Here is a 57,671-nt window from a genome sequence, read left to right as displayed (position 1 = left end):
ATATTTTAAATCTCCTTTTATGGGAGAACCAATGGCGGATAATTGAGCCCTGATTTGGTGATGTCTTCCTGTATGTAACAGAATTTCGAGCCCGAAATAATTGTCCAGTTCTTTAATGATTTTATATTCCAAGCTAGCCTTTTTGCTGTCGGGAACTTCTTTAGAATGTGCTTTTGAAGTATTGTTTTTCTCGTTTCTTTTGATGTAATGAACAAGTGTATCTTCGTTTTTGGAAGGTCTGTTTTTGACAACCGCCCAATAGGTTTTTTGGGTTTCCCTGTTGCTGAACAATTCATTCATGCGTGTCAAAGCCTTGCTTGTGCGGGCAAAAACCACAATTCCGGTAGTAGGTCTGTCCAATCGATGCACGACTCCCAAAAATACCTCACCGGGTTTGTTATATTTTTCTTTAATGTACTCTTTTACAACATCGCTCAACGGTTTATCGCCCGTTTTGTCTCCCTGAACAATATCACCAACACGTTTATTGACCACAATCAGGTGATTGTCTTCGTGCAGGATTTGAAGATTGGATTTGTTTGAAACTACTTTCATTAAGGCATTTTATAGATTCTAAGCCGCTAAGATACAAAGTTTCTAAGTTTGTCTTGTCTTAGAAACTTAGTACCTCAGAAACTTAGCAGCTTAATATTGTTCTTTCTCGTTCGGAAAATCCTGTGATTTTACATCGGTTACATATTGGCTTATTGCCGAAGTCATTCCTTCGTAAAGATTCATATAACGTCTTAAGAAACGTGGGCTAAACTCATTGTTCATTCCCAACATATCGTGAATGACTAAAACTTGTCCGTCAACGCCACCTCCAGCTCCAATTCCGATTACGGGAATGGAAATGCTTTTAGCCACTTTTTCTGCCAAATGAGCCGGAATTTTTTCAAGTACCAATGCAAAACAACCCAATTGTTCCAATAAAATAGCATCTTCGACCAATTTTTCGGCTTCTTGTTCTTCTTTGGCACGAACGGTATAAGTTCCAAATTTATAAATAGATTGTGGAGTCAGTCCTAGGTGTCCCATAACCGGGATTCCTGCATTCAGGATTTTTTTGATGGATGTTTCAATTTCTTTTCCTCCTTCTAATTTTACGGCGTGTGCGCCACTTTCTTTCATGATGCGTATCGATGAGCGTAATGCTTCTTTGGAATCGGATTGGTAACTTCCAAAAGGCAAATCAACAACAATCAAAGCTCTTTCAACAGCTCTAACCACTGATGAGGCGTGGTAAATCATTTGGTCCAAAGTGATTGGCAATGTTGTTTCATGACCAGCCATGACATTGGAGGCCGAGTCACCAACAAGAATTACGTCAACCCCTGCGGTATCCACAATTTTGGCCATAGTGTAGTCATAAGCCGTAAGCATGGAGATTTTTTCGCCATTGGATTTCATGTCAATTAGTGACTTGGTGGTAACTTTTTTGTAATCTTTTTTAATTGCAGACATGTACTTATTATTTTATTTCCGATTTGCTCGGGATTGAATTTGTTTTGAAAGTGTAAAAGTAATAAATAGAATTTTTCTAAATTGAGTTTTTGGAAAGAATGTGTGGTTGAGAGCTAGTCAAATTGTGACATTGGTAATTTATTATGTGGTTTTGATAAATTTTATTAAAAATGACGTTTTGAAATGTTTATGGTTAGACTAATTTGAGCTGTCAGGTCTGAATTGAAACCAAAAATGCTAATTGCTTGCTTTTAGCCCCGATTGAGACGATATCCTCTCCTCTCGTCTTTTGGTACGAGAGGAGAGATAAAGGCGAAAGCGGGACCCATATTTCCAAAAAATCCTAATTTTTCTGCTCCTGAAAACTGTTAAGTGAAATCTTTATAAAATCTTTATATCCTGCTTCGTTATATTATAAAATACTTATACGATATGATTTAACTTTGTCTTAATAAAATAAACGCCAGAATCATGAGCACTATTTTAAATCAAATAAAGATTAAAAATCAATATTTAATAAGCGTATTATCAGTCGGTACAGTCGCTGCATTATGTTTGTTTATAAGAGACTATTTAGACTATAAAATTGTGGGTTATCTGCTCTTGGTCGTAGTCTCGGTGTTGTCGATGTTTCTAGCAATTTTACCGTTGTTGCTCAGTGCAGTTTTGAGTGCGTTGATTTTGAATTTCTTATTTATAGAACCTTATTATACGTTCCATATCAGTAATGCCGAAGACTCTTTGTTATTGTTTTTGTTTTTTATCATTGCTCTTGTAAATGCTGTTTTGACCCACAAAATAAGAAGAGCTGAGAAAATATTACAGGTAAAAGAGGTTAGAATCAATACGATGAAACTTTACAATGCTTTATTGGATTCGTTGTCCCATGAATTGCGAACACCGATTTCGACTATTATGGGGGCGATTGATACTATTCAGACCAAATCAGTACCTATTTCTGAAGAAAATAAGGAGAATCTGTATGCAGAGATTGAGAAAGCTTCTTTGCGATTAAATCATCAAGTCGAAAATTTATTGAATATGTCCCGGTTGGAATCGGGTGTTATTGAACCCAAAATGGATTGGTGCGATTTGGAAGAACTGATTTATAATGTTTTGGATCATCTAAAAGAGGATTTGCAGTTTCATAAAGTAGTTGTTAAAACCGATGAAAATTTGCCTCTTTTCAAATTAGACTATGGTTTGATGCAGCAGATTATTTATAATTTGGTTTTTAACGCTTCGCAATACACACCCAAAGGAGCCAAAATAGAAATTAAGGTTTCTTATAATGTAGATGTTGATTTTGAATATAATCCGGATAAAACATTTCCATGTGTGATTACAATTGCCGATGATGGCATAGGCTTTCCGGAAAATGAAATTGATAAAGTGTTTGATAAATTTTATCGCCTTCAAAATTCCAAAACCGGAGGGACAGGGCTTGGGTTATCAATCGTAAAAGGATTTGTCGAAGCGCAACATGGGAAAGTAACACTTGAGAATAGGGAAGAAGGAGGTTCAGTTTTTACGCTACGTTTTCACACATTAACTATGAATACAAAAGAGATTTCAAATGAATAATAGTGCTCAAATCTTGGTAATTGATGATGAGGTTCAAATTAGGAAACTACTTGAAATCACATTGGAATCTAATGATTACAGAACATTCTTTGCCGTGAATGCAAAAGAAGGATTATCGATGGTTGCCAATCATCAGCCTGATTTGGTTATTCTTGATTTGGGTTTGCCAGATGAAGACGGGCAAGTTGTTTTGAAACGCTTACGCGAATGGTATAAAAATCCAATTATTATTTTGACGGTAAAAAGTGCCGAAGATGAAATTGTAAAAGCACTTGATAATGGGGCAAATGATTATTTGACAAAACCTTTTCGCACGCAGGAATTACTAGCTAGGATTCGAACTGCATTGCGAAATTCTGCAACCGAAGAAAAAGAACCAATAATTGAATTTGGCCCGGTTTCAATAGATTTGGCTTCTCGTATTGTGAGATTGAATAATGAAATTTTAAAGCTCACAACGACCGAATATAATTTACTTTCCATTTTTATAAGAAATGATGGCAGGGTTTTGACTCATCAATATTTACTGAAAGAGGTTTGGGGAAACAGCTATGCCGATCAGACACAATATTTACGTGTTTTTGTTGCGCAACTTAGAAAAAAAATAGAAGAAGATCCAAACCGCCCTAAGTTTATTATTACTGAATCCGGTGTAGGTTACCGATTCAATACCACTTAAATCAAGTAAAAAGTTTATAATAAATGATATGATATGGAGTGATTTAGGTACTTCGTACAGGACTTTTTATGTCCAAAAATTAATGAATAAATAGAATTAAATTTTAAATAAAATGAATAAATCAACGGTTCAAAAAGTTACGGCAGCATCACTTTTGGTTGCACTCGGAATTATTTACGGAGATATAGGAACCAGTCCGTTATATGTTATGAAAGCCATTGTTGGGCAAAGGGAAATATCAAAATTATTGGTGTATGGAGGGATTTCGTGTATATTTTGGACACTTACTTTTCAAACGACTTTTAAATATGTTTTAATGACTCTTTCCGCAGATAATCATGGGGAAGGTGGTGTGTTTTCACTTTATGCTTTGGTTAAACGATTTGGAAAAGGAAAATTGGTAATCCCAACTATTTTGGGAGCGACAACGCTTTTGGCAGATGGAATTATAACACCACCAATTTCTGTGGCTTCGGCAGTAGAGGGATTGGGTGATGTAGTTCCGGGTATTCCAATTCTTCCGATAGTTCTCGTAATCCTGTCTGGACTTTTCTTTTTTCAGCGTTTTGGAACTCAAAAAGTAGGTTTCTTTTTTGGCCCTGCCATGGTCGTTTGGTTTTCGATGCTTTTGGTATTGGGATTTATCCAAATTTTGGAACATCCTGCGATTTTGACTGCTTTGAATCCTGTGTATGCCTATGAATTATTGGTTGAGTATCCTCATGGATTTTGGCTTTTGGGAGCTGTTTTTCTTTGCACAACGGGAGCCGAGGCATTGTATTCGGATTTGGGACATTGTGGAAAGGGAAATATCAGGATCACTTGGGTTTTTGTAAAAATAGCTTTGGTTGTCAATTATTTGGGACAGGCTTCCTGGCTGATGAATCAGAGCAAACCTTTTCTTGAAGGTAAAAATCCTTTTTATGGCATCATGCCGCAATGGTTTTTGTTTTCGGGTGTTGTGATTTCGACATTTGCAGCAATTATTGCTTCCCAAGCATTGATAAGCGGTTCATTTACATTGATTAATGAAGCGGTATCACTTAATTTTTGGCCTCGTGTGACGATGAAAAACCCAACCAATTTGAAAGGTCAGATTTACATTCCGTCGGTGAACACTATTTTATGGGTTGGCTGTATTTTGATGGTTTTGTATTTTAGGACTTCATCCAATATGGAAGCGGCTTATGGATTTTCGATTACCATAGCGATGCTGATGACCACTGTTCTTTTAAATTATTATTTGATTTACATCAAAAAAATGAACAGGATTCTCATTGCTGCAATCATCACCGTTTTTGTGGTTATCGAACTAGCATTTTTCGCCGCCAATATTGTAAAAATCAAAGAACGTTGGATGTTTTTATTCTTTGAGTTGTTTATATTTATGACGATGTATGTTTGGTATTTTTCAAGAAAAATCAACAATAAGTTAGTGAAATTTACCAATTTAACGGAACATACGGCTAAGTTGAGTGAATTAAGCAATGATGTGACTATTCCAAAGTATTCGACTCATTTAATATATTTATCAAAAGCGGACAGGAATTATGAAATTGAAGAGAAAATATTGAATTCTATCTTTTCTAAAAATCCAAAAAGAGCGGATGTATATTGGTTTTTTCATATTAACAGGACTAATTCTCCTTTTGATTTGAATTATGAAGTTTTAGAGTTATTGGATGATAAAGTAATTAAGATTGTCTTGAATATAGGTTTTAGAATCCAACCAAAAGTGGAATTGTATTTTAAACGAATTGTTCAAAATCTTGTTGACAATAAGGAACTTAATTTGCATATTCGTCCCGATGGTTCAACAAAATATAATTCGGAACCTGATTTTAAATTTATAATTATAGAGAAATTTTTGTCGGTAGAAAATGAGTTTTCTGTTAGAGATGGAATCCTGTTGAATTCCTACTATATGTTGAAAAACATGTCACTGTCGGATACAAGGGCTTTCGGATTGGACAGAAGCGATGTAGTTATCGAAGAAATTCCTATAGTTTATAATCCTATTGCAAAATTAGAATTGGATAGAAAGCTTGTTAATTAGATAATGTTTTAGGTTAAAAAAGATTTCAGATTAGAAATAATATACTTCTAATCTGAAATCTTTCTTTATTAGAAGTAGAAATCAAATTTTTTAATTATCTAATATTTTTACATAGAAATTTTGTCGTTTTTAGCATCGATTTCTAATTCTTATAGTTTAATCATTTTTTTTAAAACCAACGATTTATCCTCATTAATCGCTATTTCATTTATCAAAACTGTAATTTTGTACAAATTCTACTCCATTGAAAAAAGTACTTATCATAGACGACGAAGAGAAACTTCGTAAGCTTATAGCCAGAATTATCCATTTGGAAGGTTTTGAAGTTATAGAAGCAGGAGATTGCAAAACAGGTTTGAAAAAACTAGAACAAAGCAATATTGATATAGTGCTTTGTGATGTTAAGCTTCCTGACGGAAATGGCGTTGATTTAACAGCAATTATAAAAGAAAAGAATCCATATACCGAGGTAATTCTATTGACCGCATATGGAAATATCCCCGATGGAGTTCAGGCTATCAAAAACGGAGCTTTCGATTATATAGTTAAAGGTGATGACAATAACAAAATAATCCCATTGCTTCACAGAGCCGTTGAAAAAGTAAAACTGACCAAAAAAGTTGCGCAATACGAAGCACAACTAGATGCTAAATTTTCATTCGAAGGAATTATCGGGAATTCCAAAGCATTGCAACAAGGAATTGAATTAGCCAAAAAAGTGGCTCCCACCGATACAACGGTTTTGCTAACAGGTGAAACCGGAACAGGAAAAGAGGTTTTTGCTCAGGCAATCCATCAATCAAGTAATAGAAAAAACGAAAATTTTGTAGCAATCAATTGTTCCGCTTTTAGTCATGATTTGTTAGAAAGTGAAATGTTTGGGCATACTTCAGGAGCATTCACAGGGGCAACAAAAGACAAAAAAGGTTTATTCGAGGAAGCCAATAATGGAACCATTTTTATGGATGAGGTAGGTGAATTACCTATAGATCTGCAAGCAAAACTGTTGCGTGTCATTGAAAATGGGGAATTTATTAAAATTGGCGAAAGCAAAATAACCAAAGTAAATATCAGAATTATTGCAGCGACCAATCGCGATTTATTAAAAGAAATTGGAGCAGGGAATTTTCGCCAAGACTTGTATTATCGGTTGTCAGTATTTCAAATTCCTTTGCCATCATTAAGAGAACGTGTTGCAGATATTGAAACCCTTGCGAAGCACTTTTTGCATTTCTTCGCTTTAAAAACCAATAAAAGAATCAAAACCTTATCAAATGAATTTGTTCATTTACTTAAAATGCATACTTGGCCCGGGAATATTCGTGAACTAAAAAATGTAATCGAAAGAAGTGTTATTTTAGAAACGAATGAAGCGCTTATGCCTGACAGTCTTCCAATCGAAATTCAGCAATTGGAGCCTTCCAATACCGAAAATTCGAATAAAATACTTTCTGCTTTTTCATTGGCTTCGACCGAAAAACTGCATATTCAAAAAGTATTGAACTACACTAATGGCAACAAAACAGAAACAGCCCGACTGCTCGGAATCGCCTTAACAACGCTTTATAGAAAGCTTGAAGAATACAAAATAAGTTAAAACCCTATCGTTTTGAAAGTATCAACCCTATCGTTTCGATAGGGTTTTTTATTGCCCGAAATTCAGAAATAAAAATAAAACGTGTGAAATCAAAGGGTTAGAAATTAGTCTTGGAATTTGGCTTGCTTTTGGCATGTATTCTAAAAATGAACAAAAAAAGTAAACATAAACCAAAATGAAAAACAGAACACTTTTATGATGACACTAATTTTAGTTGGAGCTGGACTGCTATGCTTTGCACTCCTATTTGCATCGATTAATTATTTCGAAAAAATTTAAGATATGATAGCCTTATTTATAATTGCGATAGCAGTATTTGTATATATCTGCTATGTGTTGGTAAAACCTGATAAATTTTAATCATGAATACAGAAATTTTAGGAATTATTGCAATGTTCCTCATTACACTGGGATTGTCAATCCCATTAGGAAAATACATTGCTAAAGTTTATTTGGGTCAAAAGACATTTTTAGATCCTATTTTCAATCCAATTGAGAAGTTGTTTTATAAGATTAGCGGGATTGATGTTACAAAAGAAATGAACTGGAAACAACACATGGTTGTTTTGCTAACATTGAACATGATCTGGTTTTTATTGGCTATGTTCGTTTTAATGTGCCAAGGATGGTTTCCGCTTAATCCCGACAATAATCCGAACATGACAGCTGATTTGGCTTTTAATACCGCTATTTCTTTTATTGTGAATTGCAATCTTCAGCATTATTCTGGGGAAACCGGTTTAAGTTATTTGGGACAATTGTTTTTAATGTTTTTACAGTTCGTTTCAGCCGGAATCGGATTGGCAGCCGCAGCAGTATTGTTTAACGCTTTAAAAGAAAGGACTACCGAGAATCTGGGGAATTTCTACAACTATTTTATCAAATCATGCACTCGAATTTTGCTTCCTATTTCAATAATTGTAGCCGTTATTTTGTTGTTTAACGGTACTCCAATGACTTTTGAGGGAAAACAAACAATGACGACACTACAAGGAGACACTGTTCAGGTTTCTCAAGGGCCTGTTGCCGCATTTACTGCAATTAAACATGTTGGTACGAACGGGGGAGGTTTTTTTGGGGCCAACTCGGCACATCCTTTTGAAAATCCCAATTATTTTACCAATATGGTCGAAATGGTGGCGCAAATAATTATTCCTTTTGCCATGATTTTTGCCCTTGGATTTTATTTGAAACGTCGTAAACTTTCCTGGATGATTTTCAGTGTGATGACTATAGGCTTTCTGGCTTTGACCATTCCTACAGTAATTACAGAAATGAATGGTAATCCAAAGATTGCCGCTATGGGAATAGATACTTCTAAAGGAGCTACTGAAGGAAAAGAAGTGCGATTTGGGGCAGCAGCTTCGGGATATTGGAGTATTGCCACGACAGTAATCTCAACAGGTTCAGTAAATTCAATGCATGACAGTGCTATGCCGCTCTCGGGTATGAATCAATTGTTAGCCATGATGGTCAACTGTTTTTACGGTGGCTGTGGTGTCGGAATATTGAATTTTTACATTTTCATCATTCTTGCAGTATTCATTAGCGGATTGATGGTGGGGCGTACACCTGAATTTCTAGGAAAGAAAATTGAAGCCCGGGAAATGAAAATTGCCATGATAGTCGCTTTATTGCACACAGTATTGATTTTAGCCGGAACGGCACTTTCAACAGCATTTCCGGAACAAGGAGCCAGTACATTGAATAATCCGGGATTTCATGGATTTAGCGAAATACTGTATGAATTCACTTCTTCGGCGGCAAACAATGGTAGTGGGTTTGAAGGTCTTGGTGATAACAATCCATGGTGGAATATCACAACAGGAATTGTGCTTATTTTATCAAGATTCTTACCAATAATAGGGCCGATTGCAATCGCAGGAATTTTGGCCAATAAAAAACATATTCCTGAAAGTGCTGGAACCTTAAAAACGGATACTGCAACCTTTGGACTGATGATTTTCTCTGTCATTGCTATCATCGCTGCTTTGTCTTTCTTTCCTGCCTTGGCTTTAGGGCCGATTGCTGAATTTTTTTCTATAAAATAAAACTATAATGAAAACTAAAAATAAATCATTGTTTCAGAAAGAGTTAATGCTAGAAGCTTTAAAACAATCTTTTTTAAAGCTGAACCCTGCCACACTTTTTAGAAATCCAATTATGTTTACCGTAGAAATCGGTACAGCAGTAATGTTTTGTGTTTGTCTTTGGATTTTATCCGGAGAACAGTCCCAAGGAAGTTTTGCTTATAATTTTGCAATCTTTCTAATTCTATTATTTACATTACTTTTTGCCAATTTTGCGGAAGCAATAGCCGAAGCCAGAGGTAAAGCTCAAGCGGACAGTTTGAGAAAAACCCGTGAAGAAACTCCTGCCAAAAAAATAGAACAAGTGGGGGACATGTATGTAAATGAACTAGTCGTTGTTCCGTCATCAAGTCTAAGAAAAGGAGATGTTTTCATTTGTGAAACAGGGGATATTATTCCAACAGACGGCGAAATCATTGAAGGCTTGGCTACCATTGATGAAAGTGCAATTACAGGAGAAAGTGCGCCGGTTATTAGAGAAGCAGGAGGGGACAAAAGTTCCGTGACCGGAGGGACAAAAGTATTATCCGATAAAATTAAGGTACAAGTTACAACCGAGCCTGGGGAGAGCTTTTTGGATAAAATGATTGCCTTGGTCGAAGGTGCTTCACGACAAAAGACACCTAATGAAATCGCATTAACGATACTTCTAGCAGGCTTTACCTTAATCTTCATAATTGTCTGTGTTACCTTAAAACCTTTTGCCGATTATGCCCATATTCCAATCACCATAGCGGCTTTTATTTCGTTGTTTGTCTGTTTGATACCTACAACAATCGGAGGGCTTTTATCTGCAATTGGTATTGCCGGTATGGACAGGGCTTTGCGCGCCAATGTAATTACAAAATCAGGTAAAGCAGTTGAAACTGCCGGTGATATTGATGTATTGTTACTCGATAAAACAGGTACAATAACTATAGGAAACAGAAAAGCTACAAGGTTCTATACGACGGAGAATGTAGATCAAAAAGACTTCGTTAAATACTGTATGCTTTCTTCCTTGGCAGATGAAACTCCCGAAGGGAAATCGATTGTTGAATTAGCGGGTGAGAGTATCAAAGAAAAGCTCTCTATTGATGGAGCAACACTTATCAAATTTACAGCCGAGACGAGATGCAGCGGTGTCAATTTACCCGACGGCACAAGAATCCGAAAAGGAGCCTCCGATTCCATTAAGGGAATAAGCGAAAAAGCGGGTAACAATTTTCCAAAAGATATTGAGGGAAATGTCATCAATATATCTAAAAATGGAGGAACACCTTTGGTTGTTTCAGTTAATGAAAAAGTCATGGGGGTTATCGAATTACAGGATATTATAAAACCGGGAATTCAGGAACGTTTTGAGCGTTTGCACAAAATGGGGGTAAAAACCGTGATGGTAACAGGAGATAATCCGCTAACAGCCAAGTTTATTGCAGAAAAAGCAGGTGTAGATGATTTTATCGCCGAGGCAAAACCCGAAGACAAAATGAATTACATCAAAAATGAGCAGCAGCTTGGTAAGTTGGTTGCGATGATGGGTGACGGTACCAATGATGCTCCCGCCTTGGCTCAGGCCGATGTTGGAGTTGCTATGAACAGTGGAACTCAAGCTGCCAAAGAAGCCGGTAATATGGTGGATTTGGATAACGACCCAACCAAACTGATTGAAATTGTCGAAATCGGGAAACAATTGTTAATGACAAGGGGGACTTTGACCACTTTTAGCATTGCCAATGACGTTGCTAAGTATTTTGCCATCATCCCTGCACTTTTCATAACAGCTATTCCTTCATTGCAGGGATTGAACATCATGCAGCTGCATAGTCCTGAAACCGCCATTTTATCGGCAGTTATCTTCAATGCTATTGTGATTCCGTTTTTGATTCCGCTAGCTTTAAAAGGAGTTGCTTACAAACCGATTGGGGCATCGGCTTTATTGAGAAGAAATTTACTTTGGTACGGACTTGGAGGTATCATTGTCCCTTTTATTGGGATTAAAGCAATAGATATTGTAGTAGCATTATTCATGTAAAATAAAAATAATAAAGATGAAAACACACATTATATCAGGAATAAAATTGACAGCCTTATGCTTGGTTTTTTTCTCTGTAATTTACACCATGTTCATTTTAGGAATTGCTCAAATTACTCCCAATAGCGGAAAAGGGGAAATCCTTGAAGTAAATGGTAAAAAGCAGTATGCCAACATAGGTCAATCTTTTACCGATCTCAAATACTTTAATTCAAGACCATCTGCCGTAAACTATAACGCGGCAGGTTCCGGAGGAAGTAATAAAGGACCAAGCAATCCGCAGTATTTGGCCGAAGTCCAAAAAAGAATCGACACTTTCTTGATTCAGAATCCCGAAATTAAAAAAAGTGAAATCCCTGCCGAATTAGTTACGGCAAGTGGCAGTGGACTAGATCCGAATATTTCGGTACAGGCAGCAAAAGTTCAGATTAAACGAATCGCCAAAATTAGAAACATCGAACAAGAAAAATTGGTACAGTTAATTAGCAAAAATACTGAAAACCCTTTGTTGGGAATTTTTGGTCCCGAAAAAATTAATGTCCTTAAATTAAACATCGCTTTAGATAAATTAAAATAAAATGAATTCAAAAATAGCAAGCCTGTTAGCAGCTCTTTCCTCATTTGGTTTACAAGCGCAAACTGATACTGTAAAAAAAGCAAATCCCTTAAAAATAAGTGGATATATAGAAACATACTATGCTTATGATTTTGGTCAGCCGGAAAACAATACCCGTCCCGCTTTCCTCTATTCTTACAATCGTCATAACGAAGTGAATTTAAATTTAGGTTTTATCAAGGCAGCGTATGAAAAAGACAATGTTAGGGCAAACTTAGCTTTAATGACAGGAACCTACAGTAACGCGAATTTAGCTGCCGAAGAAGGTGTTTTAAAAAATATTTATGAAGCCAATGCCGGGGTAAAACTTTCAAATACCCAAAATCTTTGGGTAGATGCGGGAATATTTTCTTCACATATAGGTTTTGAAAGCGCAATTGGTAAAGACTGTTGGAATTTAACCCGAAGTATTCCTGCTGAGAATTCGCCTTATTATGAAAGTGGTGTAAAAATATCCTACACTTCCAATAATGGCAAATGGTTTTTAAGCGGATTGGTTTTAAACGGTTGGCAGCGCATTCAGCGTGTTGACGGAAATAAAACCTTAGCTTTTGGGCACCAGTTAACCTATAAACCCAACACAATAATAACCTTGAACAGCAGCTCGTTTATTGGCAATGATAAGCCGGACGATTCAAAACAGATGCGCTATTTTCATAACCTTTATGGACAATTCCAACTTAATGAAAAATGGGGGGTGACTACAGGTTTTGACATTGGGGTAGAGCAAAAAAGCACAGGAAGTGAAAGTTATAACTGTTGGTACTCACCCGTTTTAGTTGCAAAATATAAAGTCACCGACAAAATAGATATTGCAGCTAGGGAAGAGTATTATTCAGATAAAAATCAGGTAATAATTGCAACCGGTACACCAAATGGCTTTCAAACTTATGGATATTCCGTAAATTTAGATTATAATTTTTATGACAATGTAGTTTGGCGTATTGAAGTCCGAAATTTGAGTAGCAAGGATGAAATTTTTACTGATGGCAATGAGCTGTCCAGGCAAAATTTTGCAATGGTAACAGCTTTGGCTATTTCATTTTAACCCAACTAAAAAAGTTGTATTTTGGAAAATAAAAGGGAAGATAATGTACAGCACTTTCTCGATTTAATAAAAAAATCACGTAGAGGGAAATTTAAAGTCTACATCGGTATGAGTGCCGGTGTAGGCAAAAGTTTTCGTATGCTTCAAGAAGCGCATTCTCTACTAAAAAACGGAATTGATATTAAAATTGGCTATATCGAAACTCATAACCGTAAAGAGACTCAAGATTTATTGGAAGGCCTTCCTTTGATTCCAAGAAGAAAACTTTTTTATAAAGGCAAGGAACTTGAGGAAATGGATGTGCAGGCAATTATCAATTTACGGCCTGAAGTGGTAATTGTTGATGAATTGGCACACACTAATATCGAAGGAAGTAAAAACGAAAAGCGTTGGCAAGATGTTATGGAAATTCTCGAAGCAGGAATAAATGTAATCAGTGCTGTAAATATCCAACATATTGAAAGCCTTAATGAAGAGGTGAAAAGCATTACCAATGTTGAAGTGAAAGAACGGATTCCCGATATCGTTTTGGCTCAGGCCGATGAAGTGGTAAACATTGATTTGACCGCAGACGAATTAATAACACGTCTAAAAGAAGGTAAAATATATCAGGCCGAAAAAATAGAAATGGCACTTAAAAATTTCTTTAAAAGTGAACATATATTACAACTTCGGGAATTGGCACTTAAAGAGGTGGCCAGTCAGGTGGAACGAAAAGTTGAAATTGAAGTACCAAAAAATAAAGCAATAAGACACGAAAAATTTCTTGCCTGCATTAGCAGCAATGAGAATACCGCCAAAAGAGTTATTCGAAAAACAGCAAGACTAGCTAACTATTATAACAGTAAATGGTATGTTTTATATGTTCAATTGCCTAATGAAAGTGTTGATAAAATTGCTCTTGATAAGCAACGGCACCTTATTAATAATTTCAAGTTAGCCACCGAACTCGGAGCAGAAGTTGTCAAAATTGAACATACCAAAATAGCCAAAGCCATTATTGAACAGGCGGAGCAAAAAAATGTAACAACGGTTTGTATTGGAAAACCGCGAATGAATATAATGAAAGTCATTCTTTCTACGAATATTTTCAAAGAGTTGCTAAATAAATTATCTTCGAGTGATATCGATTTAATCATTTTAAGCTGAAAAAATGAAATCGCCATTGACAACAAGTTTGCGCAAGCAATTGAAAATCATCGAACACCGATAGAAAATATAATGTTGTGAGATAAACACCGATAAATAAAAGGCGGCCCGAGCGGTAGCGAATTGGCGAAGCATAACATATATGACCGATGACAAATAAATTTTACATAGATGAAAATAAAAACAAAACTTACGCTTGGCGTTGGATTACTATTTTTTCTGATTGTATTACTTGTAGGATTAGCCACCCGCCAAGTATATAAATTATCCAATGACACAGAAAACATACTTGTAGCAAATTACAATTCATTGGATTATTCCAGAAATATGCTTAAAGAATTAGGAAAAATTGAAAAGGAAGGAAAATCTTTTGAAAAATTTGACAAGTTTTTAAAATTGCAATCCCAAAATATAACCGAAATCGGTGAAGACGAGTTTACTCAAAATCTTATCGAAGATATTGTAATGTATAAAAAACAAAATACAAGTCTTTTAGCTAGTAAAATCCGTAATGATATTTTTGATATTATGAAGGTAAATATGGATGCTATTCAGCGAAAAAGCAATATAGCTTCCAAAACAGCTCAGGATGCAATACTATGGATCTCTTTAACCGGTACCACTTGTTTTGTCATAGCCTTTACCCTTCTTATAAATTTGCCAAGCAACATAGCTAACCCTATCAGGGACTTGACTAATAGTATTCGTCAAATTGCAGATAGAAATTACCAACAACGTGTTCATTTTGAAAGTCATAATGAGTTTGGTGATTTAGCCCGATCTTTCAACACAATGGCTATGAAATTGCAAGAATACAATGAAAGTAATTTGGCTAAACTCATGATGGAGAAAAAGCGTGTTGAAACACTGATAAACAATATGCGGGATCCGGTTATAGGATTAGATGATAAGAACACCATTTTATTTGTTAACGAACAAGCATTGAATATTTCCAGTTTGAAAGCTATTGAAGTTATAGGGAAATCTGCTAATGAAGTAGCAATTTCAAATGATTTAATACGCTCTTTGTTACAACATTTGGTTGATAATGAAATCAAAAGTAAACCTGAAACTTTGAAAATTTATGCCGATAAAAAAGAAAGTTATTTTGAAAAACAATTTATTCCCATCGAGATAATTCCAACAGGTGAGAAAGAAAGGATAAACATTGGTTCATTTATTATTCTGCGTAATGTAACTGCTTATAAAGAGCTTGATGAAGCCAAGACCAATTTTATAGCAACCGTTTCACATGAATTCAAGACACCAATTGCTTCTATGAAAATGAGTTTGCAATTATTGGAAAATGAAGGCATTGGCGAACTCAATCAGGAACAAAAAGAATTGGTTCACAGTATCTATGATGATGCCAATAGGTTATTAAAGACCACAGGTGAGCTATTGAATATTACCCAAGTAGAATCCGGAAAAACCAAGATAAACATTGAGCATTGTGCTGTTAAGCCAATTGTGATGCAAGCAATAGAGTCAACAAAAAGTACTGCAGAACAAAATAAAATAAAACTGGAGCTGATAACTGAAGAAAATTTACCTGAAATACTTGTTGATAAAGAGAAAACAGTATGGGTGATTTCAAATTTAATTTCAAATGCTATTCGCTATTCCTATGAAAACTCCTCTGTTAGGATCGAAGTAGAAAAGGATTCAAAAAATATTTTTATAAGTGTGATAGATAATGGACTTGGTATATCATCACAATATAAAGATAAGATTTTTGATAAATATTTCAGAGTTCCGGGAACGGTAAAGGAAGGAACTGGCCTTGGACTTGCCATAAGCAAAGAGTTTATTGAAGCGCAGGGAGGAAAAATTTCTGTTGAAAGCGAATTAGGATCGGGCAGTAAATTTACTGTTCAGTTAAACATTAGTTAGATGTTGCAGAAGTTTGGATATGTAAGCAAAAAAATGGTCTGAGTTAAGTAAAAGCGATGTAGTTATCGAAGAAATTCCAATAGTTTATAATCCTATTGCAAAATTAGAATTGGACAGGAAAATGGGAAGTTAGAGGTTAGAATTTCTAATTTCTAACTTCTAACCTCCAACTTTTACTAGCAATCTGCCATATTCACGGCAACTGCCAGTCCACCTTCGGAAGTTTCTTTGTATTTTGAGTTCATGTCTTTGGCGGTTTGCCACATCGTGTCTATAACTTTGTCAAGGGAAACTTTGGCGTTTTTGGCATCGGTTTCTAGAGCGAGTTCGGCAGCGTTTATGGCTTTTATGGCTCCCATGGTGTTTCTTTCGATACAAGGAATTTGTACTAAACCACCGATTGGATCACAGGTTAGGCCTAAGTGGTGTTCCATAGCAATTTCAGCAGCCATTAAAACTTGTTCCGGGCTTCCGCCTAACAATTCGCATAGTGCACCCGCAGCCATGGCGCTCGAAACGCCTATTTCGGCTTGACAGCCACCCATTGCCGCAGAGATGGTAGAGCCTTTTTTGAAAATACTCCCTATTTCACCGGCAACCATCAAGAATTTTTTGATTTCGTTTTCGCCGCCCTGATGGTTTTCGATAACCAAATAATACATTAAAACGGCAGGAATTACTCCGGCGCTTCCATTGGTAGGAGCGGTGACTACTCGTCCTAGAGCCGCGTTTACTTCGTTTACCGCCAATGCAAAACAGCTAACCCATTTTAGAATTTGGCGAAATTTAACTTCGGTTTTCCTGATTTCTTCGAGCCATTCCTGTGGTGTGGAATAATTGGATAAACCAATTAGATTTTGGTGCATGTCAAAGGCACGTCTTCGAACGTGTAATCCGCCCGGAAGTATTCCCTCGGAATGGCAGCCAATATACATACATTCCAACATGGTTTTCCAAATACGCATTAATTCATGGTGAATTTCCGCTTCGGGACGCATGGATTTTTCGTTATCATATATGATTTCCGAAATGGTTTTGTTTTCATTTTTGCAATAAGCCAAAAGTTCGCTGGCTTTATCGATAGGATAGGGGAAAGCGCATTTTATGGCTTCTTTAGCCTGTACATCTTCTCTTTCTTCTTTAACAACAAATCCGCCTCCTATGGAGTAAAATGTAGAACTATATTTGGTTTCATCATTGAAGTAAGCTGTGAATGTTAATCCGTTGGCATGGAATGGAAGAAAGTTTTTATTGAAAACAATGTCCTGAAGTATGAAAAAAGGAATAGGCGTTTGGTTTCCTAAAAGGATTTCATTTTTGGTTTCGATCGATTTGATGATTCCTTCGATATTTTGGATAGGAATGTATTCGGGGTCTTGACCACTTAATCCGAGCATAACTGCAAAATCGGTGGCGTGTCCTTTTCCTGTTAATGAAAGAGAACCGTATAAATCGACTTTAACTCTCGTGATTTTGTTAATATCAAATTCACTTTTCAGTTCGTTTAAGAAGCGCTCGGCAGCACGCCAAGGGCCAAGTGTATGTGAACTGGATGGGCCAACACCAATTTTTAGCATATCAAAAACCGAGATACATGCTTCCATAAATCTTTATAATATTAGATGAACAAATATAATTATTAACTGCAAGTATAATGGAAAATTTTGTGCTTTATAATGATAATTTGATAATTTAATCTTAAAAATTATTTGTTAGTTTGAGGTATTGATAATTTTGGTACGGTTTAGAAAATAGATTGTTGATGTTTAGCCCCGATTAAAGTGGAAATCCTCTTGTACTGGGGTTCAGTACAAGAGATTGCAACGGAAAGCGGGTGGATATTCGTAAAAAAAAATCAAATGTTCTGCTCCTTAAAAAAATCAAGTTGAGGTTATTTGACTTTGAATTTTGATGTTAATAAGTGTTTTAACAAATATTTCATAGTTTTTACTGATTTTATTGGCTTTAAAAGATTTAAATCATACATTTGTCGCTACATTCAAAAATTCCGGAAAACATGTTTGAATTTCACCAGTATTTAGGCTTTTTACTTTTCTTGACCATCCTTACAATGGGGTTTTGGTTAATGTTTTTCTTGGTTGGTTTCGTATCTTACTGGGTAGGAGGAGCAACTTGGGAAGCTTACAAAGAAAAGAAAGCAAAACAAAAAGAGGAAGAAGCATAGTTTCTTTCACTTTACAAATAAAAAAGGACTCGCTTGCGAGTCCTTTTTTTGTGGTATTGGGAGGGGATTATCCAGGAAAATCTCCGTTATCTCCCCCTCCTTCATTTTTGGGTTGTGTATTCTTCTCTTTGTCGTTTTTAGGTTTGTTGAAACGGTAAGTAAACGATAAATTGAATTGACGTTTACGGAACTGCATTTCGCTATACGATGTTTGGTTGTCAAGGTAAGTATAGGATCTCATTTTTCTGGTGTTGAAAATATCGCTGATATTGAACGCTAATGTCGCTTTGTCTTTCATTAGGTCTTTGCTGAAAGCGGTATTCATGCTAAACTGGTCCAAACTTCTTCCTTGTGCCGTTTTTTGGGCTCCGTTATACATGGCATTCAATTGCCAGTCGATTTTGTAAGGTAGAGTCAATTTTGAATTCACTCTGGCAAACCAGTTGTTGGCTTGGTTGTCAAGATTCTGAACAATATAATTGCCATTAGTATCTGTGTATGTATGCTCTCCAGTAGTTTTTACATTGTATAAATTGAAATTACTGTTTACTCTCCATATTTTGAATGGGGTGTAATTTAGGGTAAATTCAAAACCATATTTTTGTTCATGTCCTAAGTTAATCGGTTGACTCTTAACTACAGGGACACCATTTACTAAATCACCAGTTTGAGATCGAACAAAGCTGAAAACGTCTTTTGTGTTTTCAAAATAAGCTGATGTATTAAATGTTACCTTATCCCAACGCTTGATGTATCCAAAGTCAAATTTGTCGGTTAGAGAAGGGTCTAGATCTGGATTTCCTTGAAAAATATTAACGTTACTAGAATAATTTACAGCTGGGTTCATAAAACGTCCTCTAGGTCTTGTTAGACGTTTGCTATAGCTTGTAGTCAAGTTGCTTTGATCTGAAATTTCATAGCTAACGAAGGCACTTGGAAATAGATTATTGTATTTTTTGGTGTTAAAATCGTTAGTGTCCAATAAATTTACGTGGATATTGGTGTCTTCCCAACGCAAACCAAATAAATAAGAGAATTTATTTACTTTGAAGCCATACTGTGTGTAAAGAGCGTTGATGTTTTCTTTGTATTCTAAAGTATTTGATAAATTGTCTATTCTTGCCCCTTGATCGTCAAGTACGTAATATTGGTTGTTTAAATCTCCAAAACTTCCTTTGTATCCTGCTTCAAATTGGCTACCTTTTCCTAATGGCAGTACATAATCAGCTTGAATTTGTGCTTGTTTTTGAACCTGATTGTTTAAGGTGTTGTTGTAATTGTTTGAACCTGTAATAATGCTTTGGCTGTCATCAGTATTTCTTGAAAGCGAACCATCAATTGTAAGTTTGTGACCTTTATCGTTGAAGTTTTTAATCAGGTTTGAATTATATGAAACGTTTTCACTACCTGTATCTCCATTGTTCAAACGATAAGTGGAACCAGTGAAATTATGAGCGGCATCATAGTTGTTGTAGTTGATTATATCATTGGAATCACCTGTATATTTTTCATAATTGATTGCATTTGTCCAATACGTATTCTCAGCAACTGTCCATTCAAGACCGGCTCTTCCGTTAAAACCATCATTGGTTCTTTTCGTGTCACGGTCTTCGTCTAAATAATTTTTAACAGAACCGTCGTCATTAAAATACTGAGAATTAGTTTTACCGCCTCCTTCATTTGTTCTGTGGTTGTAACCTGCAGTGGTGAAGTAGTTTAATCTTTCTGTTTTGTAATTAAGATTTGCACTTAAACCGTAAGTTTCTGGAATACCCGTTGAGGCGATAAAAGTTCCGTTGAAACCTTGGTTTTTCCCTTTTTTAAGGATAATATTGATAATCCCAGAACCACCTTCGGCATCATATCTTGCTGAAGGATTAGTTATAACTTCAACTTTATCGATGGCATCAGCAGGAAGTTGTCTTAAAGCTTCGGCTATATTTACGGCATAAGAAGGTCTTCCGTCGATTAAAATTCGGACATTATCACTTCCTCTTAAGCTTACATTTCCTTCGGTATCAACAGAAACAGAAGGAACATTATCCAAAACATCACTTACTGTTCCTCCTTTTACGATCATATCCTGACCAACATTGTATACTTTTTTGTCCAGTTTTATTTCGACCGATGATTTTTCGGAACGGACAACTACCTCATTTAATTGCGAAGCATCATCTTCAAGTGAGATAGTGCCAAGAGAAGTTCTTTCGGTTATGTTTTTCCCTTTTATTGTGACTGATTTAAACGAAATAAACTCAATCGTAATATCATAAATTCCCGGTACAACATCAGCACTAAATTCTCCTTTATTATTAGTAATTCCTCCGGAAAGGGCTTTTGGATTTTTAGTATTTTTCAAGGTAACGGTTGCATCTTCCAAGGGCTGGTTGCTCTTTTTATCTACAATTTTACCTATTACTTTTACTTTGAATATCGTAGGAGGTCCTTGTTGTGCATAGTTGGATAGTCCAATAAAAAGGGACAAAAGAACCAGTGTGAATTTTAAATTTTTCATTAAATAGTAAATAAATGTTTCTCTTTGGATAGAGAAAGCTTGTAAAGGTTTAAAGTTGATATCCTAAATTAATGTTAATGTCTAAATAAAAGGAATTACTTTTTCAAGATCACGGCCTATAATTGCTTTGTCGCCATTAACCACTATTGGGCGTTCGATGAGAATGGGGTTATCGGCCATTGCTTGAATAATTTGTTCGTCGGTCAGTGTTTTTCCTTTGAAGTTTTCTATCCAAATACTTTCTTTTTGACGAACTAATTCAATTGGTGATAAATCTAATTTTTGAAGCAATGTGCTTAATTCGGTTGCAGTTGGTGGAGTTTTTAGGTAATTGATGATTTCGATTTCCTTGTTGGATTCTTCTAAAAAAAGTAAACAACTTCTTGATTTTCCGCAACGTTGATTATGGTATATTTGTATCATTTTGTATGAGAGTTAGAAAATTAAAATTATTTTGATTCGGGCAAAAATAAGATTTGAAAAAGTATTTGAAGTATAATTTGTTTATAAAAAAGATCAAATGTTTGTAGAACAGGGAATTAATAGTGAAAATAAATTTTGGAAATATATTTTAGGCTCCATATTTGTGATTGGGGCTTCATTTTTGGGTCAAATGCCTATGTTGGGTTTATTGATGGCTCAGACAGTATTTGATGGAAAAAAATACCCAACTACTGATGAAGAATTATTGCATTTTTTTGAACCAAATCTGAATTTGTTTTTGTTACTTATCCCTTTTGTATTTGCTTTGGGAGGGATTTATTTTGTAGTTCGCTTTTTGCATAAACAAACGTTTCTTTCAGTAGTTACTTCCAGAGAAAAAATGGATTGGAAAAGAGTGGGGTATTCGTTTTGTATTTGGTCACTATTTACTGCGATTTCGACATTGGTGATGTATTATCTTAATCCGGCAGATTTTAAATTTAATTTTCAGCCAATTCCGTTTTTGATTTTGGTTGTGATTTCTACTCTTTTGGTTCCAATACAAACCAGTGTTGAAGAATTGATTTTTCGTGGTTATTTGATGCAGGGCTTTGCCAATTTATTTAAGAATAAATGGCTTCCCTTATTATTGATATCCAGTATTTTTGGGTTGATGCATTTTGCTAATCCAGAGGTAGGTAAGATGGGGAATATAATTATGGTCTATTATATTGGAACCGGATTGATGTTAGGAGTAATGACTTTGATGGATGATGGACTAGAATTGGCCTTCGGATTTCATGCTGCAAATAACCTAATTGGTGCATTATTAGTGACTTCGGATTGGTCCGCTTTTCAAACGTATTCTATTTTTAAAGATGTGTCAGAACCTGAGGCAGGACTGGATATTATCTTACCTGTTGTTGTGATTTATCCCTTACTTTTGATTATATTTGGAGTAAAATACAACTGGACTGGTTGGAGGGAGAAATTGACTGGGACTGTTGTATAAATAGCTTAAGATTAATGCCTAAAATATCAAAATTATCATTATGGATGCAGTAACACACAAGAATGTGCACAACCGTTTTAAGTTGAATGGCTATCATTTGACAAAAGAAGATTTATGTAGAATTGCTTATAGTTTTATTAAAGAAGGAGAAGAATTTGAACAGTCAGTAGGAGATTTTTTATTGGACTGGTTTGATGATAAATCATATATCGATATGTACACTTCCGGTACAACAGGAACTCCAAAACCAATTAGAATAGAAAAAAGCGCCATGGTCCAATCTGCTTTGGCAACGGGAGACTTTTTTGGGCTTGAACCAGGAGATAGAGTTTTACATTGTTTACCTGCTAATTATGTAGCCGGTAAAATGATGTTTATTCGTGCTTTTATTTTGGGATTGGATATGGATTTTGTTCCGCCAAGCTCACATCCTTTGGATCATAATGATCAGAAGTATGATTTTTCAGCAATGGTGCCTCTTCAGGCAAAAAATTCAATTGACAAATTAAAAAATATTAAAAAGTTAATTATTGGAGGGGTTAAAATTCATAAATCATTAGAGCAAGAGTTGGTTAAATTACCAATTGAGATTTATGAAACCTATGGTATGACTGAAACAATTACGCATATTGCAGCTAAGAGAGTAGGTGTTAAAGCTTTTACTACTTTGCCTCATGTGACTGTTTCTGTTAATGAAAATCAATGTTTGGAAATCGTTGCTAAAAATATCGGAAACGAAAAAATCGTTACGAATGATATCGTAGAATTAATTTCGGACACTCAATTTGTTTGGTTAGGACGTTTTGATAATGTAATCAATAGCGGAGGAATAAAAATTATGCCTGAGCAAGTGGAAAGTAAATTATCTACTTTGATACCAAGACGTTATTTTGTGACCGGTTTGCCAGATGATATCTTGGGAGAACATGTTGTTCTTTATGTTGAAGGATCACCGATAGAAATAGATCATTCTGTGTTTGATGTTTTGGATAAATATGAAAAACCAAAAGAGATTGTATTTATTCCTAAATTTAAGGAAACCGCTACTGGTAAGATAATGAGAGAAGAAAGCAAAGAACTTATTGCGGTTAAATAAACTTGTAAAATACTATAAACAAAAAAGAGAGGAAGTGCATTCCTCTCTTTTTTGTTTATAGTATTTTATATTTCTGAGTTGTTATTATACTTGCATTTTGAAAAAGTAATCTGCTGAATTTTTTCCGCTTCCATATAATAAGAAAAAGAGAGAAATAATTAAACAAAGAAGCGCAACTAATAAATTTTGATGGTGCATTTGTCCCATAAAGTTGATGATAATGGCACTGATTAAAATAGGTAATTGTGATATAATGGCCCATCGAGTTAATAAGCCACAGAAGATTAAAATTCCTCCAATCAAATGAGCTGGGGCTATGTAATGAATCGCAAACATCTCAACGCTTCCGAATCTGTCTAAGCTTTCAATAGGCGATAGCATGTCAACCAAATATTGTGAGTTTGAAAAAAAATAAACCCCTTTCATAAATAAAAAAACACCAAGGGCCATTCTGAGTAAGTCAATCGGTAAATAAGTGTGTGCATTGGCCCACTTATTTAAAGCTTTCACATTGTTCATAGTATTTTCGGTTTAAATTTGTAATACTAAGTTATTAAAAATTAACGATATATGAATAATTTTTTGTGATTTAAATTGCGAACGCTGTTATTTTAACGTTATATTTTTGTTGTTTTCGTTTTTATTAAGAATTTTAGAATTCTTTTTGATATCATTCAAAATCCACTCCAATTCTAAATCTTCTCGATTGATTAAATCGGGTAAGGTATGTACGATTTCTTTATCTGGAAAAATGCCGCGTCCTTCAATTGGAGTTTTATAAAAAGGAGCAACAACCATTAGACCAATTTTTATTTTTATTTCGGAATTTGGAAGTTTAATAGTTGGCATTACTCCTGCGACAGTTCCGTTGTAAGCTCCGCCTGTTTCTTCGCCTACGAAAGTTGCTCTGTTTGAGCCTTTCAAATTAGCTGAAATAATACTAGAAGCCGAAAATGTACCTCCGTTTATCATTACATATATTTTGCCTTTGAAAGCATTTTTGTTTATTGATTTTGGCTTAGAAGTTGAAGTTGAGGCATAATAGTTACCATCTTCCTTTTTATGGATTTTAAAAAACGTATAGGGAGTATAAAAAGGAGCTATAAGGATTTTGGCTAAAAAGGGAGAGTCGCTAAAAGGTGTTTTTTTAATCAAAGTATTTTTTGAAACTACTTGAAAAGGATCTGTAAATACATAAGTTGTGTCGGCTAAATAGCTGTATAAATTTTCAACATCACTTATTGAACCTCCTGAATTGTCTCTTAAATCGATGATTAAAACCTTGGTATTGTTCAATTGCATTTTCTTAAAACTTTCTTTATAGAAACGGGAAGGGTTTCCTATAGCAAAATGTCTGATTTTAAGTAATGCAACACTATTGTCTTCTTCAATGAATTTTAAATTGCGGTTATTTCTTTTTGTAGTTTCATCATAACCATAAGTGTTTTTGTCTCTTTTACTTGTTATAATTTGGTTGTCCCCTGGTGCCATCATGCTCATCTTGACTGCACTTTTTTTGTTTTTTAAGGGAGATTCTTTTTTTCTTTTGATACAAAGGACTTCTATTGAGTCATTTTGTTTGAAGCTGAAAAATAAATTGTCTTGAATATCATTTTCATAAGCATAAAATGCAGGAAACATATTTGGCATTCTTTTTCTTTTGAACGTCTTGTTGTAACCGTCCGATGTGAATAAGGAGTTGTATTCGGCAATTAATTCGCTTGTCTTTTTATTATTAATGGCTATAAGTTCAGCTCCTGGCTTTATTGAATTTTCGTCAGATTTGTTTTTTATAACATACATTTTATCATCAATAAATTCAAATTCAAATTGAGAAAAAGGACCAGCACCTTTGTCTTTCATAGCTTTCTGTTCTGATTTACTTAGGATTTTCGATGCAGGAGAAACAATCAAGTGTCCTTGTCGAATAGAAGCTACCACAGGACTCAGTTTTTTATAAAATTCAAAACTGGTCATCGGTTTTGTAATTGTGTTTTTTAGGCTGTCAAATTTAAAGTCAAGTTCTTTTTTTGATATATACCAATTTAATTTGGGGTGTAAACGTTGCAGTTTCTCATATGTAAAATCTACATCCTGTTTTAGTCTGCTTTCTGCAATCAAGTCGTTTAAATGTTCGTTGTGCTCTTCTACAGATTTACATTGAATATATAATTGACTGAATAAAAAAAGAAAAAATATTTTTTTCATAAATGACGAGAAGAGGTAGTTTTTGAGAATCAATTTCGATTGGTCAACGATAAAGATACTTATTTCGTGTAAATATAAAGTCTTATGTTTACGATTGAAAGCTAAATTTAACGATATAATAGAAAAAACTCCCGATTTTGTCGGGAGTGTGTGAAAATTCAAACAGTTTTTGGTTGTATCTAAACTTGGATTACTCCCAAATTAAATTTCTTTTCGATAGGCGAATGATTGGCTGCTTCGATACCCATTGAAATCCAAGTTCGGGTTTCTAATGGATCAATAATGGCATCTGTCCATAGATGCGCAGCGGCGTAATAAGGTGAAACCTGATCATCGTAGCGGGCTTTTATTTTGGCAAATAATTCTGCTTCTTTGGCTTCATCAACAATTTCTCCTTTTCCTTTTAAAGAAGAGGCTTCGATTTGTGCCAATACTTTTGCAGCTTGAGTTCCGCCCATAACAGCTAATTCAGCACTTGGCCAGGCGAATATCAATCTCGGATCGAATGCTTTGCCGCACATCGCATAGTTTCCTGCACCATAAGAATTACCGACTACGACAGTGAATTTTGGTACAACCGAATTTGAAACAGCATTTACCATCTTGGCACCGTCTTTTATGATACCTCCATGTTCCGATTTGGAGCCAACCATAAAACCGGTAACATCTTGAACAAATACCAAAGGAATTTTCTTTTGATTGCAATTAGCAATAAAACGTGTTGCTTTGTCTGCCGAATCAGAGTAAATCACACCGCCAAATTGGATTTCACCTTTGGTTGTTTTAGCCACTTTTCTTTGATTGGCAACGATACCTACAGCCCAGCCATCAATTCTAGCATATCCGGTAATCAGTGATTGTCCGTATCCTTCTTTGTAAGCTTCAAATTCAGAATTATCGACCAATCGTTTGATGATTTCCATCATGTCGTATTGTTCGGTTCTGGTTGTTGGCAAAATGCCGTAGATTTCCTTTTCGTCAAGGGCGGGTTTTTCAGCTTTGATTCGGCTGAATCCAGCTTTGTCAAAATCACCAATTTTATCGACTATGTTTTTTATTTTGTCCAAAGCGTCTTTGTCATCTTTGGCTTTATAATCAGTCACTCCTGATATTTCACAATGGGTGGTCGCTCCGCCCAAAGTTTCGTTATCGATGTTTTCGCCAATAGCAGCTTTTACCAAATAACTTCCTGCAAGGAAAATACTTCCTGTTTTGTCTACAATCAGGGCTTCATCGCTCATAATGGGAAGATAGGCACCACCGGCAACACAACTACCCATAACGGCTGCAATCTGGGTAATTCCCATACTACTCATGATAGCGTTGTTTCGAAAGATGCGCCCAAAATGTTCTTTGTCTGGAAAAATTTCGTCTTGTAATGGTAAATAAACACCGGCACTATCAACCAAATAGATGATAGGTATGCGATTTTCCAATGCTATTTCCTGAGCTCTCAGGTTTTTCTTTGCAGTAATTGGGAACCATGCACCCGCTTTTACAGTGGCATCATTGGCTACAACTATACATTGTTTTCCTTTGATATATCCAATTTTAACAATAACACCGCCAGATGGACATCCACCGTGTTCGGTGTACATATTTTTACCTGCAAAAGCACCAATTTCAATTGATTTTGAATTTTCGTCCAAAAGATAATCAATACGTTCCCGGGCGGTCATTTTGCCTTCGGCATGGAGTTTTTCGATTCTTTTTTCACCGCCACCAAGTTTGACTTTGGCAAATTTTTGTCTGAGTTCAGATAGTAAAAGTTTATTATGATCTTCGTTTTTATTGAAGTTTAAATCCATAGGTTTAAAATGTGTTTTTTGTAATGAGTGCTAATTTACGAAAACGTTTGAAATTATTCGATTTGCTTAAATTATTTTAAATATTTAGCAATTTAATCTTCTTTAAAATCATATAAAAATAAAACCTCGCCATTTTTTTAGATAACGAGGTTTTGAGTCTTTTTTTTAGTTTGAATATTTATGACATTGCAATTTTGCCATTGTCATTGAAATTGTTTTTTTTAGCTGTACATTTTGGTGTAATATTCATCAACCATTCGGGCAGAATCAAAAAATGGTACAACTTGCTGCATACTGGTTTCTACCAAATCCCACCATTCATCTGGAGTGTCGTAATAGAGTGGGAGAATTTCTTCTTCCAGCATACTATACAAATTATGTAAATCCATTTGGTCTTGTTGGTATGTTGGCAAATTGTGATCAACTATAGGTAATACAAATGAATTTTTGGTTTCGTTTAAATCTTTGAATTCACGAATCCATCCGTCATTGGTAGAGAAATTAATGGCTCCGTTCATTGCGGCAGTTATACCGGAAGTTCCCGAAGCTTCACGCGTTACTCTTGGGTTGTTTAACCAAACATCACACCCTTTTTTTAGTTGTCGGGATAATTTTAATTCGTGGCCAATAAGTACCGCCATATTTTTGAATTCTTTGCTGATATGCATAAGGTTGTCAAAATTATGAATCGCGCCACAATCTGTTGGATAAGGTTTCCCCGCAAATATAATTTGAATAGGCCTTTTGGTATCTGTCATCAAACTTTTGAATTTTTCAAAGTCACGGGTAATTAAATCCGGTCTTTTGTATTCGGCAAAACGTCTTGCCCATACGATTGTTAGAATATCGGGATCGAAAATTTTCCCGGTTTGATCGGCTACCACTTCAAATAGCTTCGTTTTCAGTCGCTTTTTTCTATTGATTAATTCTTCCCTGTCTTTGCCAGCATGAGCGTCATCGAGCCAAGGATCTACCCAGTATTTTTTGCTTTGAGCGTTGGTAATATGTGTTATTGGGCAAATTCCCGAATAATCTTTCCACATGTCTCTGGAAACTTCTCCATGTAATTTGGACACTCCATTGGCTTTATGGCTTAATCGCAATGCAACAAGCGAATGATTGAAAATGTTGTCCTGAATACCTGTTATTTCTCTAACTGTTTCTAATGGAATACCATCAAAAAAACTTAAATTTTCCAGAAAATAAATGTCGTGTTTTTCATTTCCGGCTTCCTCAGGAGTGTGGGTGGTAAAAACCATTTTTTCTCTGATTTTTTCAGCACTTTTGTATTTGTTGTACAAATGAAAGACTGAGGAAACAGCATGGGCTTCGTTTAAATGGTAAATGTCCGGTTCGTAGTCTAAGGCATCTAGTAATTTGGCTCCACCCAATCCCAAGACCATAGTTTGTGCTACCTTGGCACTTGGATCGGAATCATATAATCTGAATGTGGTTGATTTGGCTAAATAATCATTTTCAGGCACATCTGTAGAGAGAAAAAACATTGGTACAGTTCCAAAGGTTTCCGGTTTCAGGAAATATGCTTTAATCCAAACATCGTAATTGTTTATTTTTATAGTGAATCGAATGTTTGTGTCTTCCAGAAAACTGTAATTCTTCTCTCTGAAAAGTGCTCCCATGGAAAGATCTTCTTTTAAGTATTGATCATAATAGCCTCTTTTCCATAAAATTCCAATTCCAATTAAGTTTTGTTTTAAATCATAGGCACTTCGCATGTGTGAACCCGCCAAAAATCCTAATCCTCCTGAATAAATTTTGAGGCTTTGGTCGATAGCAAATTCCATTGAGAAATAAACGGCAGATTTTTTGTATTTTTTATCAAATGTGTAGGGATGCCTGTATTTTTCTGGTAAACTTTTGCTCATATTACTAAGGAATTTAAAGTTTGATACTTAGAGCCTGTTTAAGTTTTATTTATTGGCTCTCTTATGACTATTTTTGGTTACAACTTCGTTAAATTTTTATACAGTAGCTCTGCTATTTTGTAAAAATTTGCCTCGTTTCACTCAAAACTCCTCTAATAATAAATCTCAAAAACAAAATTTAAACAGGCTCTTAACAAAAGTAAATAATTAGTTTTTTAAAATTGTTTATAAAAGGTTATATATTGTGCTTGTATTGTGTGATTTATCAGTTTCTTTTTCGATAACGTTTTAGGATTTATATAATGAAAATGAAAGGGATTTTTTAACTATTATGTCATAATTTATTCGCTTTTCCTTTAGATTATTCATATTTGTTTAAAAAAAAATTGCCTTCCAAAAAGAAATGGAAGGCAATTTGTATTTGTTGAATACTGTAAAGTTATTCTTCTTCACGTTGTCCCATCATCATTAGATAGGCTTTAAGGAATTCATCAATGTTTCCATTCATAACGCTGTCAACATCGCTGGTTTCTTCTCCTGTTCGAACATCTTTTACCAGTTTATAAGGTTGCATTACGTAATTACGGATTTGCGATCCCCATTCGATTTTCATTTTTCCGGCTTCAATATCGCTTCGTTGCTCTTGACGTTTTTTAAGTTCAATTTCATACAATTGAGAACGTAACATCTGCATGGCACGAGTTCTATTGTCATGTTGCGAACGGGTTTCAGAACACTGAATCTGAATTCCTGTTGGTTTGTGGGTCAACTGTACTTTGGTTTCAACCTTATTTACGTTTTGACCTCCGGCACCACTGGAACGGGCTGTTGTGATTTCGATATCGGCCGGGTTGATTTCAATCTCAATGGTATCGTCAACAAGCGGATACACGTAAACAGAAACGAACGAAGTGTGTCTTTTTGCATTACTGTCAAAAGGGGAAATTCGTACCAATCGGTGTACGCCGTTTTCGCCTTTTAGGTATCCAAAAGAATAATCACCCTCAATTTCTAGTGTCACGGTTTTGATTCCCGCCACATCGCCTTCCTGATAATTCAGTTCCCTAATTTTGTATCCCGATTTTTCAGCCCACATCATGTACATACGCATGAGCATCGAAGCCCAGTCACAACTTTCAGTACCACCGGCACCGGCTGTAATTTGAAGAACAGCACTCAAACTATCACCTTCTTCCGAAAGCATGTTTTTGAATTCTATCGCTTCAATATGGTTTACTGTAACAGCATACTGATGATCTAATTCATCAACGGAAAGTTCACCTTCTTTGTAAAAATCATAGGCAAGCTGCAATTCGTCTGTCAAATCAACAGCTTTGTTGTAATCTTCGATCCATTTTTTTTTACTTCTAAGGTTCTTTACAAGAATTTCGGCTTCTTTTGCGTTATTCCAAAAGTCGGGGGCAAAGGTTTTTTCTTCTTCGTTGGCTATTTCGATAAGCTTGGCATCAACGTCAAAGATACCTCCTCAACGCACCAAGGCGTTCTACAATACCTTTTATTTGTTCGGTAGTTGTCATAAATTTATAGTAATTTTGCGTTTGAAATTATTAGATTGGCTGTTTTAGTCCTGATAACTTCACTGATTTTTATTTTTAAAAGTGTTAAATAAATTTCGTTTTTAAGCGGAAATCTTTTAACAAAAATATTGCAATGAGTAGCTGGATTAGCGTCCAATAATTTTCTAGTTTTGAGTGCAAAAATAGGATATAGTTTTTAGATTATGGAAATAAATTTAATTAGCGATACAATAACCAAACCATCGGTAGAAATGTTGCAGTACATGTTTAATGCCCAAGTGGGTGACGATGTGTACAAACAAGACCCGACCGTTATTGCACTTGAGGCGAGATTGGCAGGGATGTTTGGTATGGAAGCAGGACTTTTTTTTCCATCGGGAACTATGGCTAATCAAACAGCAATAAAGCTACACACGCAGCCTGGAGAACAATTAATTGCTGATAAATTTGCCCATGTATTTAATTATGAGGGAGGAGGGGTTTCATTCAATAGCGGTGTTTCCTGTTGTTTGCTGGATGGAGATAGGGGAATGATTACTGCAGAACAAGTGGCCGGAGCTATAAATGACCCTGAGTTTTATCATAGTCCACAGACAAGTTTGGTTTGTGTTGAAAACACTACGAATAAAGGGGGAGGAGCTTGTTATGATTTGGAAGAATTAAAGAAAATAAAAGCGGTTTGTAATGCAAATGCTTTAAAATACCATTTGGATGGCGCTCGAATTTGGAATGCGGTCGTAGCTAAAAAACAACATCCAAGAGAATTTGGAGCGCTGTTCGATACAATTTCAGTTTGTTTGTCCAAAGGATTAGGAGCGCCTATTGGCTCAGTTCTTTTGGGAGATAAAGAAACTATTCACAGAGCATTGCGTGTTCGTAAGATATTGGGAGGAGGTATGCGTCAAGTGGGTTATTTGGCGGCAGCCGGAAATTTTGCTTTGGACCATAATATAGCCAAATTGCTCGATGACCACAGAAGAGCGAAAGAAATTGCAGCGGTATTGTCAAGATTGCCGTGGATTGGTAAGATTGAACCAGTAGAAACTAATATTTTGATTTTTTCGGTGGGTGAAGGTTTGAGTGAAAGGCTACTTATCGAAAAATTGAAAGAGAAAAATATTTTGATTAGTTCTTTGGGGCATGGGAAACTACGAATCGTGACGCATCTGGATTATAAAGAAGTGATGCATACCTACGTTTTAGAAACTTTACAGAAGATTATTTTGTAGGGTTTAAAAATCGTTTAAACGTTTAAGTTGTCCTCATAAAATACGAAAATTCATTTTCATTGTATATTTCAAAGCCTAAATTCTTATACAGAGTTTGGGCTTTGTTTACTTTAAGAACACTTAGTTTAACAGGGATTTTTTTTGATGAAGCTTCTTCGAGGATAGACTTTATTATTTCTCGTCCGAGACCTTTATTTTGATAGTTTGGAGCTATCTGAATTTGGAAGATTTCAATTTCGTTATCTTGTTCAGCTACTTTTAAGAGTCCGATTTTTTGATCGTTTAACAGAATTATTTTGGCGTGTTCAAAATGGTGGTTTATTCGGCTTAAAAGACTTTCTTCGTTTACTTCTTTTTCAGCTTTTAAATAATGTTCAACCATGGTTTCTTTGCGAAGCCAAAGCAAAAATTCAATATCTTCTTCAGTTGCTTTTTTGAAAGTTAAAGTTTGATTCATGTTTTTTCGAAATTAGGACCTACAAGGTCAAAAAAAACCTTGCAGAATATTATAAATCTTGCAAGGTGTATGAGAGAACAGGTTTAAACTTTAAACTAATTTTAAACAAGTTTAAATCTTTTGTTATTTAAACAAATTATCCATTCCAGGAATCATTGGCATATCCATTTTAGCAACAGCGTCTAATTCAGCTTGGTTGATTTTTGCTGCTTTTTCTATGGCTTTGTTCAGTACCAAAATCAAGTAATCTTCCAGTTGTTCTTTGTCTTCCAATAAAGAATCATCGATAGTAATTGATTTGATTTTTGAATTAGCGGTCAAAGTGACTTTCAATAAATTGTCGTTGCTTTGTTCGTCAACAAGTACGGTGTCTAAACGTTTTTTAGTATCTTCGATTTTTTGTTGGGTTTCTCTAAGTTTACCCATCATTCCCATTAAATCCATTTTGGTGATTTTTAAATTATTGAAAACAAAATTACTGAATTTGATTTTCAAATAAGTTAAATAAGATAAAAAACGAATTCATTTTGAAAATGCTTTGTGTTATTTTTGCAAATTGAATTCTAAAACTACCAACTTACGATGCCAGAAAACAGTTCGGCCCCTGTGGCTAAAATAATTCCTAAGAAATTAAAGAAATTTGGCGAAGTCAGAATCGATAATTATTTTTGGTTAAATGACAGGGAAAATCCTGAAGTTATTGATTATTTGAATCAGGAAAACGCCTATTACCAGGAAAAAACAAAACATACAAAGGATTTTCAAACCGCTCTTTTTGAAGAAATGAAAAGTCGAATTAAGGAAGATGATCAATCGGTTCCTTATTTGTATAATGGTTACTATTATATTACCCGTTTTGAAAAAGGGCAGGATTACCCGATTTATTCCCGAAAAAAAGTAAGCTTATTAGCCCCCGAAGAGATTATGTTCGACTGCAATGAAATGGCAAAGGATAAGCCTTATTTTCAATTGGGAGCTTTGAGCATTAGTCCTGATAATAAATTGGCGCTTTTTAGCTATGATATTGTGGGGAGAAGAATTTATACGATTCAGATAAAAAATCTGGAAACCAATGAGATTTTAGAAGATAAAATTGAAAACGTTACTGGAACAGCTGTTTGGGCAAATGATAATAAAACGATTTTTTACTCTGATCAGGACAATGTTACTTTGCGTTCGGATAAAATTTTTAAGCATAAATTAGGTGCAAAACAAGCCGATGATGTTTTGGTTTATTTTGAGGAAGACGAAACTTTTAATGTTGAAATAGCAAAATCCAAGTCGCAGAAATATTTGGCTATCGAATCGGACAGCACTTTAACTTCTGAATACCGTATTCTGGAAGCTGATAATCCGGATGGTGAGTTTAGAATTTTTCAGAAACGTGTTCGAGGAATGGAATACAGTATCAGCCATTATGGGGATAGTTTTTATGTTATTACCAATAAAGATAAGGCTGAGAATTTCAAACTGATGAAAACACCAGTAAATGAAACTTCAAAGAAAAATTGGAAAGAAGTCATAGCACACAGAAAAGATGTTCTGTTGGAAGACATTGAAATATTCAAGGATTTTTTGGTAGTTGAAGAACGTGAAAACGGCTTAAACAAAATCCGAATCATGCCGTGGAGCGGAGAAGGGGAGTATTATCTTCCTTTTGAAAGCGAGACTTACACTGCTTATACGACTTCTAACGTTGATTTTGATACCGAAATATTGCGTTTTGCGTACCAATCAATGCGAACACCTTCTTCGATTATTGATTTCAATATGAGAACCAAAACTAAAGAAGTCAAAAAAGAGCAGGAGGTTTTGGGCGGAAAGTTTGATAAAGATAATTACATCGAAGAAAGGGTATGGGCAACTGCCACTGATGGAGTGAAAATTCCGATCTCGATGGTTTATAAAAAAGGATTGAAAAAAGATGGTAGTAATCCGTTACTTCAGTATGCTTATGGTTCTTACGGGCATTCCATGGATGCTACTTTTTCAACAACAAGATTAACATTGTTAGACCGTGGCTTTATTTTCGCCATTGCACACATACGCGGAGGTGAAGATTTGGGAAGACAATGGTATGAAGATGGTAAACTTTTGAAAAAGAAAAATACGTTTACCGATTTTGTAGATTGTTCCAAATTTTTAATTGCTGAAAAATATACTTCACCACAACATTTGTATGCCGAAGGTGGTTCTGCTGGAGGATTGTTGATGGGAGTTGTTGTAAATATTGCTCCGGAATTATACAATGGAGTCATTGCTCAGGTGGCTTTTGTGGACGTTGTGACCACGATGCTTGATGATAGTATTCCGCTTACGACAGGAGAATATGATGAATGGGGTAATCCTAATGTGAGAAAATACTATGACTATATGTTGTCGTACTCGCCTTATGATAACGTAACTTCACAAAAATATCCTAATATGTATGTATCGACTGGTTTGCATGATTCTCAGGTACAATACTGGGAGCCAGCTAAGTGGGTGGCTAAGTTAAGGGCTTTGAAAACAGATGATAATATCTTGTTTTTAGATACCAATATGGATGCGGGACATGGTGGAGCCTCTGGCCGCTTTGAAGCTATAAAGGAATTAGCGAAAGAGTATAGTTTTTTATTAGATTTAGAGAAAATTAAAATCTAATTAGATTTTTTTTGTTAGATTTGCATAATATCGGGGTCTATTAAAAAAATGCTCTCAGATAAATTATTTTTTTATGAAAGAAGAAATAAACGCTTATAATAATGTTTTAGAATTAATAGGTAATACTCCACTTATTAAACTGAACAATGTAACCGAGAATTTAGAAGGTAATTTTTATGCAAAAGTAGAATCCTTTAATCCAGGTCATTCTTCAAAAGACAGAATTGCTTTGTATATTATAGAAGAAGCAGAAAAACAAGGGATTTTGTCACCGGGCGATACCATAATTGAAACCACTTCTGGTAACACAGGATTTAGTTTGGCAATGGTGAGCATCATAAAAGGCTACAACTGCATTCTTGCGGTGAGTTCAAAATCTTCAAAAGACAAGATTGATATGTTAAGGAGCTTGGGGGCAAAAGTTTATGTTTGCCCTGCTCACGTTTCTGCAGATGACGAACGATCTTATTATAATGTAGCAAAACGCTTACATGAAGAGACAAAAGGATCTGTTTACATTAATCAATATTTTAATCAGCTGAATATTGATGCCCATTACATGTCAACTGGACCAGAAATTTGGAAACAGACCAATGGGAAAATCACACATCTTGTTGCTTGCAGCGGTACGGGGGGAACTATTTCAGGTACAGCTAAATACTTAAAGGAGCAAAACCCGAATGTTAAAGTACTTGGAGTTGATGCTTATGGATCTGTTCTAAAAAAATATCATGAAACAAAAGAATTTGATAATGATGAAATTTACCCATATAGAATAGAAGGATTAGGTAAAAATTTAATTCCATCAGCTACAGATTTTGATATCATCGATAAATTTATAAAAGTATCTGACGAAGAAAGCGCTCATTCAGCAAGAGAAATAACCAGAAAAGAAGGGTTGTTTGTAGGTTATACTTCAGGAGCAGTGATGCAGGCAATTAAGCAATATGCAGAAGAAGGTGAGTTTGATGAAAATAGTAATGTAGTTGCAATTTTTCCTGATCATGGTTCACGTTACATGAGTAAAGTGTTTAGTGATGAATGGATGAATGATCAAGGCTTTTTTGATAGTATTAATGAAGAAGAAGCTCAAAAAGTTGAATTTATAAAATAAAAAAACTCTAAATAATATCTAAAACTCCAACTAGAAATAGTTGGAGTTTTTTTTGGCTCAAAAAATAGTCTAAGTTCTTAATTGTTATTAAGCTGATAAGAAATCATAACTTAAAAATAATGTAGGTTTTATGTTGTAATATAATGTGTTTGCTAATTTAGTGTGTTAGTAATATTATGCTTAAAAACTTAAAACTGTAGTAATTATATGCTTTTTTGCTGTTTTAGTGTAAATTAAACAGTTATTTTAACATTTAGTCGAAGATTTTAGATATTTGTCGCTATCTATCACTATTTTTGGGATCGATAAAAAATACCACAATCATTTATCGAACAAATTAAACCTACAAATTATGAAAAAAATTGCAATACTTGCAGTAATGCTTGTGTTTACTTATCTAAGCTATGCCCAAACTCCCATTCAAGAATTTAATTTTAATGGAACTTTAAGCAACATAAAGAATGATGTTTCTTTTTCTGGCAATGCTAAATTTGTTAACAACAGATTCGGTGCTGTCAAAAGTGCTATAAGGGTTGTTAATAATTCTATTGAAGCAACTATCTTTGATTTGCCTCAGGCTAATTCATCAAGAACAGTTTCAATTTGGATTAAATATAATGGTCTTGCGAGTCCAAATTACATTTTGGGGTATGGAGCTCCAGGTTCGAAGTATTTTGGTTTGAATCTGCAAACTCCTATGGTAACGACATCTGATTTAAATCTAGTGAGTAATGACGAGGTAAAAGTTGTTACATATGTTATGCCTAATGCCTGGTATAATTATGTTGTTACTTATGATGGAAATACATCAAAGATTTATAGAAATGGTGTGTTGATAAAATCATCTACAGCCAAAAAGAAATTGACATCAGGAAATGTTTTTTCAATTGGAAGAATGAACGGGTCAGTAAGTATTAATGCCGATATTGATGATTTAAAAATATATAATGTTGCTTTGACTGAAAAAGAGGTTTTGGCACTATATAAAGGTAATTTAAGCATGGCTTCAACAGATGCTCTTGCTGTAAATTCTAATAATAAAGCACTGGATTAAAAAAAATGAAATTGAAAGCAATAAAAAGTAGTTTGTTGTCAGAAATTAAATAAAAAAATACAGTTAGATTTAAATAGAAAAAGGCCGTCTGAAAAAAATAGATGGCCTTTTTGTGTTTTTGAAAACGATGAGGTTTTATTCTTCCATAGTATGATAAACGTTCATAACGTCATCATCTTCTTCAAGTTTTTCGATCAATTTTTCTACATCAGCAACTTCAGCTTCGGTTAGTTTTTTTGTGATTTGTGGAATTCTTTCAAAACCAGAAGATAATATTTCGATTTTTCTGTTTTCTAATTCTTTTTGGATGGTTCCGAAACTACCGAAAGGAGCATAAATTAAAATTCCGTCTTCGTCTTCGAAAATTTCTTCGGCTCCAAAATCGATTAGTTCTAATTCTAATTCTTCTGGGTCAATACCATCTTTTGGAATTCTAAAATTGCAAGTGTGATCAAACATGAATTCTACAGATCCTTGAGTTCCCATAGTTCCATTGCATTTGTTGAAATAACTTCTAACGTTAGCAACGGTTCTGTTGTTGTTATCAGTAGCAGTTTCTATTAAAAGAGCAATTCCGTGGGGAGCATAACCTTCAAATAAAACTTCTTTATAGTTGGCTGTGTCTTTTTCGGTTGCTTTTTTGATAGCGCGTTCAACATTTTCTTTAGGCATATTAGCTGCCTTGGCATTCTGAATAACGGCTCTTAATCTTGAGTTGGCATCAGGATTTGGACCACCTTCTTTAACCGCCATAACAATATCTTTACCAATTCTGGTAAATGCTTTGGCCATTGCTGACCAACGTTTCATTTTTCTACCTTTTCGGAACTCAAATGCTCTTCCCATTTCTAAATGTTTTTTTGTGCTGCAAAAATACAGCTATTCCTTATTTTTCCAAAAGCGAATGAAAAATCTTTTGTAAAAAAATAGTATGTAATTAGTTCGTTTTGTTTTGCTTCAAAGTTTTGTAATCTGCTATAATAGCAATGGCCTCATTGAGATAGTGATTGGATTTTAAATTGTCGAGTTGCATTTTGTTGTATTCGATCAACGAAGGATACATTTCAAGTAATGATTTGTTGTATTCCGAATTGGAAACATCCAAGTTTAAGTCATCTGTTTTGAAATTATTGATCTCTTCAGATAAATCGTTAATGCTTTTTTGACTTTCAAAAACAGCTGCTAAAGTCATTGGAATTTCGAATTTTGATTTTTTTAGAATAGTATCAATTTTTGAATTAAGAGCGATGATAGAATTGAAAAATGGACTTTGAGCAACTCTTTCTCGACTTTTTTCAGCTAGTGATTCAATAAAGGTATTGGTTACGTAAGGTGTAAATCGAATTCTTGTATTTAGGCTTTCATTTTTTAAAGCAGTAGGAAAATCACTTTCTTTTTGAAAAATGTCCTGGTATATCGTTGGAATTTGTACGTCTGGAATAACACCAACGGCTTGATGACTTTTTCCGGTGATTCTATAAAATTTACTGATGGTCAGTTTTACAAAATGTTGATCGTCATCTTTTTCTAATGGTACGATAGTTTGCATGGTAGCTTTTCCAAGGGAGGTGCTTCCAATCAAAAGAGCCCTGTTATAATCTTGCATGATTGAAGCACAAAATTCACTTGCGGAGGCCGAATTTCCATTGATAATGATAACACCAAGTGGACCTTTATAAATTACACCTCTATAAGGGTCATTTATTACAGACAATTGCCTTTTGTTATCAGCTACTATAGAAATTGGGCCGTAATCAATAAATAAACCGGCTAATTTCACAGCCTCTTCCATTGATCCTCCACCATTATCTGTTAAATCAAGAACCAATCCTTTGATGTTGTCTTTCATTAATTTGAGCGTTTCTTTGGCAACATCCTGGGCGCATCCTTTGCTGTTTCCTCCTTCAAAATTAGTATAGAAACTTGGGATTTTTATATAACCTATTTTGATGTCTTTGTCGATTATAAAACTATATACGGTGTTTTCCTGATCTTTTAGAACTTGCTTTTCGATATTGACTTTAAAACTTTTACCCGAATTTCGTTTAATAGTCAGAGTTATATTGGTATTTAGTTCAGAAGACATTAAAGTGGCTATGCTTTCCAATGAAGAACAGGAAACTTCCAGTGTTTCTTTTTGATTGGATACTGCAATGATTTGATCTCCTTTTTTGATTTTCCCTGTTTTAAAAGCGGGTCCGTTGGGATCGATCTCTTCGACTATAATTTCGTTCTTTTCATTAAGACTTACGTCTAATCCTAATGAGAGTTTTTCTTTGGATAAAGTGGATACAAAACTGGATTTGGTATCGTTGCTGAAATAATTAGTGTGTGGATCAAAATAATTACAGAAAATATTAAAAACATTGTCTTCAAATGATTTTTCGTCCGAAAGTAAAAAGTTGATTTTGCAAAGCTCATTTTCAATAATGTCTTTTTTGGAATTGAGACTCATCGAATTGAAATTGAGTTTCAGCGAATCCAGATTTTTGCTTTTTTCAGCGACATCACTCAATACTTCATATCTGATTTTTTTATTCAAGGCCTTTTCGACATTATTAGCCTGCAAATGAAAATCAAAATCCTTTTGTTTGAATCGGATGGTGTCTTTTATATCGAAATTTAGTGCTTCATGATTGAGTTTTTCAAATATGGATCTGTTTCTCAGTAATGCTTTTCGGTATTCATTTTTTATGGCGGTAACAAAAGAACAATTTCGTTTAAGGATCAGATCGTCCAGATTGAGACGGTATTTTTTGGACAATGTGTCAACTTGTGATTTTAAAAAAATGCTTCTGGAAGGATCTAGTTTGTCAAAAAGCTCATCAAAAAGATAAGCCGATAAACTGTCGTTTACCGGCTTAGGACTAAAATGCTCTTGTTGGAGCAATTTATTTATTTTGAGTAAAATATCACAACTTGTATCGCTATTTTGTGCAAATAGTGAGAAAGTGGAAAACAAGAATACAAGTGTAATTTTTTTCATCTAGATACCATTTTTCTTAATAGTTTTTTGATTTATTAAGATTCTAAGTATCTAAGTTAAAAAAATATATCCTTATCTAAGTGTTATTTATCAGAAATTCTAAGTGACTTAGAATCTTGGCAGGTTAGCGACTTAGTTGCTTTTTTTGTAAAAAGGAAGTTTTACTACTTTAGCTGGAACATCATTCTTTCTGATTCGGATGTAGATGTCGCTATCAACAGCGCTGTTGGCAGTAGTAACATAACCTAGTCCGATTCCTTTGTTCATAGAAGGAGACATAGTTCCTGATGTTACAATTCCTATTACAGCTCCCGATCCATCAACGATTTCGTAGTCATGTCTTGGTACTGCACGTTCTTGCATTTCAAAGGCAACCAGTTTTTTAGTCACACCTTCTTCTTTTTGCTTTTTCAAATCAACTGAATTGGTGAAGTCTTTGTTGAATTTAGTAATCCATCCCAATCCAGCTTCCAAAGGTGATGTAGTATCATTAATATCGTTTCCGTACAAGCAGAATCCCATTTCTAAACGTAAAGTATCTCTCGCAGCCAATCCAATTGGTTTGATTCCGTAAGCAGCTCCTGCTTCAAAAACTTTATTCCAAATTTCTTCTACTTGCGAGTTTTTGCAATAAATTTCAAATCCACCCGAACCAGTGTAACCAGTGGCAGAGATAATAATATCATTGAAACCAGCAAAATCAGCTACCTCAAAATGATAATAAGCAATAGCTGATAAATCTATAGAGGATAACGACTGCATCGCTTCAACCGCTTTTGGCCCTTGGATTGCTAATAAAGAAAATTCATCCGATAGGTTTTTCATTTCAACCCCTAAATCGTTGTGAGCCGAAATCCAATTCCAATCTTTGTCAATGTTTGAAGCATTTACAACCAATAGATATTCATCTTCTTTCATTTTATAGATGATTAAATCATCCACAATTCCGCCTTCATTATTAGGTAAACAAGAATATTGAGCTCTCCCGATGGTCAACGTTGAAGCATCATTCGAAGTCACTTTTTGAATCAAAGCCAAAGCATTTGGTCCGGAAAGAATAAATTCGCCCATGTGTGACACATCAAAAACCCCAACTGCATTTCGAACCGTTTCGTGTTCTGCATTCACCCCATCATAAAGAATAGGCATATTGTATCCAGCAAACGGCAGCATCTTCGCTCCCAAACCCTCATGTATGTGCGTTAAAGCAGTATTTTTCATTGTATTTAGATATAATAATTGATGGTGCTAATGTATAGTTTTTATTTTGCTTGACAAACGTATAAATATTGAAATTTATGTAAAACGAGTACATTTTTGTAATGGCCTATTGCTAATTTGATAATATATAAGATCAAATGTGAGTTTTTGTATGAATTTGGGCGTATCCCCGCAGTTGAAAACCACAGTCGTGCCTCCTTCATTTTCAACTTTGAGGTCGGGCTATCTGTTTCAAGTCCTCGTCTCGTCAAAAAAATGACGAGACTGTGGGCTTTCCACTATTATCCCTTACGCGCAATGTCATTAAGTTAAGCGTTTTTTTGTGTCATTTCGACGAAGGAGAAATCACATAACGTGAGTCACTAGTGAGATTCCTCATTCTTCGGAATGACAAAACGATGGCTTTATATCCTTAACTTAATGACATTGCCCTTACGCAGGACATTTCAGTTGAGATATTTGAATTAGTGGGAAGGCAGAATTAAATATTGGAATTCATTTATTTTAAAATCAATTTTATAAATAGTATTTCCTAAAGTAATAGTTTAATATTTGATTTTGAATTGTTTTTGGTTTTAAAAAATGCTTGTTTTTGATTTTTATTACTTAAACTATAACTTTTAATAAATTATCTTATAATATTTAAATAGTTTAGGATAAAAGTTTTTAAAATTATATTTTGAATAAAATAAATTAAAGGTTTTAGCCTTTTCGTTAAACTTTTGCAGTATTAAAAATGTTGAATGTTAGAGCAGAATATGGGACACTAAATGAGCGTAAATTGAGTCTGGATTATTAAATTTGTCCAACGAATTATAAAATAAAAAATAGATTGAATATGGGAAATATAGGAACCAGTAATGTGTTTTTGATAGGAGACGAAATCGAATGGGAAGTTGTAGGTGAGGGGGTAAAACGCAAAATATTGGCTTATGACGATAAGGCAATGTTGGTTAATGTTCATTTTGAAACCGGCAGTATTGGAGCCTTACACGATCATTACCATACACAAGTTACATTTGTAGCCAAAGGAAAATTTGAAGTAACCATTAGTGGAGAAACCAAGCTTTTAAAAGAAGGAGACAGCTTTTATGTTCCTCCTCATGCAGTGCATGGTGTGGTTTGTATGGAAAGCGGAATTTTAATAGATGTTTTCAGCCCAATGCGTGAGGACTTCATGAAAGGTTAATAATTTTAGGCCCGACAGGTTTTAAAACCTGTCGGGCCTAAATGTATTTAAATATAGTTTTATTCAATAGGAATTCTGGAAGCATTGGCAGAAAGCCACATATCAAAATTTTGAAGTTCAGGATTCAATTCTTTTGCAAAAACTTCATTTCGTGCATTGTTGAAGTCATCATTGAAATCCCTTTTAAACTGAAACATATTTCCTAAATCGTCAGCTCCTGGAAATCCAAAATTTCTATAAGCTTCTGGTGTTACTCTATTAAAAAGGACTTTTTTATTAAGGGCTTTTGATAGTTTTTCGGCCATTTCATCACCATTAAGTTTTTCTCCGGCAATGCCAATAGTTTTTCCTATCAATTCTTTCCCTTTTTTGAAAATTCCGTAAGCGCATTTTCCTATATCTTCTGCAGCTATGGCGGATAATTTTTTATCATCCATTGGGAATGCGATATAGTAGTTTCCATCTTCCCCTTTTTGTGGCCCCATACCAAAATTAATAAAATTGTCCCAGTAGAAAGAAGTTCGTAAAAAGGTGGTAGGTAATTCAGCTTCTCTAAAATAATGGTCGGCTTCGCCTTTTCCGTCAAAATGAGGTACTTTGTATTTTCCGTGTAAAGTTGGCATTCTATCGTCATCCAATTTCATCCAATTTCGGGTATCTTCCAATGTTGACCAAATGATATGTTGTAAATGGGATTCTCTTGCAGCTTCAATAAAATTGTTGACTTCCTGTAATTCTTTGTCAACGGAGAAGTGTTCCCAGAAAAAAGTAACAAAATAAGCACCGTAAGCACCTGCTATTGCTTTTTTGATACTTTGTATATCGTCAATATTCGCCTCGACTACTTCAGCACCTAATTGTGAGAATGCTTTGGATTTATCTGAATTAACATCTCGGGTTACTACCCTTACTGTAAATTCACTGTCTTTATCTGCTAAAATAGCTCTGGCAAGTCCACCGCCTTGTGATCCTGTTGCGCCAAAAACAGTAATTATCTTTTTGTTTTCCATTTTAATTTCAAAATTAAATTAATACTAATTGTAATAAAAAACGACTTATAAAGATAATGAAAAAACATGGTTAATTGTTTGTTTTTTAGGTGTTTGTGTTTAGTGTTTACTTTTTTGATTTGAAGTTTTTAATGCAATAGTAAGATTAATGTAATCATGATCGATTAGTACTTTCTCTTCTTTAAAATTTTAATATGAGCTATGCTTTTTACAATGATTTATGTGTTTAATGTTTTAATTTTTAGTAATTTACATGTTATTTTGCAACGGTTTTTTTGATAATCCAGTTTTTTTAAAATGGTTGACATATGGATTTCTACACTCAGGATATAGAGGATATTATCAAGCAATTGAATGGTAATGCTAGTGCTGGACTTGAAGAAAAAGCAATACTGCAGGCTAGAAAAAAATACGGTAGGAACGTTTTAAAAGACACCCAAAGTAGAAATGTTTTTAAAATGCTTTTTGCTCAATTCAAAAGCCCACTGGTTTTGATTTTAATTGTAGCTTCTTTAGTATCTTTCTTTTTAGGGCAAGAGCGTGATGGATCAATCCTTTTGATGATTGTTGTTTTGAATGCCTTAATTGGTTTCTATCAGGAATGGAAAGCAGAAAATATATTAGCATCACTCAAAGCACTGGTCGTAAATAGATGTATTGTTATAAGGGAAGGAAAAACAATTGAAATTTTTGCAGATGACCTTGTCCCCGGTGATCTGGTTAAATTGACTGAAGGCGACGGAATCCCGGCAGACATTCGTTTGATTGACTCCAAAGATTTTTCCGCAAACGAATTTATTCTTACCGGTGAATCATTACCTTCCAATAAAGATTATCTATTTGTTACCGATAAAACACTTGCTATTGGCGATATAAAAAATTGCATCTTCATGGGTACTACCGTTGCAAGAGGCGAAGCGACAGGAATTGTTTACGCAACCGGAATGCAAACAGAAATTGGAAAAATTAGTAGTTCTTCACAAAAAATTAAAATTGCCGATGCTCCCATACAAATTGAGATTGCTGATGTTGCCAAGAAACTAACCATTGTGACATTAATCATTGCTGCTTTTCTTTTTGGAGTACGATTACTTTTGCATGATTCCCTGGTTTTGGCATTGGTTTTTTCTGTTAGTGTTGCTGCGGCAATGGTACCTGAAGGACTTCCGGCACAAATTTCGATGGCATTAGCTTTGGCAGTTGGGCGATTGGCAAAACGAAAAGCGATTGTGAAAAAAATGGCATCGGCGCAAACATTGGGCTCTGCAACTGTGATTGCTTCTGACAAGACAGGAACAATTACCAAAAATGAAATGACTATAACGGGATGTTATTTTAATGGGGAATCTTTTTCGGTTTCTGGATTGGGCTATGAGCCTCTTGGCAGTATTTCAAATGAAGAAGGGGAAATTTTGAATAAAGATTCTTTGGGGGATTTGAAAATATTTTTTCTTTCCGGATTTCTATCTTCAACCGGAAAAATAAGCCCACCGGATAAATTTCATTCTTCATGGTATTGCATTGGTGATCCCACAGAAGCTTCGTTTGCGACGCTTACGATGAAAGCAGGATACACATTGGAAGAAATAGAAAGGGATTATCCTTATGTAAAAGCTTTCCGATTTGATTCCTTTCGCAAAAGAGCAACGATTATTAGGAAACACAATAACAAAATAATTGCAGTCGTAAAAGGTTCTATTGAGTCGATTTTGGAATCATCGACAGAAATTATTTCAAATGGAAAAATAGATGAATTAACCACCGAAAAAAAGAAACAAATACTGGCAAATGCTGAAGTGTTTTCTCAAAAAGCATTGAGGGTTATTGCCATTGCATATAAAGATCTTGAAGTTAAAAATGATTATTTGATTGATGAGGCTGAACAAGATTTAACTTTTGCTGGCTTCGTTACGATGTTTGATCCGCCACATGAAGGAGTGAAATCTGCTATTGAGTCTGTTTTTAAGGCGCATATGAAAGTGTTTATGATAACTGGCGATAATGAGGTAACAGCCAAAGCTATTGCTGAGAATATTGGGTTGATGAATGAAAGGAATGAGTATCCAATGATAATTAATGCCACTACTTTGCAAACAATGAATGATGAGGATTTAAAGACTGTTTTTCAAAAAAGAGCATTGGTGTTTTCGAGAGTTTCGCCAGATGATAAATTGCGGATTGTAGATTTACTGATGAAGGCTGGCGAAATTGTTGCTGTAACGGGAGATGGTGTAAACGATACTTTGAGTTTAAAAAGAGCGGATATTGGAGTGGTCATGGGAAAAAATGGTTCTAAAGTAGCTCAGGAAGTAGCCAATATGATTTTGTTGGATGATAATTTTGCGACTATTGTTATTGCAGTCAAAGAAGGCCGAATCATTTTTAGAAATCTAGAAAAGACTATTAAAACAAATTTGGCGTCTAATATGGCAGAACTCACATGCGTATTGTTTGGTTTTGTAGGTTCTTTTTTGGGGGTAGCGACCCCAATATTAGCAGTCCAGATTTTATTAATTGATTTGGTAGGTGAAATGTTTCCACTTATAATGCTTACATATGATCCACCTGAAAAAAAAATAATGGAAAATCGGCCACGAAATCCTAAAGATAAAATATTAACAAAAGACGCTATGAAAGGAATCGCTTTTTCGGGAATTGTAATGGGAACTGTCGCATATGGGGCGTTTTTGTATTCCTTTTTCATAAATAGTACAGGTATTGGTAATTATGAAAAGGCAATTACCATTACATTTGTCTCCATAATTTTTGGTCAGTTTGCCAATCTTCTTTCAAGGAGAACCAATGAAAATGTTTTGGGAAGTTACTTGTTTTCAAATAGAAATTTGCTGCTATCATTTGTGTTTTCTATTTTTTGTACGTTGCTTATCGTTTATGTGCCAATTTTAAATCTGTATTTTCACACTTCTTCATTACAGCCAAAGGATTGGCTTTTGCCGATTAGTGCAGGTGTAATTTGCCTTTTAATATTTGAAATCAAAAAAAGTATAAAAAGAAGGCTGAATATCAACAGTATTATATGAAACGTTATTTTTTAGAAAACAGATTCTGTAAAACCCAAGCGGGGCCAATCAATAAAAATTGAATATCTTTTAGGAATGACGGTTTTTTACCCTCAATGTTATGCCCGTAAAATTGTCCAATCCAAGCGACAACAAAAACACCAATTGAAAATGCCCAAAGGGGAAGGAATTGCCCAATATAAAAATTAAGAACCAAACACAAAATCGAGAAAATGGCAATTTTGATAGCCATTACAAAAGACAATCTGACGTAAAAGAATAGCACTAAAATTAAAACTACAGCCGCCCAATTTTCTATTATGGGTTGGTTAAGATGTAGTAAACCGTTCAAAAAATCACTTGGGATGCTCATTAATAATCCCACAATCGAAAAGAAAATGGCTGGGACGCAGATATAGTGAATTGCTTTGTTGGTCGGGTTTTGGTGGCTTACCGCATATTCGTCAAACCATTGATTGAGTGTTTTCATGTTTTTTTATCTAAAGTATGAAATATTTACCTAACACATTATTTTTAAAACATATAAGTCATATAAGTTTGTTTTCTTTATTGTCTCAAACTAAGTAAAGTTAAAAGGTCATTTAAGAAAGAAATTGAAAAGATTTGAAGCGAACTTTTATGAACTTTGTTTTTACTTTTTACAAGAATAAGAGGAACTAAAAATTTATATGACTTATATGTTTGAAAGCAAGTTTTAAATTGTCTTTTCCAAAACAATAAATTCTAACGGTTGTCCGTGAGTTACAGCATCCGTTCCATTAAGAGGAAAAGGCTCTCTTGCTCCAGTATCAACAAAACCATGGCGTTTGTACCAAGCTATCAATTCTTCCCGAATAGAAATTACGGTCATGACTATCTTGTGAAGATTCAGTGATAAAGCATGAACTTCTGCTGCTTTCAATAATTGTTTTCCAATACCGCTATTTTGTAAATTTGGTGAAACTGTAAGCATTCCTAAGTAAATCTTATTTCCTTTGTTCACAAGTAATACACAGCCGATTATTGTTTTGTTGTCAGTAAATTTAAGGATTGTATTTTCTTTGTTTTTAATGATTTCTGACAATTCATCTTCAGTAATTCTTTTTCCGCTTAAAAGTTCGGCCTCGGTTGTCCAGCCTTGTTTGGAAGTTTCCCCACGATAGGCTGAGTTGACTAATTTTTCTAAAGCCGAAATATCTTCCAGCGTTGCAATTGTAATCATGAATGGGAGTGTTTTTTACTTTTCAAAGATAAAAAAACTACAACAAAATTGCTTTGGTTGTAGTTTTTGAGATTTATTCGTTGATAGAATACTCTTAGTTAAAGGAAATTATCAGGTTTAAATTTCAATTTTGGCACCCATAATTTTGAGAAATTCCCTGATGAAACTTGGATGGGCCGGCCATGCTGGCGACGTAACTAGATTTCCATCTACAAAAGCTCCATCAACAGGAATGGATTGAAATATTCCTCCAGCCAATGTAACTTCTGGGCCAACTGCCGGATATGCGGTTAATTTTCGGTCTTTAACAACATTTGCAGCTGTTAGAATTTGAATACCGTGACAAATGGCGGCTACTGGTTTGTCGGCAGAGAAAAAGTGTTGGGTTATTTCAATCACTTTTTCGTTCAATCTTAAATATTCAGGTGCTCTTCCACCTGCAATTACCAATCCATGATAGTCATTCACATTAACATCATCAAAACTGAAATTTAATGCAAAATTGTGGCCTGGTTTTTCGGTATAGGTTTGGTCTCCCTCAAAATCATGGATGGCAGTTTTTACAGTATCTCCTTTTTTCTTACCCGGACAAACGGTATGAACTGTGTATCCAACCATTTCCAGCATTTGGAAAGGAACCATAGTTTCGTAATCTTCAGTGAAATCACCAGTCAAGAACAATACTTTTTTCATTTTATATGATTTTAAAATTATTATAAGACAAGAAATCAAAATTCAAATATAAATATAAGATGAATCTGAATTATTTGGTTTATAAAGTTAATGAAAAGAAGTAATTGTTTTGATTTTAAGTGAAGTAAGTTTTTGTTTGATTTGAATTTAAAAATTGATGAATGTTGTTTAAAATAAAAAACCACAAAATAAAGAGAACTTTACTTTGTGGTTTGGGTATTTTATAGGGAATAATGGTCTTAATCTTCCTCGATTTCAAATTCAGCGTCTTTTTCCCAAATTTCCATTTCACATGGTTTACAGTTGAATTTTAGTTTGTATTCCAATTCTCCCTGTTTTAATACCAAAGGCTCTTTCAGTTTGGTTTCCATCGTGTCTTTATGGTATTTTGGACATTTGGCCAATTCGTATTTGATGCAATATTTGGTTGTCATTACACGAGATTTTCCTGGATCCCATTGCAATTCGAATGCTTTTTCAATTTCGGTTACTCCGTGTCGCTCATAGAATTTACGGGCCAATTTGTTGGAAACATTGTACATGAAATCCAATTTGGTTTCTGGGTAAGGATGGCTTGTTTTTTCGATTTTACGTTCTTCTCGTTTGTAGTTTTTCAAACGAGTTTCAGTTAATTGTTCGTAAACCGTTCTGCGCATTTCATTGATTTTTGAAATTGGTAAAAACCAATTATCTGTAAACTGGACTGTTATCTCATCAGCTGTATAAGGCGTGAATCCTGTTTTTGCCAATTGCGCTTTGATGTTTTCTTCAATCGATTGATTGTTTTTGGTTTGTTCTTTTGGATGAACCAAATTGACAGAACTTGTATTTCCGTCTTCATCGGTAGCAAGCAGTTCAAAACCATTTTCGTTTTCGAATAACAATAATGACGTGCTTATTTTTCGAACCGCACTGTCTTCACGCTCCACAATTTTGATGAAAGCGGCGTCATTGTTACGGTATATAAAAGTACCGTCTTTGATTTCCTTCAAAACGTTTGGATACGCCAAACCATTTTCGGATTTATTGATGTAGATTCCTTCGGCTTCATTGTTGTCATTGATGTAGCACAAACCGTCACCATTGTTAAGGAGTTCTCCGTTTTCAATTTCATAAGCATTTCCAACGGTTCTGATTAATTTACCGATGTACTGCCCTTTGGATTTTGGACTTTCCCAAGAACCGATGGTGGCATGACGCTCATTAACAAAATAATCGGTATAACCACGGTTAAAAGTTCGATTTAACTCTGAGTCAAAAGTATAAGTACATTTTCCGGAAGAAGCCTTAGTGTATTTATCGCTTCCTTCAAGGAAAGCATCCAGTTTTTTTCTAAGGTAAGAAACGTTGTTTTTTACATAAACGATATCTTTCAAACGGCCTTCGATTTTGAAAGAACAAACTCCGGCTTCGACCAAATTTGGAATTTCATTTGAAACGTCAAAATCTTTGATGGAAAGTAAATGGGTGCTTTTTATTAATGTTTCTCCGTGACCGTCGATTAGATTGTATGGTAAACGGCAGTTTTGGGCGCAAGAACCTCGATTGGCTGAACGTTCTCCATTGGCAACACTCATATAGCAATTTCCGCTGAAAGAAACGCACAAAGCACCTGTTACGAAGAATTCCAGTTCCACATCGGTTGCGTTGCTGATTTCTTTGATTTGGTGTAAATTCAATTCACGGGCCAATACCACACGTTTGATTCCGGCATCGGCCAAAAATTTCATCTTGTCGGCATCTCTGTTATTGGCTTGTGTACTAGCATGTAGAATGATAGGAGGCAAGTCCATTTCTAAAATTGCCATATCCTGAATGATAAGCGCATCGACACCAATATCATACAATTGCCAAATCATCTGGCGGCAAGTTTCCAATTCATTGTCGTAAAGAATGGTGTTGATAACCACAAAAACAGGAACATTGTATAAATGGGCATATTCTACCAAGGCGGCAACGTCTTCAATCGAATTGGTTGCATTAGAACGAGCTCCAAATTGCGGCGCTCCAACATAAAGTGCATCGGCACCACTATTTACTGCGGCTATACCGTGAATTAAATCTTTTGCTGGCGCTAAAATTTCTATTTTCTTCTTCATCAGGGGATGATCAATTTATAATTCCTAAAAAGCTGTTTGCTTGTGCATTTGCAAAAAGCGTGCAAAGTTCTTATAAATATTCCGAGATTTCTAACCCAAAAGGATTTTTTTTGAATTGACGCGGGAAAAGTAAGACTTTATTGAAGAAAAGATGTACTATTAATTTCCTTTACTTGTTTCTAGAAAGGAAATAAGGGAGCTGATCGGGCAGGGAGAAAAGTATTCTTTGTCGGTTCCGGGGTCATTTGTCGCGTTTGAAACGATTCCGACAACAAGGCCTTGATCATCTACTAAAGGTGACCCGCTTAGTCCTCCAAATTTTTCGGGAATGCTTATCCATCTTTCTTTGATTTTAGAATTACTTTTTGGTAAAAAAAATGCAATAAATTCTAGTATAGGTTGTTATGTTATAATAGCTAGTTTCTGTTTTTTGAAGTTATGAGATTGGCTATAAGATATGTTTAAATAAATAAGTGATATGAAACGAATATTGTTTTTTGTTGTTATGATCGGAATGTCATCGAGTGGCTATGCTCAGGATGAATTTAATAATGCATTCAAGGGAATTCCTCCAAAGCATCCAAAAGAAGAAAAAGCTATTCCTCCAAAAGAAATTTCCCCAAAAGTTACTCCTCCGGATATTGTAAAAAAGAAAGATTCCTTGCCGTTTGATCCGAAGAAACTTTTTGATAATCAGTATTTGTATAAAAAACCAGCAAACGCTGAAGGAATTTTTTACAGACAAAATCAATTTTTAGGCAGTTTCAAAACCCAATCTATGACTGCGAAAATACGTTATCGTGATGCGGCATATTTGGATGGAGACAAGGTAAAGGTTTATGTAAATGATAAAGTAGTTGTGCCCGAAGTTGTTTTGGATGGTGATTTTAAAGGTTTTGAAATAAAACTTGAAAAGGGAATAAATAGGTTAGATATAGAGGCTTTGAACGAAGGATTTGCTTCACCCAATACAGCACAGTTTGAAGTTTATGACGACAAAGGAGTTGCTGTTATGAACGATCAATGGAATGTAGGAACTGGATACAAAGCCAGTATAATAATTATAAAAGAATAGTTTTCGTAGAACGCTTTTTGCAATAGAATGGGATTGTTTTAAAAAGAGAAAACTACTGAGCGATTATTTATTTCTCAGTAGTTTTTTTGTTGATATGCTGTTTTTGTCGTGGAATTCTTGACAGTGTCTTTGCACATCGAGTAAGGGAAGAAAACAAATATCGGCAAAGCCAAAAATGCTGAAGCGATTTATTTTCGGCTTTCTAAAATTGTCTTATAGGTTTGTGTCTTCATTTCGATAAAGCTGTCCAAATAGGCAATTTGGTAAACAACAAAATCAGATGCATATTTCTTTTTGTCAAGTGTGGCAAATAAATTCAGTCTGATTTGTTCAGTTTGTTTGTCAAATGCAGATTGATCCAATTGCAGTAACGATTCGTAATCAAAATTTTCTTCGTGTTTGGCAAATGTTGTAACAAAATTATTCTCTATTGCACCTTTTCCGCTAAAAGAAAGTGTTTTTACTGGTTCATTGGCATCAACACTAATTTTCAAATCGTATCCATTATTAAGATAGATACCGTTTGGAAAAAGACTTGAACAATTGCTTACATAATATTTATCGGCCTTTACATTTAGGGTGTCTTTCAAAATTCCTTCATTGTCAAGTTTTTTGATGACTTTTTTGAAATTTGGGTTTTTGTATGACATAATAACCAAAGAATCGACTTTAAGATTGTTGATTTTTACTTTAAGGTAAGCGTAATTCTTGGTTTGGCTGTAGGCGCTAAAAGCAAAAAGTAATGCGACTACGACTAGGTAAAATTTTTTCATTAAAAATATTTTGTTTTGTTATTATCAAGGCAAAATTATTTCAATTTACTTTTTGCCAAGTTAACAAAACAATAAGTTAATGTTTATAATTTGTTTCCCGCGGATATAGTTTTGGTTTTTTTAATTCGGGAATTTTGATTGTTTTTGTTAGTTGTTCTGGCGGATTGTTTTTAATATCATTTAGTTACGTTTTTTATTCTTTCTCGCAAAGGCATAAAGATGCAAAGTTTAGTGCTGATTTTTTTGCGTCTTCGGCTTTGCGGGAAACCCGCTAGGTCAGTTTTGAAGTTCAATACTAGTTTCTATGACGCTTTTTAGTCTCTCAAAGATTTTGAAGTAAAATCTGGGTAAATCTGGAAAATCTGTGTAAAAATGAGGCACGCAGGTTTTGCAGATTTACGCAGATTTTTTACTATTGATGGCTACTAAAATTTGAAATCATTTCATGCTTTTTTTGAAAAAAAACATTGTTGTCCGATTAAATTTTGTGAATAATCAAAAGGTCGCTACTCTGTAGCTTTATAAAAAAAACATTTATTTTCTACAGACAGTTTGCTCCTAACGGAGCTATTTTAGTCCCATGGGGACGCTCTGTTTGTAGAAAAGAGAATTGACAAAAACAAGCTCCAGAGGAGCGACCTGTCAGTAAGTACCATAAATATTGAGTTCGGAATTCCATTTATATTTTTGCCGGACAACAATGAAAAAAAATAATGCCTTGGAATTGACAATATTGAGAGTATGTTTTTTGTAATACGCTAGGGAGTTGAATATTATTTCATATTATGACGAAATAAATTTAGGTTCTCAGGAATCTTGTGTAAAGCTGAAATTTTTTCGTTTTCACTAAACTTGTGGCGCATTGCGTGAGGGATAGAAATGAGCTACCGAAGTAGCATGGATAGCCCGACCGCGGTAGGGAAAGGGGCTGCATAACCGCAACGATAGGTAAGCCCCTTTTCTTACTGGGGGCACGCCCTGAAGATTTTCGGTTTTTTAAAATTTGAGTTTCAGAATTTCGTACTTTTAATAGAAAAAAGATCTAATGAATAGTCCAATTGTTATTGACAGAAATGAAATCCTAAAGCGCTACAAAACCATAGACAAATATACCCACAAAGGCATTCAGGGTCATGCTTTGCTCGTTGGTGGGAGTTATGGAAAGATAGGGGCTGTTTGCTTGGCTTCGAAAGCTGCTTTGAGAACAGGTTGTGGCTTGGTGACCGCTTTTGTGCCACAATGTGGTTACGAAATTGTACAGATATCGGTTCCCGAAGTGATGGTTGTAGTTGATGACCATGAAAAATACCTTTCAGAGATAGCGTTGAATTTGGATGTCGATGCTATTGGTATTGGCCCCGGAATGGGACAGAAAATGGCAACACAAAAAGCGTTTCATGATTTTTTGTCCAATAATAATCTTCCATTAGTAATTGATGCCGACGCGCTAAATATTTTGTCTCATAATCCTTCTTGGATGGCTTTGGTTCCTCCAAAAGCTATTTTGACGCCACACCCCAAAGAATTGGAACGTTTGATAGGAAAATGGCATACCGAAGAGGAAAAAATTGGAAAAACGGTAGTGTTTTCAATTGTAAACCAGGTTGTAATTGTGATGAAAGGCGCACCAACTTATATTATAGATGGTCAAATGATTTATAGAAACACAACCGGAAATGCTGCTCTGGCAACAGCTGGCAGTGGTGATGTCCTGACGGGAATGATTACCAGTCTTTTGGCACAATCCTACAAAACTATTGATGCTGCAATTTTGGGCGTTTATCTACATGGACTAACTGCTGATGTTGCTTTGCCCGAAACGGGTTATCAATCCTTTATCGCTTCGGATATTATTGCCAATATCGGAAAAGCGTATTTGAGTTTTGGGCTTTGAAATGTTTGAAAGGTTAAAAGGTTAGAAGTTTAGGGGAAAGTTTAGGAGTTTAGGCTTTAATATCAACATCTTAGAATCTTAGTCTCTTAGTATCTTTATTCGTAAGTTTGCAGTTCATAAAAGTGTACTATGAAAAAACCACTTGAATTAAGAACCGTAAATGTCACCCGTTACATCTCGCCCTTGCGGGAAGGCGGATCTTTGCCGGCTTTGGCCGAAGCTGATGATGATTTTAAGTATGTCTTGAAATTTAGAGGTGCCGGGCATGGCGTAAAAGCGTTGATCGCCGAATTGATAGGCGGTGAAATCGCAAGAGTTTTAAACCTTAAAATGCCCGAATTGGTGTTTGCCAACCTCGATGAAGCTTTTGGGCGGACCGAAGGCGATGAGGAAATTCAGGACTTGTTGCAAGGCAGTCAGGGACTGAATCTGGCACTACATTTTTTGTCGGGAGCGATTACTTATGATCCCGTGGTGACAAAATTACCTGCAGATCTGGCTTCGAAAATAGTATGGCTGGATGCGTTTATTACCAATGTGGACCGCACTTTCAGAAACACCAATATGCTTATTTGGCACAAAGAATTATGGCTCATTGACCATGGAGCTTCTCTTTATTTTCAGCATTCCTGGAAAAGTTGGGAAACGCACGCCAAAAGTCCTTTTGCGTTAATAAAAGATCATGTACTACTGCCTCAGGCTACCGAATTGAAAGCCACCGATATCGCTTTTAAAAAATTACTCACTAAAGAAATTTTACAGGATATCGTCAATTACATACCCGAAGATTGGCTCCATTGGGAAGACAGCGAGCAAACTCCCGATGAAATCCGCAGAATCTATTTTGAGTTTTTATGGACTAGATTGAACCATTCAGAAATTTTTATAAACGAAGCCGAAAATGCAAGAGAAAAACTTATATGAGTACGCCGTTGTTCGCGTTGTACCAAGGGTAGAGCGGGAAGAATTCCTAAATGTGGGCATTATTCTGTTTTGCAAAAAAGCAAAATTTATAAAAATGATCTATTCAGTCAATGAAACTAAATTGTTGTTGTTCTCTGAAGATTTTGATTTGGAGCAACTCGAACAGAATTTGGAATCTTTTCAAAAAATTGCCCAAGGAGGCAAAGCCGGAGGACCTATCGGCGAGTTTGATATTCCGTCCCGTTTTCGCTGGTTAACCGCTATCAGAAGTTCGTCGATACAAACTTCAAGACCGCATTCCGGTTTCTGTGATGATTTAGACAAAACTATTCAGCGCTTGTTCGAAGAATTGGTTTTGTGATCATCCGTGAAATTTGTCATTCCTCGTTTCTAAAAACGACGTTTTTAAATAGCCAAACAATCGGCAAGTTTGTCATTCCGACGGAGGAGGAATCTCCGCAAGTAACTCCGCATAGAAAAGTCAGTAATCTTTTTCGATATGCGAGTGAGATTTCTCCTTCGTCGAAATGACAAGATTACGGATATGCTATGTGAAAAATCCATTACGAAATATCTTGTCTTTACAGGAATGAAAAACTTTGAGAGTAATACGATGCTTATTACTTAGCTCTCATAGCCTTAATCAATTTTTCATTGCGTTTATCGGCTCTGGAGTTTTGCAATGAAATAACAGCCCAAATAGCCGCGGGAATCCACCCGATTAAAGTTATCTGCAGAATTAAACAAAGAATTGACGTAAATATTCTGCCTCTTAAAAAGAAGGAAAGAAACGGAAAAAATATCGCAATTAATGTCATAATTGTATTCGTCTAGGTTTGCTTGAAGGTTTTCCGTGCAGATGAGTCCAAATGTATTAAATTGCTATAACCTTTACAAATACAAAAAGCTGCAAGAGTTATTTTCTTGTGGCTTTTTTTGTTGTTAAAAAATTAACTTGATTAGCTGTCTTTACTGATACGGATTACTTTGTCAGTTCGCTATCGCTTGCGCAATATCATTAAGTTTAGGACTTCTTACTACACTTTGTCTAAAAATAATTCTCGCAAAGTCGCAAAAGTCGCAAAGAAACCCGATTTTAACTTTGCGGCCTTGCGCCTTTGCGAGAGCGAATTAAAGCTTAACTTAATGAGATCGATCGCTCCTGTTAAAATCCGCCATCTGCATTTTTATTTATTGATTACGTTGTTGAAATTTACTTAAATCAAATATACTTACGTATAAATACTTAATTTTTTTAAAAAACTGCGTTTTGGCAGTTTTTGTTCCAAGTAAAGCATTTAATTTTGCCTTATGAATAAGTAAAATACTTAGACGTAAGTTTGATACTTAGAAAAATAAACAGTACTAAACGATTAAATTTTTTTGATATGAGTTCAATTTCAACAAATCAACCGCTTTCAAGTTTAAACATTTTTAGTGGCAAAGGAGTTCAAATGCGTACCTTCCACATTACTTGGTTAACTTTTTTCTTTTCCTTTTTTGCATGGTTCGGTATGGCATCACTTATGCCTCTTGCAAAGGAACAATTGCACCTAACAAAAGACCAATTAGGAAACATTCAAATTGCAGCTGTATCTGCAACTATCATCGCCCGCTTATTAATCGGTAGATTAGTTGATAAATTTGGTCCTAGATTAGTTTACACCTGGTTATTAGTAATTTGCTCCGTACCGGTATTATTAATTGGTACTTCACAATCTTATGAAAGTTTTCTTCTATTTAGATTGGCAATAGGTGTTATTGGAGCTTCATTTGTAATTACACAATTTCATACTTCAGTAATGTTTGCTCCGTCTATAAAAGGAACCGCCAATGCTACGGCAGGAGGTTTTGGAAATGCAGGTGCTGGTCTTGCTAATATTACCATGCCGCTTATTGCCGCCGGATTCGTAGGATTAGGAGTATGTACTAAGGAAGACAGCTGGAGATATGCAATGATTATTCCCGGAGTACTATTATTGGTTTTTGCTTTTATCTATTTGAGATATACAAAAGATTTACCAAATGGAAACTATAAAGAACTTGGAATAGAAACAGCGAATAAAGAAAACACCTTTATGCTGGCTGTAAAAGATTACCGTACGTGGGTTTTGACTATCGCTTATGCTGCTTGTTTTGGAGTTGAGATCACTATTGATAATTTTGCCCCTATTTATTTTACAGATACTTTTGGTGCTACTTTGAAA

General features: G+C 35.0%; 47 protein-coding genes (2 of these 47 only partly in view). 25 read left to right on the top strand and 22 right to left on the bottom strand.

Features of this window, described 5'->3' with window-relative positions:
* Both OZP12_RS14940 and panB read right to left on the bottom strand, forming a co-directional pair.
* A protein-coding gene (locus OZP12_RS14940) for an RluA family pseudouridine synthase (protein WP_281225830.1) crosses the window boundary here: on the bottom strand, nucleotides 1–555 show its 5' portion. Its footprint begins 135 nt before the window's first position; 555 of the gene's 690 nt are visible here — the first part of the coding sequence; it begins with the start codon at nucleotides 553–555; its stop codon lies beyond the left edge, outside the window.
* A 90-nt stretch (nucleotides 556–645) separates the two neighbouring features.
* Nucleotides 646–1,464 carry a 3-methyl-2-oxobutanoate hydroxymethyltransferase gene (gene panB, locus OZP12_RS14935; RefSeq protein ID WP_281225829.1) on the bottom strand — a complete coding sequence of 273 codons (819 nt, stop codon included), beginning with the start codon at nucleotides 1,462–1,464 and terminating at the stop codon, nucleotides 646–648.
* Nucleotides 1,465–1,935: 471 nt separating this feature from the next.
* Here panB and OZP12_RS14930 point away from each other — a divergent pair, with 471 nt between their 5' ends.
* The 11 genes from OZP12_RS14930 to OZP12_RS14885 all read left to right on the top strand — a co-directional run bounded on the left by OZP12_RS14930 (nucleotide 1,936) and on the right by OZP12_RS14885 (nucleotide 16,190).
* Entirely contained in the window at nucleotides 1,936–3,048 is a 1,113-nt protein-coding gene (locus tag OZP12_RS14930; protein ID WP_281225828.1) for a sensor histidine kinase, read from the top strand.
* Nucleotides 3,041–3,727: a response regulator gene (locus OZP12_RS14925; protein WP_281225827.1), complete on the top strand. Its 687-nt coding sequence runs from the start codon at nucleotides 3,041–3,043 to the stop codon at nucleotides 3,725–3,727. Before OZP12_RS14930 ends, OZP12_RS14925 begins: the two co-directional genes overlap by 8 nt.
* Before the next feature lie 112 nt (nucleotides 3,728–3,839).
* On the top strand, nucleotides 3,840–5,783 hold the full coding sequence (locus OZP12_RS14920) for a KUP/HAK/KT family potassium transporter (RefSeq protein ID WP_281225826.1): 1,944 nt from the start codon (nucleotides 3,840–3,842) through the stop codon (nucleotides 5,781–5,783).
* 244 nt (nucleotides 5,784–6,027) lie between these two features.
* The gene (locus tag OZP12_RS14915; protein WP_281225825.1) at nucleotides 6,028–7,380 is read left to right on the top strand and encodes a sigma-54-dependent transcriptional regulator; all 1,353 of its coding nucleotides are present in this window, start codon (nucleotides 6,028–6,030) and stop codon (nucleotides 7,378–7,380) included.
* 282 nt (nucleotides 7,381–7,662) lie between these two features.
* The gene (locus OZP12_RS20650) at nucleotides 7,663–7,740 is read left to right on the top strand and encodes a potassium-transporting ATPase subunit F (protein ID WP_432419531.1); all 78 of its coding nucleotides are present in this window, start codon (nucleotides 7,663–7,665) and stop codon (nucleotides 7,738–7,740) included.
* Nucleotides 7,741–7,742: 2 nt separating this feature from the next.
* Nucleotides 7,743–9,431 (top strand): potassium-transporting ATPase subunit KdpA, encoded by a 1,689-nt coding sequence (gene kdpA / locus OZP12_RS14910; protein ID WP_281225824.1) that lies wholly within the window; start codon nucleotides 7,743–7,745, stop codon nucleotides 9,429–9,431.
* A 7-nt stretch (nucleotides 9,432–9,438) separates the two neighbouring features.
* On the top strand, nucleotides 9,439–11,484 hold the full coding sequence (kdpB, locus tag OZP12_RS14905; protein WP_281225823.1) for a potassium-transporting ATPase subunit KdpB: 2,046 nt from the start codon (nucleotides 9,439–9,441) through the stop codon (nucleotides 11,482–11,484).
* Between the two features lie 16 nt (nucleotides 11,485–11,500).
* Nucleotides 11,501–12,061, top strand: a complete 561-nt coding sequence (locus OZP12_RS14900) for a K(+)-transporting ATPase subunit C (RefSeq protein WP_281225822.1) — start codon at nucleotides 11,501–11,503, stop codon at nucleotides 12,059–12,061.
* A 1-nt stretch (nucleotide 12,062) separates the two neighbouring features.
* Nucleotides 12,063–13,148 (top strand): porin, encoded by a 1,086-nt coding sequence (locus OZP12_RS14895; protein WP_281225821.1) that lies wholly within the window; start codon nucleotides 12,063–12,065, stop codon nucleotides 13,146–13,148.
* Nucleotides 13,149–13,169: 21 nt separating this feature from the next.
* Nucleotides 13,170–14,297, top strand: a complete 1,128-nt coding sequence (locus OZP12_RS14890) for a sensor protein KdpD (protein WP_281225820.1) — start codon at nucleotides 13,170–13,172, stop codon at nucleotides 14,295–14,297.
* A 171-nt stretch (nucleotides 14,298–14,468) separates the two neighbouring features.
* Entirely contained in the window at nucleotides 14,469–16,190 is a 1,722-nt protein-coding gene (locus OZP12_RS14885) for a sensor histidine kinase (RefSeq protein ID WP_281225819.1), read from the top strand.
* A gap of 176 nt (nucleotides 16,191–16,366) precedes the next feature.
* On the opposite strand, the gene OZP12_RS14880 is transcribed toward OZP12_RS14885, so the two are convergent.
* On the bottom strand, nucleotides 16,367–17,794 hold the full coding sequence (locus tag OZP12_RS14880; RefSeq protein WP_281225818.1) for an L-serine ammonia-lyase: 1,428 nt from the start codon (nucleotides 17,792–17,794) through the stop codon (nucleotides 16,367–16,369).
* A 413-nt stretch (nucleotides 17,795–18,207) separates the two neighbouring features.
* Between OZP12_RS14880 and OZP12_RS14875 the strand changes: the two genes are divergently transcribed.
* Nucleotides 18,208–18,375: a hypothetical protein gene (locus OZP12_RS14875; protein WP_116795336.1), complete on the top strand. Its 168-nt coding sequence runs from the start codon at nucleotides 18,208–18,210 to the stop codon at nucleotides 18,373–18,375.
* A 67-nt stretch (nucleotides 18,376–18,442) separates the two neighbouring features.
* Here OZP12_RS14875 and OZP12_RS14870 read toward each other — a convergent pair whose 3' ends face one another.
* Entirely contained in the window at nucleotides 18,443–20,890 is a 2,448-nt protein-coding gene (locus OZP12_RS14870) for a TonB-dependent receptor (RefSeq protein ID WP_281225817.1), read from the bottom strand.
* An 81-nt stretch (nucleotides 20,891–20,971) separates the two neighbouring features.
* The gene (gene arsC, locus OZP12_RS14865; RefSeq protein WP_281225816.1) at nucleotides 20,972–21,313 is read right to left on the bottom strand and encodes an arsenate reductase (glutaredoxin); all 342 of its coding nucleotides are present in this window, start codon (nucleotides 21,311–21,313) and stop codon (nucleotides 20,972–20,974) included.
* Between the two features lie 97 nt (nucleotides 21,314–21,410).
* On the opposite strand from arsC, the gene OZP12_RS14860 reads away from it, so the two are divergent.
* Together OZP12_RS14860 and OZP12_RS14855 are read left to right on the top strand one after the other, a co-directional pair.
* Nucleotides 21,411–22,325 (top strand): CPBP family intramembrane glutamic endopeptidase, encoded by a 915-nt coding sequence (locus OZP12_RS14860; RefSeq protein WP_281225815.1) that lies wholly within the window; start codon nucleotides 21,411–21,413, stop codon nucleotides 22,323–22,325.
* Nucleotides 22,326–22,365: 40 nt separating this feature from the next.
* On the top strand, nucleotides 22,366–23,421 hold the full coding sequence (locus OZP12_RS14855) for an AMP-binding protein (protein WP_281225814.1): 1,056 nt from the start codon (nucleotides 22,366–22,368) through the stop codon (nucleotides 23,419–23,421).
* 84 nt (nucleotides 23,422–23,505) lie between these two features.
* Here the strand turns inward: OZP12_RS14855 and OZP12_RS14850 are convergent, their stop codons facing one another.
* The 5 genes from OZP12_RS14850 to prfB form a co-directional block, all read right to left on the bottom strand.
* A complete protein-coding gene (locus OZP12_RS14850; RefSeq protein WP_281225813.1) occupies nucleotides 23,506–23,940 on the bottom strand; it encodes a DoxX family membrane protein in 435 nt (144 codons plus the stop codon).
* A gap of 87 nt (nucleotides 23,941–24,027) precedes the next feature.
* The gene (locus tag OZP12_RS14845; RefSeq protein WP_281225812.1) at nucleotides 24,028–25,629 is read right to left on the bottom strand and encodes a S41 family peptidase; all 1,602 of its coding nucleotides are present in this window, start codon (nucleotides 25,627–25,629) and stop codon (nucleotides 24,028–24,030) included.
* 179 nt (nucleotides 25,630–25,808) lie between these two features.
* A complete protein-coding gene (locus OZP12_RS14840; protein ID WP_281225811.1) occupies nucleotides 25,809–27,437 on the bottom strand; it encodes an acyl-CoA carboxylase subunit beta in 1,629 nt (542 codons plus the stop codon).
* 221 nt (nucleotides 27,438–27,658) lie between these two features.
* Nucleotides 27,659–29,323: an alpha-glucan family phosphorylase gene (gene glgP, locus OZP12_RS14835; RefSeq protein ID WP_281225810.1), complete on the bottom strand. Its 1,665-nt coding sequence runs from the start codon at nucleotides 29,321–29,323 to the stop codon at nucleotides 27,659–27,661.
* Nucleotides 29,324–29,762: 439 nt separating this feature from the next.
* Nucleotides 29,763–30,861, bottom strand: a protein-coding gene (gene prfB, locus OZP12_RS14830; protein WP_281225809.1) for a peptide chain release factor 2 whose coding sequence is annotated in 2 segments (ribosomal slippage) — nucleotides 29,763–30,797 and nucleotides 30,799–30,861 — 1,098 coding nt in all. Because the reading frame shifts where the segments join, the coding sequence is not laid out codon by codon here.
* Nucleotides 30,862–31,064: 203 nt separating this feature from the next.
* Between prfB and OZP12_RS14825 the strand changes: the two genes are divergently transcribed.
* Entirely contained in the window at nucleotides 31,065–32,090 is a 1,026-nt protein-coding gene (locus OZP12_RS14825) for a threonine aldolase family protein (protein WP_281225808.1), read from the top strand.
* A 22-nt stretch (nucleotides 32,091–32,112) separates the two neighbouring features.
* Here OZP12_RS14825 and OZP12_RS14820 read toward each other — a convergent pair whose 3' ends face one another.
* Together OZP12_RS14820 and OZP12_RS14815 are read right to left on the bottom strand one after the other, a co-directional pair.
* The gene (locus tag OZP12_RS14820; RefSeq protein ID WP_281225807.1) at nucleotides 32,113–32,547 is read right to left on the bottom strand and encodes a GNAT family N-acetyltransferase; all 435 of its coding nucleotides are present in this window, start codon (nucleotides 32,545–32,547) and stop codon (nucleotides 32,113–32,115) included.
* Nucleotides 32,548–32,670: 123 nt separating this feature from the next.
* The gene (locus OZP12_RS14815) at nucleotides 32,671–32,991 is read right to left on the bottom strand and encodes a YbaB/EbfC family nucleoid-associated protein (protein ID WP_281229080.1); all 321 of its coding nucleotides are present in this window, start codon (nucleotides 32,989–32,991) and stop codon (nucleotides 32,671–32,673) included.
* A gap of 138 nt (nucleotides 32,992–33,129) precedes the next feature.
* On the opposite strand from OZP12_RS14815, the gene OZP12_RS14810 reads away from it, so the two are divergent.
* The 3 genes from OZP12_RS14810 to OZP12_RS14800 all read left to right on the top strand — a co-directional run bounded on the left by OZP12_RS14810 (nucleotide 33,130) and on the right by OZP12_RS14800 (nucleotide 37,358).
* Nucleotides 33,130–35,190 carry a S9 family peptidase gene (locus OZP12_RS14810; protein WP_281225806.1) on the top strand — a complete coding sequence of 687 codons (2,061 nt, stop codon included), beginning with the start codon at nucleotides 33,130–33,132 and terminating at the stop codon, nucleotides 35,188–35,190.
* A 73-nt stretch (nucleotides 35,191–35,263) separates the two neighbouring features.
* Nucleotides 35,264–36,304, top strand: coding sequence for a cysteate synthase (capA, locus tag OZP12_RS14805; protein ID WP_281225805.1), 1,041 nt, complete (start codon nucleotides 35,264–35,266; stop codon nucleotides 36,302–36,304).
* Nucleotides 36,305–36,656: 352 nt separating this feature from the next.
* Complete coding sequence (locus tag OZP12_RS14800) at nucleotides 36,657–37,358, top strand: LamG domain-containing protein (RefSeq protein WP_281225804.1); 702 nt, start codon at nucleotides 36,657–36,659, stop codon at nucleotides 37,356–37,358.
* A gap of 135 nt (nucleotides 37,359–37,493) precedes the next feature.
* On the opposite strand, the gene OZP12_RS14795 is transcribed toward OZP12_RS14800, so the two are convergent.
* The 3 genes from OZP12_RS14795 to gcvT all read right to left on the bottom strand — a co-directional run bounded on the left by OZP12_RS14795 (nucleotide 37,494) and on the right by gcvT (nucleotide 41,565).
* On the bottom strand, nucleotides 37,494–38,204 hold the full coding sequence (locus tag OZP12_RS14795) for a YebC/PmpR family DNA-binding transcriptional regulator (RefSeq protein WP_281225803.1): 711 nt from the start codon (nucleotides 38,202–38,204) through the stop codon (nucleotides 37,494–37,496).
* Nucleotides 38,205–38,295: 91 nt separating this feature from the next.
* Nucleotides 38,296–40,344 (bottom strand): S41 family peptidase, encoded by a 2,049-nt coding sequence (locus OZP12_RS14790; RefSeq protein ID WP_281225802.1) that lies wholly within the window; start codon nucleotides 40,342–40,344, stop codon nucleotides 38,296–38,298.
* Nucleotides 40,345–40,476: 132 nt separating this feature from the next.
* A complete protein-coding gene (gcvT, locus tag OZP12_RS14785) occupies nucleotides 40,477–41,565 on the bottom strand; it encodes a glycine cleavage system aminomethyltransferase GcvT (protein ID WP_281225801.1) in 1,089 nt (362 codons plus the stop codon).
* Between the two features lie 838 nt (nucleotides 41,566–42,403).
* Here gcvT and OZP12_RS14780 point away from each other — a divergent pair.
* Nucleotides 42,404–42,754, top strand: a complete 351-nt coding sequence (locus tag OZP12_RS14780; RefSeq protein ID WP_281225800.1) for a cupin domain-containing protein — start codon at nucleotides 42,404–42,406, stop codon at nucleotides 42,752–42,754.
* Nucleotides 42,755–42,813: 59 nt separating this feature from the next.
* Here OZP12_RS14780 and OZP12_RS14775 read toward each other — a convergent pair whose 3' ends face one another.
* On the bottom strand, nucleotides 42,814–43,764 hold the full coding sequence (locus tag OZP12_RS14775) for an NmrA/HSCARG family protein (protein WP_281225799.1): 951 nt from the start codon (nucleotides 43,762–43,764) through the stop codon (nucleotides 42,814–42,816).
* Nucleotides 43,765–44,072: 308 nt separating this feature from the next.
* Between OZP12_RS14775 and OZP12_RS14770 the strand changes: the two genes are divergently transcribed.
* Nucleotides 44,073–46,805: a cation-translocating P-type ATPase gene (locus tag OZP12_RS14770; RefSeq protein ID WP_281225798.1), complete on the top strand. Its 2,733-nt coding sequence runs from the start codon at nucleotides 44,073–44,075 to the stop codon at nucleotides 46,803–46,805.
* 4 nt (nucleotides 46,806–46,809) lie between these two features.
* On the opposite strand, the gene OZP12_RS14765 is transcribed toward OZP12_RS14770, so the two are convergent.
* The 4 genes from OZP12_RS14765 to OZP12_RS14750 form a co-directional block, all read right to left on the bottom strand.
* Nucleotides 46,810–47,274, bottom strand: a complete 465-nt coding sequence (locus tag OZP12_RS14765) for an Mpo1 family 2-hydroxy fatty acid dioxygenase (RefSeq protein WP_281225797.1) — start codon at nucleotides 47,272–47,274, stop codon at nucleotides 46,810–46,812.
* Between the two features lie 225 nt (nucleotides 47,275–47,499).
* Nucleotides 47,500–48,006: a GNAT family N-acetyltransferase gene (locus tag OZP12_RS14760; protein ID WP_281225796.1), complete on the bottom strand. Its 507-nt coding sequence runs from the start codon at nucleotides 48,004–48,006 to the stop codon at nucleotides 47,500–47,502.
* A 117-nt stretch (nucleotides 48,007–48,123) separates the two neighbouring features.
* The gene (locus tag OZP12_RS14755) at nucleotides 48,124–48,699 is read right to left on the bottom strand and encodes a DJ-1/PfpI family protein (protein WP_281225795.1); all 576 of its coding nucleotides are present in this window, start codon (nucleotides 48,697–48,699) and stop codon (nucleotides 48,124–48,126) included.
* 239 nt (nucleotides 48,700–48,938) lie between these two features.
* Nucleotides 48,939–50,798 (bottom strand): peptidase U32 family protein, encoded by a 1,860-nt coding sequence (locus OZP12_RS14750; protein WP_281225794.1) that lies wholly within the window; start codon nucleotides 50,796–50,798, stop codon nucleotides 48,939–48,941.
* Nucleotides 50,799–51,276: 478 nt separating this feature from the next.
* On the opposite strand from OZP12_RS14750, the gene OZP12_RS14745 reads away from it, so the two are divergent.
* A complete protein-coding gene (locus OZP12_RS14745; RefSeq protein ID WP_281225793.1) occupies nucleotides 51,277–51,873 on the top strand; it encodes a hypothetical protein in 597 nt (198 codons plus the stop codon).
* Between the two features lie 188 nt (nucleotides 51,874–52,061).
* Here OZP12_RS14745 and OZP12_RS14740 read toward each other — a convergent pair whose 3' ends face one another.
* On the bottom strand, nucleotides 52,062–52,646 hold the full coding sequence (locus OZP12_RS14740) for a hypothetical protein (protein ID WP_281225792.1): 585 nt from the start codon (nucleotides 52,644–52,646) through the stop codon (nucleotides 52,062–52,064).
* Between the two features lie 1,045 nt (nucleotides 52,647–53,691).
* On the opposite strand from OZP12_RS14740, the gene OZP12_RS14735 reads away from it, so the two are divergent.
* The 3 genes from OZP12_RS14735 to OZP12_RS14725 all read left to right on the top strand — a co-directional run bounded on the left by OZP12_RS14735 (nucleotide 53,692) and on the right by OZP12_RS14725 (nucleotide 55,825).
* Nucleotides 53,692–54,540 (top strand): NAD(P)H-hydrate dehydratase, encoded by an 849-nt coding sequence (locus OZP12_RS14735; protein ID WP_281225791.1) that lies wholly within the window; start codon nucleotides 53,692–53,694, stop codon nucleotides 54,538–54,540.
* Nucleotides 54,541–54,669: 129 nt separating this feature from the next.
* Entirely contained in the window at nucleotides 54,670–55,464 is a 795-nt protein-coding gene (locus tag OZP12_RS14730) for a HipA family kinase (RefSeq protein ID WP_281225790.1), read from the top strand.
* Complete coding sequence (locus OZP12_RS14725) at nucleotides 55,442–55,825, top strand: DUF3037 domain-containing protein (RefSeq protein ID WP_281225789.1); 384 nt, start codon at nucleotides 55,442–55,444, stop codon at nucleotides 55,823–55,825. The genes OZP12_RS14730 and OZP12_RS14725 overlap by 23 nt, the downstream gene beginning before the upstream one ends.
* 259 nt (nucleotides 55,826–56,084) lie before the next feature.
* Here OZP12_RS14725 and OZP12_RS14720 read toward each other — a convergent pair whose 3' ends face one another.
* The gene (locus tag OZP12_RS14720) at nucleotides 56,085–56,282 is read right to left on the bottom strand and encodes a YqaE/Pmp3 family membrane protein (protein WP_281225788.1); all 198 of its coding nucleotides are present in this window, start codon (nucleotides 56,280–56,282) and stop codon (nucleotides 56,085–56,087) included.
* Between the two features lie 570 nt (nucleotides 56,283–56,852).
* Here OZP12_RS14720 and OZP12_RS14715 point away from each other — a divergent pair.
* Nucleotides 56,853–57,671: the 5' portion of an MFS transporter gene (locus tag OZP12_RS14715; protein WP_281225787.1), read on the top strand. Its footprint extends 564 nt past the window's final position; only the first 819 of its 1,383 coding nucleotides appear in the window; its start codon is at nucleotides 56,853–56,855; the stop codon falls past the right edge of the window.

This window comes from Flavobacterium aquiphilum, assembly GCF_027111335.1.
GTDB classification, from domain to species: domain Bacteria; phylum Bacteroidota; class Bacteroidia; order Flavobacteriales; family Flavobacteriaceae; genus Flavobacterium; species Flavobacterium aquiphilum.
The sequence above is the reverse complement of the archived record's forward strand: the minus strand, read 5'-3'. Positions and strand labels throughout refer to the sequence as shown.

Excerpts from the sequence above, each read along its gene's own strand:
- OZP12_RS14780 (WP_281225800.1), top strand. The coding sequence starts at position 42,404 with ATGGGAAATATAGGAACCAGTAATGTGTTTTTGATAGGAGACGAAATC.
- OZP12_RS14900 (WP_281225822.1), top strand. The coding sequence starts at position 11,501 with ATGAAAACACACATTATATCAGGAATAAAATTGACAGCCTTATGCTTG.
- OZP12_RS14925 (WP_281225827.1), top strand. The coding sequence starts at position 3,041 with ATGAATAATAGTGCTCAAATCTTGGTAATTGATGATGAGGTTCAAATT.
- arsC (WP_281225816.1), bottom strand. The coding sequence starts at position 21,313 with ATGATACAAATATACCATAATCAACGTTGCGGAAAATCAAGAAGTTGT.
- OZP12_RS14755 (WP_281225795.1), bottom strand. The coding sequence starts at position 48,699 with ATGAAAAAAGTATTGTTCTTGACTGGTGATTTCACTGAAGATTACGAA.
- OZP12_RS14855 (WP_281225814.1), top strand. The coding sequence starts at position 22,366 with ATGGATGCAGTAACACACAAGAATGTGCACAACCGTTTTAAGTTGAAT.
- capA (WP_281225805.1), top strand. The coding sequence starts at position 35,264 with ATGAAAGAAGAAATAAACGCTTATAATAATGTTTTAGAATTAATAGGT.
- OZP12_RS14760 (WP_281225796.1), bottom strand. The coding sequence starts at position 48,006 with ATGATTACAATTGCAACGCTGGAAGATATTTCGGCTTTAGAAAAATTA.
- OZP12_RS14840 (WP_281225811.1), bottom strand. The coding sequence starts at position 27,437 with ATGGATTTAAACTTCAATAAAAACGAAGATCATAATAAACTTTTACTA.
- OZP12_RS14870 (WP_281225817.1), bottom strand. The coding sequence starts at position 20,890 with ATGAAAAATTTAAAATTCACACTGGTTCTTTTGTCCCTTTTTATTGGA.
- kdpB (WP_281225823.1), top strand. The coding sequence starts at position 9,439 with ATGAAAACTAAAAATAAATCATTGTTTCAGAAAGAGTTAATGCTAGAA.
- OZP12_RS14880 (WP_281225818.1), bottom strand. The coding sequence starts at position 17,794 with ATGGAAGCATGTATCTCGGTTTTTGATATGCTAAAAATTGGTGTTGGC.
- OZP12_RS20650 (WP_432419531.1), top strand. The coding sequence starts at position 7,663 with ATGATAGCCTTATTTATAATTGCGATAGCAGTATTTGTATATATCTGC.
- OZP12_RS14725 (WP_281225789.1), top strand. The coding sequence starts at position 55,442 with ATGCAAGAGAAAAACTTATATGAGTACGCCGTTGTTCGCGTTGTACCA.
- OZP12_RS14795 (WP_281225803.1), bottom strand. The coding sequence starts at position 38,204 with ATGGGAAGAGCATTTGAGTTCCGAAAAGGTAGAAAAATGAAACGTTGG.
- OZP12_RS14920 (WP_281225826.1), top strand. The coding sequence starts at position 3,840 with ATGAATAAATCAACGGTTCAAAAAGTTACGGCAGCATCACTTTTGGTT.
- OZP12_RS14845 (WP_281225812.1), bottom strand. The coding sequence starts at position 25,629 with ATGAAAAAAATATTTTTTCTTTTTTTATTCAGTCAATTATATATTCAA.
- OZP12_RS14790 (WP_281225802.1), bottom strand. The coding sequence starts at position 40,344 with ATGAAAAAAATTACACTTGTATTCTTGTTTTCCACTTTCTCACTATTT.
- OZP12_RS14885 (WP_281225819.1), top strand. The coding sequence starts at position 14,469 with ATGAAAATAAAAACAAAACTTACGCTTGGCGTTGGATTACTATTTTTT.
- OZP12_RS14775 (WP_281225799.1), bottom strand. The coding sequence starts at position 43,764 with ATGGAAAACAAAAAGATAATTACTGTTTTTGGCGCAACAGGATCACAA.
- OZP12_RS14850 (WP_281225813.1), bottom strand. The coding sequence starts at position 23,940 with ATGAACAATGTGAAAGCTTTAAATAAGTGGGCCAATGCACACACTTAT.
- OZP12_RS14810 (WP_281225806.1), top strand. The coding sequence starts at position 33,130 with ATGCCAGAAAACAGTTCGGCCCCTGTGGCTAAAATAATTCCTAAGAAA.
- panB (WP_281225829.1), bottom strand. The coding sequence starts at position 1,464 with ATGTCTGCAATTAAAAAAGATTACAAAAAAGTTACCACCAAGTCACTA.
- OZP12_RS14895 (WP_281225821.1), top strand. The coding sequence starts at position 12,063 with ATGAATTCAAAAATAGCAAGCCTGTTAGCAGCTCTTTCCTCATTTGGT.
- OZP12_RS14720 (WP_281225788.1), bottom strand. The coding sequence starts at position 56,282 with ATGACATTAATTGCGATATTTTTTCCGTTTCTTTCCTTCTTTTTAAGA.
- gcvT (WP_281225801.1), bottom strand. The coding sequence starts at position 41,565 with ATGAAAAATACTGCTTTAACGCACATACATGAGGGTTTGGGAGCGAAG.
- glgP (WP_281225810.1), bottom strand. The coding sequence starts at position 29,323 with ATGAGCAAAAGTTTACCAGAAAAATACAGGCATCCCTACACATTTGAT.
- OZP12_RS14770 (WP_281225798.1), top strand. The coding sequence starts at position 44,073 with ATGGATTTCTACACTCAGGATATAGAGGATATTATCAAGCAATTGAAT.
- OZP12_RS14825 (WP_281225808.1), top strand. The coding sequence starts at position 31,065 with ATGGAAATAAATTTAATTAGCGATACAATAACCAAACCATCGGTAGAA.
- OZP12_RS14740 (WP_281225792.1), bottom strand. The coding sequence starts at position 52,646 with ATGAAAAAATTTTACCTAGTCGTAGTCGCATTACTTTTTGCTTTTAGC.
- OZP12_RS14765 (WP_281225797.1), bottom strand. The coding sequence starts at position 47,274 with ATGAAAACACTCAATCAATGGTTTGACGAATATGCGGTAAGCCACCAA.
- OZP12_RS14735 (WP_281225791.1), top strand. The coding sequence starts at position 53,692 with ATGAATAGTCCAATTGTTATTGACAGAAATGAAATCCTAAAGCGCTAC.
- kdpA (WP_281225824.1), top strand. The coding sequence starts at position 7,743 with ATGAATACAGAAATTTTAGGAATTATTGCAATGTTCCTCATTACACTG.
- OZP12_RS14820 (WP_281225807.1), bottom strand. The coding sequence starts at position 32,547 with ATGAATCAAACTTTAACTTTCAAAAAAGCAACTGAAGAAGATATTGAA.
- OZP12_RS14815 (WP_281229080.1), bottom strand. The coding sequence starts at position 32,991 with ATGGATTTAATGGGAATGATGGGTAAACTTAGAGAAACCCAACAAAAA.
- OZP12_RS14800 (WP_281225804.1), top strand. The coding sequence starts at position 36,657 with ATGAAAAAAATTGCAATACTTGCAGTAATGCTTGTGTTTACTTATCTA.
- OZP12_RS14745 (WP_281225793.1), top strand. The coding sequence starts at position 51,277 with ATGAAACGAATATTGTTTTTTGTTGTTATGATCGGAATGTCATCGAGT.
- OZP12_RS14730 (WP_281225790.1), top strand. The coding sequence starts at position 54,670 with ATGAAAAAACCACTTGAATTAAGAACCGTAAATGTCACCCGTTACATC.
- OZP12_RS14750 (WP_281225794.1), bottom strand. The coding sequence starts at position 50,798 with ATGAAGAAGAAAATAGAAATTTTAGCGCCAGCAAAAGATTTAATTCAC.
- OZP12_RS14930 (WP_281225828.1), top strand. The coding sequence starts at position 1,936 with ATGAGCACTATTTTAAATCAAATAAAGATTAAAAATCAATATTTAATA.
- OZP12_RS14860 (WP_281225815.1), top strand. The coding sequence starts at position 21,411 with ATGTTTGTAGAACAGGGAATTAATAGTGAAAATAAATTTTGGAAATAT.
- OZP12_RS14875 (WP_116795336.1), top strand. The coding sequence starts at position 18,208 with ATGTTTGAATTTCACCAGTATTTAGGCTTTTTACTTTTCTTGACCATC.